67 protein-coding genes, 1 rRNA gene, 1 pseudogene and 2 other annotated features (1 of these 71 cut by a window edge) are annotated in these 54,715 nt (G+C 54.7%); of the genes and pseudogenes, 66 read left to right on the plus strand and 3 right to left on the minus strand.

Annotated elements, in window-relative coordinates; genetic code table 11:
* The 10 genes from ETC00_RS15930 to pssA all read left to right on the plus strand — a co-directional run.
* A 23S ribosomal RNA gene (locus ETC00_RS15930) occupies positions 1-173 on the plus strand; the annotation flags it as partial.
* Between the two features lie 240 nt (positions 174-413).
* Positions 414-1,544 carry an MGDG synthase family glycosyltransferase gene (locus ETC00_RS15935; RefSeq protein WP_171567130.1) on the plus strand — a complete coding sequence of 377 codons (1,131 nt, stop codon included), beginning with the start codon at positions 414-416 and terminating at the stop codon, positions 1,542-1,544.
* 25 nt (positions 1,545-1,569) lie between these two features.
* Positions 1,570-2,256 carry an HAD-IA family hydrolase gene (locus tag ETC00_RS15940; RefSeq protein WP_171567131.1) on the plus strand — a complete coding sequence of 229 codons (687 nt, stop codon included), beginning with the start codon at positions 1,570-1,572 and terminating at the stop codon, positions 2,254-2,256.
* Positions 2,257-3,144: 888 nt separating this feature from the next.
* Positions 3,145-3,609: a CtsR family transcriptional regulator gene (locus ETC00_RS15945; RefSeq protein WP_171567132.1), complete on the plus strand. Its 465-nt coding sequence runs from the start codon at positions 3,145-3,147 to the stop codon at positions 3,607-3,609.
* Between the two features lie 45 nt (positions 3,610-3,654).
* Positions 3,655-4,170 (plus strand): protein-arginine kinase activator protein McsA, encoded by a 516-nt coding sequence (mcsA, locus tag ETC00_RS15950; protein WP_171567133.1) that lies wholly within the window; start codon positions 3,655-3,657, stop codon positions 4,168-4,170.
* Positions 4,171-4,191: 21 nt separating this feature from the next.
* Positions 4,192-5,253 carry a protein-arginine kinase McsB gene (mcsB, locus tag ETC00_RS15955; RefSeq protein WP_171567134.1) on the plus strand — a complete coding sequence of 354 codons (1,062 nt, stop codon included), beginning with the start codon at positions 4,192-4,194 and terminating at the stop codon, positions 5,251-5,253.
* A gap of 79 nt (positions 5,254-5,332) precedes the next feature.
* A complete protein-coding gene (locus ETC00_RS15960) occupies positions 5,333-7,783 on the plus strand; it encodes an ATP-dependent Clp protease ATP-binding subunit (RefSeq protein ID WP_171567135.1) in 2,451 nt (816 codons plus the stop codon).
* A 100-nt stretch (positions 7,784-7,883) separates the two neighbouring features.
* Positions 7,884-9,251, plus strand: coding sequence for a DNA repair protein RadA (gene radA / locus ETC00_RS15965; RefSeq protein WP_171567136.1), 1,368 nt, complete (start codon positions 7,884-7,886; stop codon positions 9,249-9,251).
* A gap of 9 nt (positions 9,252-9,260) precedes the next feature.
* Positions 9,261-10,337, plus strand: a complete 1,077-nt coding sequence (disA, locus tag ETC00_RS15970; RefSeq protein WP_171567137.1) for a DNA integrity scanning diadenylate cyclase DisA — start codon at positions 9,261-9,263, stop codon at positions 10,335-10,337.
* A 111-nt stretch (positions 10,338-10,448) separates the two neighbouring features.
* Positions 10,449-11,177, plus strand: a complete 729-nt coding sequence (gene pssA / locus ETC00_RS15975; RefSeq protein ID WP_171567138.1) for a CDP-diacylglycerol--serine O-phosphatidyltransferase — start codon at positions 10,449-10,451, stop codon at positions 11,175-11,177.
* 159 nt (positions 11,178-11,336) lie between these two features.
* On the opposite strand, the gene ETC00_RS15980 is transcribed toward pssA, so the two are convergent.
* Positions 11,337-11,732, minus strand: a complete 396-nt coding sequence (locus ETC00_RS15980) for a nucleoside triphosphate pyrophosphohydrolase family protein (RefSeq protein ID WP_171567139.1) — start codon at positions 11,730-11,732, stop codon at positions 11,337-11,339.
* A gap of 290 nt (positions 11,733-12,022) precedes the next feature.
* On the opposite strand from ETC00_RS15980, the gene ETC00_RS15985 reads away from it, so the two are divergent.
* The 25 genes from ETC00_RS15985 (at position 12,023) to tuf (ending at position 37,698) form a co-directional block, all read left to right on the plus strand.
* Positions 12,023-13,114 carry a PIN/TRAM domain-containing protein gene (locus ETC00_RS15985; RefSeq protein WP_171567140.1) on the plus strand — a complete coding sequence of 364 codons (1,092 nt, stop codon included), beginning with the start codon at positions 12,023-12,025 and terminating at the stop codon, positions 13,112-13,114.
* Between the two features lie 21 nt (positions 13,115-13,135).
* Positions 13,136-13,828 carry a 2-C-methyl-D-erythritol 4-phosphate cytidylyltransferase gene (ispD, locus tag ETC00_RS15990; RefSeq protein ID WP_171567141.1) on the plus strand — a complete coding sequence of 231 codons (693 nt, stop codon included), beginning with the start codon at positions 13,136-13,138 and terminating at the stop codon, positions 13,826-13,828.
* Positions 13,825-14,313, plus strand: a complete 489-nt coding sequence (gene ispF, locus ETC00_RS15995) for a 2-C-methyl-D-erythritol 2,4-cyclodiphosphate synthase (protein ID WP_171567142.1) — start codon at positions 13,825-13,827, stop codon at positions 14,311-14,313. Before ispD ends, ispF begins: the two co-directional genes overlap by 4 nt.
* Positions 14,314-14,426: 113 nt before the next feature.
* Positions 14,427-15,893 carry a glutamate--tRNA ligase gene (gene gltX, locus ETC00_RS16000; protein WP_171567143.1) on the plus strand — a complete coding sequence of 489 codons (1,467 nt, stop codon included), beginning with the start codon at positions 14,427-14,429 and terminating at the stop codon, positions 15,891-15,893.
* 25 nt (positions 15,894-15,918) lie between these two features.
* Positions 15,919-16,175, plus strand: a binding site (T-box leader).
* A gap of 81 nt (positions 16,176-16,256) precedes the next feature.
* The gene (cysE, locus tag ETC00_RS16005; protein ID WP_171567144.1) at positions 16,257-16,922 is read left to right on the plus strand and encodes a serine O-acetyltransferase; all 666 of its coding nucleotides are present in this window, start codon (positions 16,257-16,259) and stop codon (positions 16,920-16,922) included.
* Positions 16,903-18,309 carry a cysteine--tRNA ligase gene (gene cysS, locus ETC00_RS16010; protein ID WP_171567145.1) on the plus strand — a complete coding sequence of 469 codons (1,407 nt, stop codon included), beginning with the start codon at positions 16,903-16,905 and terminating at the stop codon, positions 18,307-18,309. Before cysE ends, cysS begins: the two co-directional genes overlap by 20 nt.
* Positions 18,310-18,324: 15 nt before the next feature.
* On the plus strand, positions 18,325-18,738 hold the full coding sequence (locus ETC00_RS16015; RefSeq protein ID WP_171567146.1) for a Mini-ribonuclease 3: 414 nt from the start codon (positions 18,325-18,327) through the stop codon (positions 18,736-18,738).
* Positions 18,731-19,486, plus strand: a complete 756-nt coding sequence (rlmB, locus tag ETC00_RS16020) for a 23S rRNA (guanosine(2251)-2'-O)-methyltransferase RlmB (RefSeq protein WP_171567147.1) — start codon at positions 18,731-18,733, stop codon at positions 19,484-19,486. Before ETC00_RS16015 ends, rlmB begins: the two co-directional genes overlap by 8 nt.
* A gap of 1 nt (position 19,487) precedes the next feature.
* Entirely contained in the window at positions 19,488-20,012 is a 525-nt protein-coding gene (locus tag ETC00_RS16025; RefSeq protein WP_171567148.1) for an NYN domain-containing protein, read from the plus strand.
* A gap of 80 nt (positions 20,013-20,092) precedes the next feature.
* Positions 20,093-20,743, plus strand: coding sequence for an RNA polymerase sporulation sigma factor SigH (gene sigH, locus ETC00_RS16030; RefSeq protein ID WP_171567149.1), 651 nt, complete (start codon positions 20,093-20,095; stop codon positions 20,741-20,743).
* A 232-nt stretch (positions 20,744-20,975) separates the two neighbouring features.
* A complete protein-coding gene (gene rpmG / locus ETC00_RS16035) occupies positions 20,976-21,125 on the plus strand; it encodes a 50S ribosomal protein L33 (protein WP_029101087.1) in 150 nt (49 codons plus the stop codon).
* A 33-nt stretch (positions 21,126-21,158) separates the two neighbouring features.
* Entirely contained in the window at positions 21,159-21,374 is a 216-nt protein-coding gene (gene secE / locus ETC00_RS16040; protein ID WP_029101086.1) for a preprotein translocase subunit SecE, read from the plus strand.
* 43 nt (positions 21,375-21,417) lie between these two features.
* A complete protein-coding gene (gene nusG / locus ETC00_RS16045) occupies positions 21,418-21,954 on the plus strand; it encodes a transcription termination/antitermination protein NusG (RefSeq protein WP_171567194.1) in 537 nt (178 codons plus the stop codon).
* A 255-nt stretch (positions 21,955-22,209) separates the two neighbouring features.
* Complete coding sequence (gene rplK / locus ETC00_RS16050) at positions 22,210-22,635, plus strand: 50S ribosomal protein L11 (RefSeq protein WP_029101084.1); 426 nt, start codon at positions 22,210-22,212, stop codon at positions 22,633-22,635.
* A gap of 91 nt (positions 22,636-22,726) precedes the next feature.
* Complete coding sequence (gene rplA / locus ETC00_RS16055) at positions 22,727-23,410, plus strand: 50S ribosomal protein L1 (RefSeq protein WP_171567151.1); 684 nt, start codon at positions 22,727-22,729, stop codon at positions 23,408-23,410.
* A gap of 47 nt (positions 23,411-23,457) precedes the next feature.
* Positions 23,458-23,628 (plus strand) — a sequence feature (ribosomal protein L10 leader region).
* A 23-nt stretch (positions 23,629-23,651) separates the two neighbouring features.
* The gene (gene rplJ, locus ETC00_RS16060; protein ID WP_029101082.1) at positions 23,652-24,167 is read left to right on the plus strand and encodes a 50S ribosomal protein L10; all 516 of its coding nucleotides are present in this window, start codon (positions 23,652-23,654) and stop codon (positions 24,165-24,167) included.
* An 81-nt stretch (positions 24,168-24,248) separates the two neighbouring features.
* On the plus strand, positions 24,249-24,617 hold the full coding sequence (rplL, locus tag ETC00_RS16065) for a 50S ribosomal protein L7/L12 (protein WP_171567152.1): 369 nt from the start codon (positions 24,249-24,251) through the stop codon (positions 24,615-24,617).
* Between the two features lie 94 nt (positions 24,618-24,711).
* Positions 24,712-25,308 (plus strand): class I SAM-dependent methyltransferase, encoded by a 597-nt coding sequence (locus tag ETC00_RS16070; RefSeq protein ID WP_171567153.1) that lies wholly within the window; start codon positions 24,712-24,714, stop codon positions 25,306-25,308.
* A 244-nt stretch (positions 25,309-25,552) separates the two neighbouring features.
* Positions 25,553-29,092, plus strand: coding sequence for a DNA-directed RNA polymerase subunit beta (gene rpoB / locus ETC00_RS16075; protein ID WP_171567154.1), 3,540 nt, complete (start codon positions 25,553-25,555; stop codon positions 29,090-29,092).
* A 29-nt stretch (positions 29,093-29,121) separates the two neighbouring features.
* Positions 29,122-32,748: a DNA-directed RNA polymerase subunit beta' gene (gene rpoC / locus ETC00_RS16080; RefSeq protein ID WP_171567155.1), complete on the plus strand. Its 3,627-nt coding sequence runs from the start codon at positions 29,122-29,124 to the stop codon at positions 32,746-32,748.
* Positions 32,749-32,902: 154 nt separating this feature from the next.
* Entirely contained in the window at positions 32,903-33,157 is a 255-nt protein-coding gene (locus ETC00_RS16085; protein ID WP_171567156.1) for a 50S ribosomal protein L7ae-like protein, read from the plus strand.
* A gap of 117 nt (positions 33,158-33,274) precedes the next feature.
* Positions 33,275-33,709: a 30S ribosomal protein S12 gene (rpsL, locus tag ETC00_RS16090; protein WP_029101076.1), complete on the plus strand. Its 435-nt coding sequence runs from the start codon at positions 33,275-33,277 to the stop codon at positions 33,707-33,709.
* A gap of 57 nt (positions 33,710-33,766) precedes the next feature.
* Positions 33,767-34,237 (plus strand): 30S ribosomal protein S7, encoded by a 471-nt coding sequence (rpsG, locus tag ETC00_RS16095; protein WP_029101075.1) that lies wholly within the window; start codon positions 33,767-33,769, stop codon positions 34,235-34,237.
* A 69-nt stretch (positions 34,238-34,306) separates the two neighbouring features.
* Positions 34,307-36,385 carry an elongation factor G gene (fusA, locus tag ETC00_RS16100; protein ID WP_171567157.1) on the plus strand — a complete coding sequence of 693 codons (2,079 nt, stop codon included), beginning with the start codon at positions 34,307-34,309 and terminating at the stop codon, positions 36,383-36,385.
* A gap of 122 nt (positions 36,386-36,507) precedes the next feature.
* Positions 36,508-37,698, plus strand: coding sequence for an elongation factor Tu (tuf, locus tag ETC00_RS16105; RefSeq protein WP_171567158.1), 1,191 nt, complete (start codon positions 36,508-36,510; stop codon positions 37,696-37,698).
* A gap of 89 nt (positions 37,699-37,787) precedes the next feature.
* Here tuf and ETC00_RS16110 read toward each other — a convergent pair whose 3' ends face one another.
* The gene (locus tag ETC00_RS16110) at positions 37,788-38,189 is read right to left on the minus strand and encodes a globin domain-containing protein (RefSeq protein ID WP_171567159.1); all 402 of its coding nucleotides are present in this window, start codon (positions 38,187-38,189) and stop codon (positions 37,788-37,790) included.
* Positions 38,190-38,269: 80 nt separating this feature from the next.
* Positions 38,270-38,605: pseudogene (locus tag ETC00_RS16115) on the minus strand (EamA family transporter); the annotation flags it as partial.
* 279 nt (positions 38,606-38,884) lie between these two features.
* Here ETC00_RS16115 and rpsJ point away from each other — a divergent pair.
* The 31 genes from rpsJ to ETC00_RS16270 form a co-directional block, all read left to right on the plus strand.
* Positions 38,885-39,193: a 30S ribosomal protein S10 gene (rpsJ, locus tag ETC00_RS16120; RefSeq protein ID WP_029101070.1), complete on the plus strand. Its 309-nt coding sequence runs from the start codon at positions 38,885-38,887 to the stop codon at positions 39,191-39,193.
* A gap of 148 nt (positions 39,194-39,341) precedes the next feature.
* A complete protein-coding gene (gene rplC, locus ETC00_RS16125; RefSeq protein ID WP_171567160.1) occupies positions 39,342-39,974 on the plus strand; it encodes a 50S ribosomal protein L3 in 633 nt (210 codons plus the stop codon).
* Between the two features lie 17 nt (positions 39,975-39,991).
* The gene (gene rplD / locus ETC00_RS16130; protein ID WP_171567161.1) at positions 39,992-40,615 is read left to right on the plus strand and encodes a 50S ribosomal protein L4; all 624 of its coding nucleotides are present in this window, start codon (positions 39,992-39,994) and stop codon (positions 40,613-40,615) included.
* Positions 40,615-40,905, plus strand: a complete 291-nt coding sequence (rplW, locus tag ETC00_RS16135; RefSeq protein ID WP_029101067.1) for a 50S ribosomal protein L23 — start codon at positions 40,615-40,617, stop codon at positions 40,903-40,905. Before rplD ends, rplW begins: the two co-directional genes overlap by 1 nt.
* Before the next feature lie 32 nt (positions 40,906-40,937).
* Positions 40,938-41,768, plus strand: coding sequence for a 50S ribosomal protein L2 (gene rplB, locus ETC00_RS16140; protein WP_171567162.1), 831 nt, complete (start codon positions 40,938-40,940; stop codon positions 41,766-41,768).
* A 51-nt stretch (positions 41,769-41,819) separates the two neighbouring features.
* Positions 41,820-42,101 carry a 30S ribosomal protein S19 gene (gene rpsS, locus ETC00_RS16145; protein ID WP_171567163.1) on the plus strand — a complete coding sequence of 94 codons (282 nt, stop codon included), beginning with the start codon at positions 41,820-41,822 and terminating at the stop codon, positions 42,099-42,101.
* Positions 42,102-42,130: 29 nt separating this feature from the next.
* Positions 42,131-42,463 carry a 50S ribosomal protein L22 gene (rplV, locus tag ETC00_RS16150; RefSeq protein WP_171567164.1) on the plus strand — a complete coding sequence of 111 codons (333 nt, stop codon included), beginning with the start codon at positions 42,131-42,133 and terminating at the stop codon, positions 42,461-42,463.
* A 13-nt stretch (positions 42,464-42,476) separates the two neighbouring features.
* Positions 42,477-43,145, plus strand: a complete 669-nt coding sequence (gene rpsC / locus ETC00_RS16155) for a 30S ribosomal protein S3 (RefSeq protein ID WP_171567165.1) — start codon at positions 42,477-42,479, stop codon at positions 43,143-43,145.
* Between the two features lie 2 nt (positions 43,146-43,147).
* Positions 43,148-43,582, plus strand: a complete 435-nt coding sequence (rplP, locus tag ETC00_RS16160) for a 50S ribosomal protein L16 (protein WP_171567166.1) — start codon at positions 43,148-43,150, stop codon at positions 43,580-43,582.
* Positions 43,572-43,769 (plus strand): 50S ribosomal protein L29, encoded by a 198-nt coding sequence (gene rpmC, locus ETC00_RS16165; protein ID WP_171567167.1) that lies wholly within the window; start codon positions 43,572-43,574, stop codon positions 43,767-43,769. Before rplP ends, rpmC begins: the two co-directional genes overlap by 11 nt.
* A 21-nt stretch (positions 43,770-43,790) precedes the next feature.
* On the plus strand, positions 43,791-44,057 hold the full coding sequence (rpsQ, locus tag ETC00_RS16170) for a 30S ribosomal protein S17 (RefSeq protein ID WP_029101060.1): 267 nt from the start codon (positions 43,791-43,793) through the stop codon (positions 44,055-44,057).
* Positions 44,058-44,099: 42 nt separating this feature from the next.
* Positions 44,100-44,468: a 50S ribosomal protein L14 gene (rplN, locus tag ETC00_RS16175; RefSeq protein ID WP_171567168.1), complete on the plus strand. Its 369-nt coding sequence runs from the start codon at positions 44,100-44,102 to the stop codon at positions 44,466-44,468.
* A gap of 50 nt (positions 44,469-44,518) precedes the next feature.
* Complete coding sequence (gene rplX, locus ETC00_RS16180) at positions 44,519-44,833, plus strand: 50S ribosomal protein L24 (protein WP_171567169.1); 315 nt, start codon at positions 44,519-44,521, stop codon at positions 44,831-44,833.
* Positions 44,834-44,859: 26 nt separating this feature from the next.
* Entirely contained in the window at positions 44,860-45,402 is a 543-nt protein-coding gene (gene rplE / locus ETC00_RS16185) for a 50S ribosomal protein L5 (RefSeq protein ID WP_171567170.1), read from the plus strand.
* 24 nt (positions 45,403-45,426) lie between these two features.
* On the plus strand, positions 45,427-45,612 hold the full coding sequence (locus ETC00_RS16190; RefSeq protein WP_171567171.1) for a type Z 30S ribosomal protein S14: 186 nt from the start codon (positions 45,427-45,429) through the stop codon (positions 45,610-45,612).
* 27 nt (positions 45,613-45,639) lie between these two features.
* Positions 45,640-46,038, plus strand: a complete 399-nt coding sequence (gene rpsH, locus ETC00_RS16195) for a 30S ribosomal protein S8 (RefSeq protein ID WP_171567172.1) — start codon at positions 45,640-45,642, stop codon at positions 46,036-46,038.
* A gap of 32 nt (positions 46,039-46,070) precedes the next feature.
* Complete coding sequence (gene rplF / locus ETC00_RS16200) at positions 46,071-46,607, plus strand: 50S ribosomal protein L6 (protein WP_171567173.1); 537 nt, start codon at positions 46,071-46,073, stop codon at positions 46,605-46,607.
* Positions 46,608-46,640: 33 nt separating this feature from the next.
* On the plus strand, positions 46,641-47,003 hold the full coding sequence (gene rplR / locus ETC00_RS16205; RefSeq protein ID WP_065067637.1) for a 50S ribosomal protein L18: 363 nt from the start codon (positions 46,641-46,643) through the stop codon (positions 47,001-47,003).
* Between the two features lie 18 nt (positions 47,004-47,021).
* Positions 47,022-47,519, plus strand: a complete 498-nt coding sequence (gene rpsE, locus ETC00_RS16210; protein ID WP_065067638.1) for a 30S ribosomal protein S5 — start codon at positions 47,022-47,024, stop codon at positions 47,517-47,519.
* Positions 47,520-47,535: 16 nt separating this feature from the next.
* Entirely contained in the window at positions 47,536-47,721 is a 186-nt protein-coding gene (rpmD, locus tag ETC00_RS16215) for a 50S ribosomal protein L30 (RefSeq protein WP_029101052.1), read from the plus strand.
* Positions 47,722-47,754: 33 nt separating this feature from the next.
* The gene (gene rplO, locus ETC00_RS16220; RefSeq protein WP_171567174.1) at positions 47,755-48,195 is read left to right on the plus strand and encodes a 50S ribosomal protein L15; all 441 of its coding nucleotides are present in this window, start codon (positions 47,755-47,757) and stop codon (positions 48,193-48,195) included.
* Entirely contained in the window at positions 48,195-49,490 is a 1,296-nt protein-coding gene (secY, locus tag ETC00_RS16225; RefSeq protein ID WP_171567175.1) for a preprotein translocase subunit SecY, read from the plus strand. Before rplO ends, secY begins: the two co-directional genes overlap by 1 nt.
* 87 nt (positions 49,491-49,577) lie before the next feature.
* Positions 49,578-50,222: an adenylate kinase gene (locus tag ETC00_RS16230; protein WP_171567176.1), complete on the plus strand. Its 645-nt coding sequence runs from the start codon at positions 49,578-49,580 to the stop codon at positions 50,220-50,222.
* A 6-nt stretch (positions 50,223-50,228) separates the two neighbouring features.
* Complete coding sequence (gene map, locus ETC00_RS16235; protein WP_171567177.1) at positions 50,229-50,975, plus strand: type I methionyl aminopeptidase; 747 nt, start codon at positions 50,229-50,231, stop codon at positions 50,973-50,975.
* 116 nt (positions 50,976-51,091) lie between these two features.
* On the plus strand, positions 51,092-51,310 hold the full coding sequence (gene infA / locus ETC00_RS16240) for a translation initiation factor IF-1 (RefSeq protein WP_003333772.1): 219 nt from the start codon (positions 51,092-51,094) through the stop codon (positions 51,308-51,310).
* A gap of 31 nt (positions 51,311-51,341) precedes the next feature.
* The gene (rpmJ, locus tag ETC00_RS16245) at positions 51,342-51,455 is read left to right on the plus strand and encodes a 50S ribosomal protein L36 (protein ID WP_003333770.1); all 114 of its coding nucleotides are present in this window, start codon (positions 51,342-51,344) and stop codon (positions 51,453-51,455) included.
* Positions 51,456-51,476: 21 nt separating this feature from the next.
* Complete coding sequence (gene rpsM, locus ETC00_RS16250) at positions 51,477-51,845, plus strand: 30S ribosomal protein S13 (protein ID WP_171567178.1); 369 nt, start codon at positions 51,477-51,479, stop codon at positions 51,843-51,845.
* Between the two features lie 16 nt (positions 51,846-51,861).
* A complete protein-coding gene (gene rpsK / locus ETC00_RS16255) occupies positions 51,862-52,263 on the plus strand; it encodes a 30S ribosomal protein S11 (RefSeq protein ID WP_171567179.1) in 402 nt (133 codons plus the stop codon).
* A 155-nt stretch (positions 52,264-52,418) separates the two neighbouring features.
* Complete coding sequence (locus ETC00_RS16260) at positions 52,419-53,363, plus strand: DNA-directed RNA polymerase subunit alpha (protein WP_029101045.1); 945 nt, start codon at positions 52,419-52,421, stop codon at positions 53,361-53,363.
* A gap of 119 nt (positions 53,364-53,482) precedes the next feature.
* On the plus strand, positions 53,483-53,842 hold the full coding sequence (rplQ, locus tag ETC00_RS16265; RefSeq protein ID WP_171567180.1) for a 50S ribosomal protein L17: 360 nt from the start codon (positions 53,483-53,485) through the stop codon (positions 53,840-53,842).
* A 124-nt stretch (positions 53,843-53,966) separates the two neighbouring features.
* Positions 53,967-54,715, plus strand: the 5' portion of a protein-coding gene (locus ETC00_RS16270) for an energy-coupling factor transporter ATPase (RefSeq protein ID WP_171567181.1). Its footprint extends 103 nt past the window's final position; the window shows 749 of its 852 coding nt (coding positions 1-749); the start codon lies at positions 53,967-53,969; the stop codon falls past the right edge of the window.

The following is a 54,715-nucleotide window of genomic DNA, read 5'->3' on the forward strand; positions in this document are numbered from 1 at the left end:
TGCGGACGGGATAAGCGCTGAAAGCATCTAAGCGTGAAGCCCCCTCCAAGATGAGACTTCCCACAGCGTCAAGCTGGTAAGACCCCTCAAAGACGATGAGGTTGATAGGTTCGGTGTGGAAGCGCGGCAACGCGTGGAGCTGACGAATACTAATCGGTCGAGGACTTATCCACTCCAATGATCCTTTGCACCATGCATATCCAGTTTTCAGGGAATGACGGTCCCCTTAACTCAAGCAGTTAAGGGGTTTTTTGCATTTTGCGCCATGCGTGCAGGCAAAAAACTTGTCGAGAACTTTGGTATGGGGCTGACAAGTTCCCCCTTGATAGACGGCGATGGGGTAGACTAACATGAGAAGGTACCGAGTTCAGGCGTTGGAGTAGGTAAGAGTGAGGAATGAAGGAGAATTTATCATGAAAAAAATTCTGATCTTTTCTGCTTCCATCGGCAACGGTCATAATCAGGCAGCTCGGGCAATGCAGGAAAGTCTGGCCGAGAAGGGTTACACGTCCATGATCATTGATACGTTGGAATACATCAGTCCGACGTTTCACAAGATTTTGCTGGAAAGCTACATGAACCTGCTGCGGCTATCTCCCAAGATGTGGGGACGGATATACCACAATACGGAAAAAATCCGTTTTTTTGATATGAACTTATGGATGAACAAGCTGCTCGCCAACAAGCTGAAAAAGTTGATCAACAGCGTACAGCCTGATGCGTTTATCGCCACACACCCGTTCGCAAGCTGTATGCTGTCCGTTTTGAAAGGGAGAAATGGCTGGCGAGAGCCCATCTACACGATCATTACCGACTATACCATACACCCGTCATGGATCAATCATCACATCAATTATTACTTTATCGCGCATGAACAGTTGTACTATTTGGTGGACATCTACCGGCACGATCATCGGAAGTTCATCCCGCTGGGGATTCCGATCATGCGCAAGTTCCGCCAACCGTTGGACAAGGAGCTCATCCGGCAGAAGCTGCAGATTGCGCCTGGGACGCGCTGCGTCGTCCTTTCCGGAGGCGGTCTGGGACTCGGTTCCATGGAACAGGTTCTGGACGGACTGGAAGCGATCAACCTGCCGCTGAAGACCTTTATCCTCACCGGTACCAACGACAAGCTGTATCGCAAGGTATCCGCACGCACCTACCGACACGAGGTGATGCCGCTGCGGTTTATCAATAACTTTCACGAGTACCTGGAAATCGCCGATCTGATCGTCACCAAATCCGGGGGACTGACGACGGCGGAAGTAATGAGCAAACAGGTGCCGATGATTATTTACAACCCCCTGCCGGGCCAGGAGGAACGAAACAGCCACTTTTTGCTCAACAACGGCTGTGCCGTTCACGCCAACGTGTCCGAGCAGTTGATTTATTTTATCGAGGAATTGCTGCACAATCCGACGAAGGTAGAATACATGAAAAGAATGGCACAAAAAATAGCCAAACCGGATGCTGCAGAACGCATCGCTGATTTCATTCACAACGACATGACAACCCTGTTTGGGGAAGACAAAGAGACAGAGTAACCGGACAGGAACAATGGAGGGAGCCATGAGCATACCGTACGCTGTTTTGTTTGACATGGACGGAACCTTGTTGCAGACGGAGAAGCTGTCGACACCTGCGTTTCAGCGGACGTTTGAACAGCTTCGCGAAAAAGGTCTGTGGGACGGCCCCACCCCTGGCGAGCGGGAATTGGTCAATGTCTTGGGCATGACGATTGAGCAACTCTGGGCAAAATTGCTGCCGGGGGTCAGCGAAGATACCAAACAGATGGCCGATCGGCTGCTTTTGGAAAACGAACTGGCCCTGCTGCGGCAGAACGTCACCGATCTCTACCCGGGTGTCCGCGAAGTGCTTACGAAGCTGCATGCCGAGAACGTGGCCCTGTTTGTCGCCAGCAACGGGCAGGAACAATACATTGAAGCCATCTGCGATCATTACGGGCTGACGCCGCTGTTTACCGACCTGTACTCCGCGGGCCGCTTTCACACGCGTTCCAAACGGGATCTCGTGGCCAAACTGCTGCGTGATTACGATGTGAAACAGGCCGTCATGGTAGGAGACCGGCATTCCGATGTGGAAGCGGGCAAAGCGAACGGCCTGTTTACCGTGGGCTGCGACTTCGGTTTTGCCAAACAGGGGGAACTGGACGGAGCCGATGTGATCATTACCGCATTCTCGCAGCTGCCGGATCACCTGCCGGCCGCGACAACAGTTAACAGCAACCATCCCTAAACCTTCCGTTTGGGGATGGTTTCAGCGTGTAGACAAAGTTCGCGGCGCATGGGAGATCGGGCCCGCTCGCTCGCTTGACGCCCAGCGCAGAAGCGGATAAAGTCCGCTCCAAAACGAGACGCGGGCAGGGGACAAACATCTGGGTGTTTCGCGGAAGTGAGACTTGTGTCCCCTGTTGATCCCCGCGTCTTCGTTTTTCCGCTGAGTGGGTCGTCAAAGGAGCTCGCTTGGCCCATCCTGCCATGCGACGGACATTGTCTTTTGCTTCGGTTGATGAATGGGCAGGCCTTCCGGCCTGGAAATCATTTTCTTATGGACGTTTATCCAATGAACGGTTTGTCTTCAGTCTGAAACCATCCCTAAACCTTCCGTTTGGGGATGGTTTCAGCGTGTAGACAAAGTTCGCGGCGCATGGGAGATCGGGCCCGCTCGCTCGCTTGACGCCCAGCGCAGAAGCGGATAAAGTCCGCTCCAAAACGAGACGCGGGCAGGGGACAAACATCTGGGTGTTTCGCGGAAGTGAGACTTGTGTCCCCTGTTGATCCCCGCGTCTTCGTTTTTCCGCTGAGTGGGTCGTCAAAGGAGCTCGCTTGGCCCATCCTGCCATGCGACGGATATTGTCTTTTGCTTCGGTTGATGAATGGGCAGGCCTTCCGGCCTGGAAATCATTTTCTTATGGACGTTTATCCAATGAACGGTTTGTCTTCAGTCTGAAACCATCCCTAAACCTTCCGTTTGGGGATGGCTTTTGTTTTGGTTTCAACGACAGCCATTTTGCCTACACTAGAAACTGTATTCCCCTCTTGCATCCGTGCCATAAAGCCATTATAATCAAAGTCAAAGATAGTCAAAGTCAAGATCAAACACAGTGGAACAGGAGGCGACGACTTGCGGAACATCTCGGACATTATTGAGCAGCATCTAAAGCGCATCATTCAAGAGAGTCCGAACGGCTCCGTCGAGATACAGCGCAGCGAGCTTGCCGACCTATTTCAGTGTGTGCCGTCACAGATCAATTACGTCATCAACACCCGCTTTACGGTCGAAAAAGGATACATCGTCGAGAGCAAGCGCGGCGGGGGCGGCTACATCCGCATCCGTAAAGTGCAGATCGTCAGCAAAGCCCGGTTGCAGGAGCTGTTGACCGAGGAGCTGATTGGCGAGAGCATCTCTCAGGGAGTGGGTCATGCGATTGTTGACCGCTTGCTGGAGGAAGGGTTGATCAACAACCGGGAAGCGGCTTTGATGAAAATCGCCACCTCGCGCAATGTGCTGACGGTGGAGGCGGAAATCCGCGACCGACTGCGGGCCAACATATTAAAACAGATGATAGCTGCCATTTTGCTGCGGTAGGGACTTTCACCAAGCCAACCCGGACCGGTTAGGAGGGACGATCTGATGAACTGTGAAGAATGCGGGAAACGACCGGCGACGCTGCATCTGACCAAAATCGTCAACGGCAAAAAAACGGAATATCATATCTGTGAGCACTGTGCTCAGGAAAAAGGGGATGTCTTTGCCGGTTTTCACAACTTCAGCATCAACAATCTCCTTTCGGGGCTGTTGCACTTTGATCCAATGACCAAAAAATCGCAGGAACCGGTACAGAAGCCGCTGCGCTGCGAAACCTGCGGGCTCACCTACGCCCAATTCAGCAAAAGCGGCCGGTTCGGTTGCAGCGACTGCTACACGTTTTTGGGCGACCGGTTGGATCCGCTCTTTCGCCGGATTCACGGCAATACCCAGCATATAGGGAAAGTGCCGGAGCGAACTGGCGGTCAACTCAAGCTGCGCAAAGAGCTGGAACAGCTAAAAAGCACGCTGCAGCACTACATCGCCAGCGAAGAGTTTGAAAAGGCGGCCGAAATTCGCGACCGCATCCGGGCGCTGGAACAAAAAATCGCGCAATCGTAAGCAGGGGGAGGTGAGGCGGATATGTCCCAACAGAAGTTCATGCAAAACCCGTGGAGCAACTGGATGAAAGGGGAGGGACCCGATTCCGACATCGTCATCAGCACGCGGCTGCGCATCGCCCGCAACCTGCGGCAGCATCCGTTCCCGCTGCTCGCCACCGATTCCCAGGCGGAAGAGGTCGTGAGGAAAGTGGCGGAGGTGAGCAGAAGCGAAGCGATGAAAAGCCGATACCCGGTGCAGCTGCTCCAGATGGACCAGCTGAGCCCGCTGGAGAAACGCGTGCTGGTAGAAAAACACCTGATCAGTCCCCACCTTGCCGAAGAATCCCGCAAAGGGGCTGTCCTGCTCAGCGAGGATGAATCCGTCAGCATCATGGTAAACGAGGAGGACCACATCCGCATTCAGGTGCTTCTGCCCGGCTTTCAGTTGAATGAAGCATGGGAGGTCGGCACCAAGATTGACGACGTGTTTGAAACGCAGCTGACGTACGCGTTTGACGAGAAGCGGGGGTATCTGACGAGCTGTCCGACCAACGTCGGCACCGGCATCCGCGCCTCGGTCATGCTGCATCTGCCAGCCCTGGTGATGACCCAGCAGATCAATCGCATTTTGCAGGCGATCAATCAGGTAGGACTGGTCGTCCGGGGCATCTACGGCGAAGGCAGTGAAGCGCTGGGCAACCTGTTCCAGCTGTCCAACCAGGTGACGCTGGGGATGTCGGAAGCGGACATCTTGTCCAACTTGTACAGTGTCGCCCGGCAAATTATCGAACAGGAGCGCGTTGCCCGCCGCTATCTGATGGAGCACTCCCGCGTCGACCTGGAGGATCGTATCTACCGTTCCTACGGTATTTTGCGGTACGCGCGAACGATGGAATCAAAGGAAGCGTCACAGCGCCTCTCCGACGTTCGACTGGGCCTTGATCTGGGCCTGATCAAAAACGTGTCGCACCAGTTGTTGAATGAGCTGCTGGTGACGACGCAGCCCGGGTTCCTGCAGCATCGCGCCGGGCAGAAACTGACGCCGGAACAACGGGACGAACGGCGGGCCCGGCTGATTCGGGAGCGCCTCTCCGCCCACTGAGAACACAGGCAGTTGAGCAACAGCATTACAAATTGGCTTTTCCCATAGAGAGAACATACTGGTTGGAGGTGTACGCGATATGATGTTTGGACGTTTTACCGAACGAGCTCAAAAAGTGTTGGCGCTGGCGTTGGAGGAAGCCGTCCGCCTGGGTCACAAGGACATCGGCACAGAGCACGTGCTTCTCGGGCTGATCAGGGAAGGCGAAGGCATCGCCGCCAAGGCATTGCAATCGCTGGGACTTGGTCTCGACAAGATTCAAAGCGAAGTGGAGTCGCTGATCGGCCGCGGCACGGAACAAAACGGAGGCAACTACACGCCCAACTACACCCCCCGTGCCAAAAAGGTCATTGAACTGTCCATGGACGAAGCACGCAAGCTGGGTCACACCTACGTCGGTACGGAGCACATCCTGCTCGGTCTGATCCGTGAAGGGGAGGGGATCGCCGCGCGGATCATGAACAACCTGGGCGTCAGCCTGAACAAAGCCCGTCAGCAAGTGCTGCAGCTTTTGGGCAGCTCTGAAATGATGAACGCCCATCAGGCGTCCGGCGGCAATCCGTCGGCCAACACGCCAACCTTGGACAGCCTGGCCCGCGACTTGACGGCGATTGCCCGCGAAGGCGGCCTGGACCCGGTGATCGGCCGGCAGAAGGAGATTGAGCGCGTGATCCAGGTGCTCAGCCGACGGACGAAGAACAACCCCGTGCTGATCGGGGAGCCCGGCGTTGGGAAAACGGCGATCGCCGAAGGCCTGGCGCAAAAGATTGTGAACAACGAAATTCCCGAGACGCTGCGCGACAAGCGCGTCATGACCCTGGACATGGGCACCGTGGTGGCGGGTACCAAGTACCGCGGTGAATTTGAAGACCGGTTGAAAAAGATCATGGATGAAATCCGCCAGGCGGGCAACATCATCCTGTTCATCGACGAGCTGCACACCCTGATCGGGGCAGGCGGTGCAGAAGGCGCGATTGACGCGTCCAACATCCTCAAGCCGGCGTTGGCCCGCGGTGAACTGCAGTGCGTCGGTGCGACCACGCTGGACGAATACCGCAAATACATCGAAAAAGACGCGGCCCTGGAGCGCCGTTTCCAACCGATTCAAGTGGATGAACCGACCGTGGAGGATGCGATCAAGATCCTGCACGGGCTGCGCGACCGCTACGAAGCGCACCACCGCGTCAAGATCACGGACGAGGCGATCGAACAGGCGGTGAAGCTGTCTGACCGCTACATTACCGACCGCTTCCTGCCGGACAAGGCGATCGACCTGATCGACGAGGCGGCGTCCAAAGTGCGTCTGCAATCCTTTACCGTGCCGCCGAATCTGAAAGAGCTGGAAAGCCGCCTGGAAGAGGTGCGCAAGGAAAAGGATGCAGCTGTCCAATCCCAGGAGTTTGAAGAAGCGGCTGCGCTGCGCGACCAGGAGCAGAAGCTGCGCGAAGAGCTGGAGAAGACGAAAAAAGATTGGAAAGAGCGTCAGGGCAAGCTGAACATGGAAGTGACGCCGGAGGACATCGCTCATGTGGTGGCCAACTGGACCGGCATCCCCGTGGTCAAATTGAAGGAAGAAGAGACGGAGCGCCTGCTGAAGATGGAGGAGATTTTGCACGACCGCGTCATCGGCCAGGACGAAGCGGTCAAGTCCATCTCCCGTGCGATCCGCCGCGCCCGCGCCGGTCTGAAGGACCCGAAACGGCCGATCGGTTCGTTTATTTTCCTTGGCCCGACCGGTGTCGGGAAAACGGAATTGGCTCGCGCGGTGGCGGAAGCCCTGTTCGGCGACGAAGACGCGATGATCCGCATCGACATGTCCGAGTACATGGAGAAGCATTCGACCGCCCGTCTTGTCGGCGCGCCTCCGGGATACATCGGCTACGACGAAGGCGGCCAGCTCACCGAAAAAGTGCGCCGCAGACCGTACTCGGTCATCCTGCTGGATGAGATCGAAAAAGCGCACCCGGATGTCTTCAACATCCTGCTGCAAGTGCTGGATGACGGCCGTCTGACCGACTCCAAGGGGCGCACGGTGGACTTCCGCAACACGGTGGTGATCATGACCTCCAACGTGGGCGCCAACATGATCAAGAAAAACACGACGCTCGGCTTCACCACCGGCGATACCGAGAAAAAGTATCAGGACATGAAAGACAAAGTGATGGACGAGTTGAAGAGAAGCTTCCGTCCGGAATTCCTGAACCGGATCGACGAAGTGATCGTCTTCCACTCGCTGGAGCAGGAGCACATCGAGCAAATCGTCACCCTGATGACGGAAGAACTGCGCAAGCGCCTGAGAGAACAAGAGATCGATTTCCAACTGACCGATGCGGCCAAGAAAGTGCTGGCCAAAGAGGGCTTCGATCCGGCGTACGGCGCCCGCCCGCTCCGCCGCGCCATCCAGCGTCACATCGAGGACAAATTGTCCGAAGAACTGCTGAAGGGCACCATCCACAAAGGCGACACGGTCACCATCGACGCAGAAGACGACAAACTGGTCGTGAAGCGGTTGGAAAAGACCACGTCGTAATTCAATAAGGAAAGAATGCCTCCAAAACAGGAGGTATTCTTTTTTTGTGCACCCATGTATGATAAACATGTATAGGAGAATTCCCAAATGAGGTACGGTAATGTCAAAGTATAAAACGAAATACGCGTGTCAAGAATGTGGCTATGAATCGCCCAAATGGATGGGCAAATGCCCGGGTTGCAACAAGTGGAACACGATGGTCGAAGAAGTGGCGGTCAAATCGTCTCACCGGTACGAGCTGACGGTTGGCAGGCAGCGTACGGAAGCCATGCCGCTGACGCAGGTGGCGAGCGAGGAAGAACCGCGGATGGATACGAGGCTCGGAGAATTGAACCGCGTATTGGGCGGCGGACTTGTTCCCGGGTCGCTGATTCTTGTCGGCGGGGATCCCGGGATTGGCAAATCAACCCTGCTGCTGCAGACGTCGTTTGCGCTCGCCCATCAGGGGTTAAAAGTACTGTACGTCTCCGGCGAGGAGTCGGCGAAGCAGATCAAGCTGCGGGCCGACCGCCTCGGGATGAATACTCCGCCCATGTACGTGTTGGCGGAAAACGACTTGGAACTGATCGAACAGCATATTAATCATATAGATCCGCATGTGTTGATTATTGACTCGATACAAACCGTGTTTCACCCCGCCGTTCAGTCTGCGGCGGGCAGCGTGGCGCAGGTGCGGGAGGCGACTGCCCAGCTGATGCGCATTGCCAAGGGCAAGGGCATCGCCACCTTCATCGTCGGCCACGTGACCAAGGAAGGTTCCATCGCCGGCCCCCGCATGCTGGAGCATATGGTGGATGCCGTGCTTTACTTTGAAGGGGAGCGGCACAACACCTTCCGCATCTTGCGGGCGGTGAAAAACCGCTTTGGCTCCACCAACGAGATCGGGATTTTTGAGATGAAAGATCGTGGCTTGGCAGAAGTGGGCAATCCGTCGGAAATCTTTCTCGCGGAACGGCCCATCGGCGTCGCTGGTTCCACGGTGGTGGCCAGCATGGAAGGGACGCGGCCGGTGCTGGTGGAACTGCAGGCGCTGGTGGCCCCCACCAGCTTTGTAACACCCCGCCGGATGGCGACCGGGGTGGATCATCAGCGCGTGGCCATGATCATGGCTGTGCTGGAAAAGCGCATGGGACTGATGCTGCAAAACCAGGATGCGTACGTCAACGTGGCTGGCGGCGTGCGGCTGGATGAGCCGGCCGTCGACTTGGCGATTGCCGTCAGCATCGCCAGCAGCTTCCGCGATCAGCCGACCAATCCACATGACGTCGTCATCGGTGAAGTGGGGCTGACGGGCGAAGTGCGCGGCGTTTCCCGGATCGAACAGCGGGTCAGGGAAGCCCACAAGCTGGGGTTCAAGCGGGTGATCATTCCGGAAAAGAACATCCGCGGCTTGGAAGTCCCGACCGGCATAGACGTAATCGGCATCAGCAACATAGCCGATGCTTTGGACGAGGTGCTAAGGGGGTAGAGGCAACCTATGTTCGAGACAAATAAAAGAGAACCGCAGTTCAGCGATGTATTGCGCCTCGTCGCTCCCGGCACGCCGCTTCGCGAGGGGCTGGAAAACGTGCTGCGTGCGAAAACGGGCGGCCTGATCGTCGTCGGATACGGTCCGGAGATGAAAGGCATCGTGGACGGGGGCTTTTCCATTAATAGTGACTTCACGCCCGCTCATTTGTATGAATTGGCCAAGATGGATGGGGCGATCATAGTTAGTGAAGACGCCAAGCGAATTTTGTTCGCCAACGCCCAGTTGATTCCCCCCGCCTCCATCCCTTCGAGCGAGACGGGAACGCGGCATCGTACGGCGCAGCGGACGGCCATTCAGACGAATCACCTGGTCATCGCCATCTCCCAACGGCGTAACGTGATCACGCTGTATCAAGGCCATTTCCGCTACGTCTTGAACGAAATCAGCGTAATTTTGGCCAAGGCAAATCAGGCCCTTTCCACGCTGGAAAAGTACAAGGCCGTACTGGATCAGTCGCTGACCAACCTGGGCGCAATGGAGTTTGAAGAATTGGTGACGCTGCACGAAGTCACCTCTGTTTTGCAGCGGATCGAGATGGTTTTACGCATCAAGGCGGAAATTACCAAGTATATTTATGAATTGGGGACGGAAGGGCGGCTTGTCAGCATGCAGGTGGATGAGCTGGTCGCCAATATCGAAGAGGAAGCCCGCATGCTTGTTCGCGATTACTGCCGCGATCCCAACCTGTCACCGGAACAAGCGCTCAGGGACATGAAGAAATTAAGCGGCGATGAAATGTTGGAAATCAGTTCATTTTTGCGAATCCTTGGCTATCCCAGCAGCACCAGCATGCTGGAGGAGTCGGTGTCGCCGCGCGGGTACCGCATTCTCAACAAGATTCCCCGCCTGCCGATGACGATCATCACAAACCTGGTGGATCATTTTCACAATCTGCCGCGGATCATGATGGCCACCATTGAGGAGCTGGACGAGGTGGACGGCATCGGCGAAGTGAGGGCGCGGGCGATCAAGGATGGGTTAAAGCGGATCCAGGAGCAGGTGTTCATTGACAGGCATATTTAAGGTAGAATAGGATACAGGCAGGCATGATTGCATTGAACTTTGCCAAGGGGACTTGCCGGCAATGGACAGACGTTTCGTGTCTCCTTTGCGAACCAAACCAGGAGGTAGTCTATGTTCGTGAAATCGTTGCCGAACATGCTAACCATAAGTAACTTGTTTTTGGGAATCGTCGCCATCATTCTCGCGTTTCAGGGCGACCAGTACGTGGAATACGCGGCGATTACCGTCATCGTCGGGATGCTGATGGACGGATTGGATGGACGGGTGGCCCGCATGCTGAACGTGCAGAGCGAGTTTGGCAAGGAGCTGGATTCCCTTTCCGACGTCATTACGTTCGGGGTAGCCCCGGCGTTTATCATGTATGTGGTAGCATTGCAGGATTTGCACCTGTTCGGCATTATCGTGACGGCCATCTTCCCGATTTGCGGGGCACTCAGGCTGGCGCGCTTCAACGTCCAGGCAGGCGTGCCCGGCTACTTCGTCGGTCTGCCAATCACGGCTGCGGGCGGGGTGCTGGCGACGCTGGCCCTGTACCACCAGGTGTTCAACGTGGCGATGCTGGCAGCTGGCATGCTGCTGCTGGCCTTTTTGATGGTGTCCACCATCAAGTATCCAAACTTCAAAAAGGTGGGCATTCCGAAATCCGCGTATTGGATCACGCCGATCATTGTGGCGATTGTCGTGGTCGTGGCGATCAAGTATCCGCAGCAGTTTCCCAAAATCGTCTTCCTGCCGCTTGCCATTTACGCCCTGTACGGAATAAAAAAAAACGTTGACCTGTTGGTGAAAAAACTGCGTAAGAAAAAGGAAAACGAAGAAGAGTCGCTGCCATTTGAATAACGCCTCGCGGACGCATCCCGGTTTGTTTGGATGCAGACCGTCCAGCTTGTCTTGTCGAATTTTCGGTAAGACTGCCGAAAAAAACCCGCTCGCAAAAGCGGGTTTTTTTGTTGAAGTTGCAACTTTTCTTTGCGTACAATCGTAATACAAATTGGGAGTCTATGACAGATTGAATACCCCGAGGGTATTGAGACGCTCCGACTCCTGCCGGATGACGTCTTCCAGCCTGATGTCGGTAATGTTGCAAAGCGCGGTGAGGTAGAAGAGGTTTTTGCCAAGCTCTGCCGTCAGCACGTCGCGGCAATGCTCGCACAAGGGGCCGGTAAAATGAGTGTCCAAGAGCGATTTGTTTTCCTGCAAACTTTTACCGGGATCATAAGACTGCTTCCTGGCAACCACTTCGACACAGCCGCATTCGGTGATGGCTTTGGTCAGTGAACGGTTGATGCGGGCCGCTGTTTCCTGAATTTTGGACATGACGTCCAGCACGCTGCGGTGTCTGAGCAGCAGCTCCGAAACCTGCGTTTGAAAGTCGTCCACGTTTCGATGGTCCATATGGGTCACCTCTGCTTCAGGCTGTTGATATCGTCAGAATTTTTCATTCAATTTGCTACTGTCATTATAAGAAGGGAATCTGTCCCCTGTCAAATTGGGAACGGAGGAAAACGGGCGTTCTCCATTGACGGAAATTTAACATGTATGTTAAAATTTTTGGCTATTTGACACTGCGATTTTATCTTTGATATAGTGGGGGATAAGTGAAGACATGAAATGTGTGAGCCATGTTGAGGAAGCAGGGTTTTTCCTGCGGACTTCTGTCTATATTAATAAGAGGAGGTGAAGGCATGGTTCGCCGATTGGGAAAAACTTTTTTTGTGCTGGTCGGGGGCGGCCTGGGTTACAAATTTGGTCCCGACCTGTTTGATTTGCTGGATACGCTGCTCAATTTTGGTGACGTGCATTACAAGAGTTATATCGGAGCCGTTTTAGGCGCCGTGATATTCTTCTTCCTCGCCAACTGGCTGGTCGATTACACGCTGCGCATCGTCCGCTGGGGGGAAGAGACGCTGATCAAGCTGCCGATTGTGGATGTCATGTTTGGTGCGATGGGGTTGATTATTGGTCTAATTGTTGCCTTTTTATTATTCCTTCCCATCAGCAACATCCCGATTCCGGTAATAGGTGATCTGCTGCCGCTGATGGTGTCGTGTCTGCTCGGATACCTGGGCTTCCAGGTGGGCTTCCGGAAGCGTGACGAGATCATGTCCGTCTTTTCCATCGGGCGCAGGGATAAAGGCAAAAAGGAAAACAATGGTGCACCATCCAACGTGGAGTACAAGATTTTGGACACCAGCGTGATTATCGACGGGCGGATTGCCGACATCTGCCGGACGGGTTTTTTGGAAGGTGTGCTGGTGATTCCCGGTTTCGTGCTGGAAGAACTGCAGCACATTGCTGACTCGTCTGACGTGTTAAAGCGCAACCGCGGCCGCCGCGGACTGGATATCCTGAACAAGATTCAGAAAGAAATGAAGGTCAAGGTGCAGATCTACGAAGGAGACTTTGAAGAGGTCTCCGAAGTGGACAGCAAGCTGATCAAGCTGGCGAAGGTGATGAACGGCAAAGTCGTCACCAACGATTTCAACCTGAACAAGGTGTGCGAACTGCAGGGCGTGTCGGTGCTGAACATCAACGATCTGGCCAATGCGGTCAAACCGGTGGTTCTCCCCGGCGAAGAGCTGACCGTCCAGGTGATCAAGGACGGCAAGGAGCATGGCCAAGGGGTGGCGTACCTGGACGACGGCACGATGATCGTCGTCGAAGGAGGACGCGACTACATCGGCAATGACGTTGACGTGCTGGTCACCAGCGTGCTGCAAACCTCGGCGGGGCGAATGATCTTCGCCAAGCCCAAGCTGTTGGAAAAAGCATTGTAGAGACTGGAGAGGAATGGGGACGTGAACACGGGAGTCGTGATAGTCGCAGCTGGTTCCGGCAAGCGAATGGGAGCAGAGCGCAACAAAGTGTGGCTGCCATTGGGCGGCGAGCCGATTTTGGCCCACACCGTTCGCCTGTTTGCCAATCACCCGGAGATCGGCGAAGTGGTTCTGGTGGTCAGCGAGCGCGACCACGCCGATGTGCTCGCCTGGCTCCGACGGGAGAAGTTGAAGCTGACCGTCGCGCTGGGCGGTGCCGAACGGCAGGACAGCGTGCGCAGCGGGTTGGCCGCCCTTTCCCCAGACTGCTCGTATGTACTCGTGCACGATGCCGCCCGTCCTTTCGTGACCAGGGAACAGATCAGCGAGTTGATTCGGCGGGTCCAGCGGGAGCAGGCGACGATCATGGCTGTTCCTGTGAAGGATACCATTAAAGTGATCGGGGCGAACGGCACAGTCCAATCGACCCCGGCACGCGAGAGCTTGTGGGCGGTGCAAACCCCACAAGCTTTTCGTGTTTCCTTGTTGCGGGAGGCGCATCAGGCGGCACTTGGAGCGGGCAAAACGGGAACGGACGACGCCATGCTGGTGGAGTGGCTGGGTCATCCCGTCACTGTCATGATGGGGAGTTATGAAAACATCAAGATCACCACGCCGGACGATTTGTGGCTGGGCGAGGAGATTTTGCGCAGAAGAAAGGGAGAGCAGCGATGAGAATTGGACAGGGATTTGACGTGCATCAACTGGTGGAAGGACGCCCCTGCATTATCGGTGGTGTGACCATTCCCTACGAAAAAGGGCTGTTGGGCCACTCTGACGCCGATGTGCTGCTGCACGCGATCACCGACGCTCTGCTCGGGGCGATCGGCGAAGGGGACATCGGCCGCCATTTTCCCGATTACGATCCGGCGTTCAAGGACGCGGACAGCGTCAAACTGATGGAACACGTCTGGAAGCTGGTTAAAGAGCGGGGATACCGCCTGGGCAACGTGGACGCCACCATTATCGCCCAGGCGCCGAAAATGGCGCCGTATATTCCACAGATGCGGGAAATCATTGCCCGCGTGCTGGAAGCGGACGAGCTGTCCCAGGTAAATGTAAAGGCAACCACCACCGAAAAGCTGGGCTTTACCGGCCGCGGAGAGGGAATTGCTGCCCAGGCCGTCTGCTTGCTTGTCAAGCAGCGGGCAGAGGTGTAAGATAAGAGCTTAGAAACGAAAAAGTCAGTGATGCAGACCCGGAAACATGGGCAACGCAGTCCAGCCCTGTTTCCGCCTTTTTTACACCTTCAAGGAATAGGATGGTGCTTCTCATGGCGAAAAAAATCCGTACGCGATACGCTCCCAGTCCGACGGGGCATCTACATATCGGCGGCGCGCGCACGGCGCTGTTCAACTATTTGTTTGCCAAGCATATGGGGGGCGAGTTCATCGTCCGCATCGAGGATACCGACCAAACACGCAACGTGGAAAACGCTGACGAAGAACAGATGAAAAATCTCAAATGGCTCGGCATCCAGTGGGATGAAGGTGCCGACATCGGCGGGCCGTACGGGCCGTACCGGCAGATGGACCGCCTGGACATCTACCGCAAATACATCGATCAACTGCTGGCCGAGGGCAAGGCGTACTACTGCTACGCGACCAAGGAAGAACTGGACGCGGAGCGGGAAGAGCAGATTGCCCGCGGCGAGACTCCGCGGATCTCGGAAAAACACCGCAACGTAACGCCGGAACAGCGGGAGCAGTACGAGCGGGAAGGCCGCGTTCCGTCTGTTCACTTCAAGGTTCCGGACGACAAGGTGTACGTCGTCAACGACCTGATTCGCGGACAGGTGACGTTTGAAACCAAAGAGATGGGCGATTTCGTCATCTGTCGACCGGACGGCATTCCCACTTACAACTTTGCGGTCGTGATCGACGACCATTTGATGGAGATCAGCCACGTCATCCGCGGCGAGGAGCACTTGTCCAACACTCCGCGCCAGTTGATGATTTACGAAGCGTTGGGCTGGGAGCCGCCGCAGTTCGCGCACCTGGCGCTGATTCTCAACCAGGAAGGCAAAAAGATGTCGAAGCGCGACGAGAGCATTATCCAGTTTATCGAACAGTACCGTGAACTGGGCTTTTTGCCGGAAGCGATCGTCAACTTCATGGTGCTGCTCGGATGGTCGCCGGGCGGGGAGGAAGAGATCTTCGCCATGGAGGACATCATCAAGCTGTTCTCCCTGGACCGCGTCAGCAAGTCGCCGGCGGTTTTCGACACGGCCAAGATGAACTGGATGAACAACTACTACCTGAAGCGGCAGCCGCTTGATCTCATCACCGACATGTGCATTCCGCACCTGCAAAAGGCAGGGTTTATCGAGGAGACGCTGTCCGAAGAGAAGCGGGCATGGGTGCGCGAGATCGTCGCTCTCTACCAGGAGCAGATGTCCTACTGTGCGCAGATCGTGCCGCTGGCGGCGCTTTTCTTCCTCGACGAAGTGGTGTACGATGAAGAAGCGAAGGCGGTATTGAAGGAACCGCAATTGCCTGAGGTGCTGGAATCGTTTGTCAAACACCTGTCGGCACTGAACGAATATAATACGGATACGATCAAAGCAGTGCTGAAAGAGGTGCAAAAAGAAACGGGCCACAAAGGCAAGGCCCTGTTCATGCCGGTACGCGTGGCGTCTACCGGTCAGGCACACGGGCGCGATCTGGCTGTGACGCTCTACCTGTTGGGCAAAGACAAGGTGCTGGAACGCGTCAAACGCGTCCTGACGCACGGTGAATGATGAAATTATAAATATATAAGGAAAGACAAATGCGAGGAACAGGAGAAGTACAGCAGCCTCCACGTCTCCAGAGAGGATGGGCAGGTGGGAGCCATCCGGCGTGCGCTGTTTGGAAATGCACCTGGGAGCAGTGACCTGAACCCTCGTCCTTATGGGCGCGAAAGTAGGGCAGACGGTACCCCGCCGTTACCGGGAGATGAGCGAGATCGTCAGCACGGCCACTAGGCGCCGTTTCCGGGACGGTCTAAGCAGAGTGGAACCGCGGTTAACACCGTCTCTGCCTCCTTCGTACGCGAAGGCGGCCGGGGCGGTTTTTCTTTTTCCAACTTCCAACGAAAGCAATCTGGCAGGAGGTGTCATCCTATGTTCAGACAGATGCGAGACGACATTCAAGCGGTATTCGAGCGGGACCCGGCGGCCCGCAGCACGTTGGAGGTGGTCTTGACCTACTCCGGACTGCACGCCATCTGGGGTCACCGGATTGCGCACAAACTGTGGAAGGCCGGATGGTGTACGCTGGCCCGGATCGTTTCCCAGTTTGTCCGGTTTATGACCGGCATCGAGATTCACCCGGGAGCGAAGATCGGCAGACGGCTGTTCATCGACCACGGGATGGGCGTTGTCATTGGCGAGACCTGTGAAATCGGCGACAACGTCACCATCTACCAGGGTGTGACGCTGGGCGGCACGGGCAAGGAAAAAGGCAAGCGCCATCCCACCGTTGGCAACAATGTGATTATCGCCACCGGCGCAAAAGTGCTCGGATCGTTCAAGATCGGCGACAACTCCAAAATCGGGGCGGGAGCCGTCGTGCTGCAGGAGGTGCCGCCCAACTCCACCGTGGTTGGAATCAAGGCTCGCATCGTCATTCAGGACGGCAAGCGCGTCTCGTACGACCTGGATCATGTCAATCTGCCCGACCCGCTGGCTGACACGATTCGGCAAATGCAGCGGGAAATCGAGCAGCTTCGCAACGAAGTGAACGCATTAAGGGAGGAAGCGAAAAGCAATGAGCATACAGTTTACTAATACCCTGACCCGGCGAAAGGAACCGTTCGTTCCGCTTGAGCCGGGCAAGGTGAAGATGTACGTATGCGGACCGACCGTGTACAACTACATTCACATCGGCAACGCCCGCCCGGCTATCGTATTTGATACCCTGCGCCGGTATTTGCAGTACCGCGGATACCAGGTCACGTTTGTGCAGAACATTACGGATGTGGACGACAAGCTGATCCGCGTCGCCAACGAGGAGGGCACGACTGTCAAGGAAGTGGCCGACCGTTACATGGCGGCCTACAACGAAGACCTGCGCGCTCTCAACGTGCTGCCGCCTGACATTCAGCCGCGCGTGATGCAGACGATTCCCGAAATCATCCGTTTTATCGAGGGACTGATCGAGAAAGGCTATGCGTATGAGAGCGAAGGGGACGTCTATTTCCGCACCGGCCGCTTCAGCGAATACGGCAAGCTCTCCCACCAGCCGCTGGACGATTTGCAGGCGGGTGCCCGCGTGGAAGTAAACGAGAAGAAGGAAAACCCGCTGGACTTCGCGCTGTGGAAAGCGGCCAAGCGGGGTGAGATCAGCTGGGAAAGTCCGTGGGGTCAAGGGCGTCCGGGCTGGCACATCGAGTGCTCCGCGATGGCGCTCAAATTCCTCGGCGAACAGATCGACATTCACGCCGGCGGGTCCGACCTGGTGTTTCCCCATCACGAAAACGAAATTGCCCAGTCGGAATGCTACACCGGCAAAGTATTTGCCCGCTACTGGCTGCACAACGGCATGCTGAACATCAACAACGAAAAGATGTCCAAGTCTCTCGGCAATTTCCTTCTGGCGCGGGAACTGATCGAGCGATACGGCGGGCAGTTGATCCGCTTTTTCATGCTGCTGGGCCACTACCGCAACCCGATCAATTTCAGCGACGATTTGCTGGAACAGGCGGCCAACGGTTTGGACCGGATCAAGACCGCCTACGCCAACCTGCTGCACCGGCTGGAGACAGCACGCCCGGAGGAGCCCAACGGCCAGGCTGAGGAGCAGGCCCGGATCATCAGCAACCTGCGGGAGCGGTTTATCACCGAGATGGACGACGATCTGAACACGGCCAACGCCATTACCGTGCTGTTTGACGTGGTGAAGGAAGCCAACCTGTACATGCGCAACCAAAACGTCGGTCAGCAGGAGATTGCGGCATATCGCGACCTGCTGCTGGAGCTGACCGGTGTGCTGGGACTGAAGCTGGAGCAGGAGCAGGAACTCCTGGACAGCGAAGTGGAGGCGCTCATCGCTGAGCGGACGGAAGCGCGCAAATCACGCAATTTTGCCCGCGCGGACGAGATTCGCGACCTGCTGGCTGCAAAGGGAATCATTCTGGAAGACACCCCGCAGGGCGTTCGTTGGCGCCGCAAGTAAAGGGCCGGTGACACGATGCAGAAAGAAGAACTGTCCCGAGACCCCAACATGTTAAACCCGCTGGTACTGGCCTTTTTGGGCGACGCCACCTACGCCCACTGCGTCCGCTACCATTTGATCGCCAAGGGGCTGGTGAAGCCGCACCAGCTCCACAAGGCGGCCAACCGGTACGTGTCGGCCAGGGCGCAGGCAGCCATCCTGCACGCCCTGCTGCCGTCCCTGTCGGAGGAAGAACAGGCAGTGGTGAGGCGCGGACGCAACGCCAAGTCCGGTTCCAGCGCGAAAAACGCCGATATCATTGACTACCGGCATGCTACTGCGTTTGAAGCCCTGATCGGGTACCTGTACCTGTGCGGAAGAGAAGAGCGGGTCGCTGAACTCGTACAGCAGGCCTTTGCGATTGTGGAAGGAGCATCTGAACATGAGTGAAGAGTGGATTGTCGGGAAAAACCCGGTCATTGAAGCGCTGCGGTCGGGGCGCGCCATCAACAAGATCTGGATCGCCGAAGGGACGAACAAAAACCTGATGGGGCCGATTTTCTCCCTGGCCAGAGAGCAGGGTGTCGTCGTCACCACGGCCAATCGCAAAAAACTGGATCAGCTCAGCGGCACCGACAACCATCAGGGCGTGATCGCGTCGGTGGCTGCTTACGACTACGTCGAGGTGGAGGACATTCTGCGGCGGGCGGAGGAGCGAAACGAACCGCCGTTTTTGCTCCTGCTGGACGAGCTGGAGGACCCGCACAACCTGGGCTCGATCATGCGGACGGCCGATGCGGTCGGGGCACACGGCATCATCATTCCCAAGCGGCGTTCCGTCGGGCTGACGGCGACTGTGGCCAAAGCGTCTGCGGGGGCCATCAACTACGTGCCCGTCGCCCGGGTGACCAACATGGTTCGGACCATGGAAGAGCTGAAACAGCGGGGCGTCTGGATTGCCGGAACGGATGCGAGTGCCAAGCAGGACTTCCGCGAGGGCGATTACACCATGCCCCTGGCCGTGGTCATTGGCAGTGAGGGCAAAGGCATGAGCCGCCTGGTCAGGGAGAACTGTGATTTTCTCTACCGTCTGCCCATGGCGGGAAACGTCACCTCGCTCAACGCCTCTGTCGCTGCCGCCCTGCTGATGTACGAAGTCTACCGCGCCAGGAGTCCGCTGCCGGCACGGGTGAAGTAAGATGGCGAAAAAGAAAGCCAAACAACTGCTGATTGTGGACGGTTACAACATCATCGGGGCCTGGCCCGAACTGCGCGCGCTCAAGGACCAGGACCGCATGGACGAAGCGCGCGACCTGCTTATCTCCAAGCTGGCCGAGTACCAGAGCTTTACCGGGATCAAGGTGATCATTGTGTTTGACGCCTACAACGTGCCTGGTGCCGGCCGGCAGATGCAGGACTACCGGGTGGACATCTATTTTACCAAGCAGAAAGAGACGGCCGACGAAAAAATTGAACAGTTGGTCATGGAATATTACGAAAAAAATCGACAAATTTATGTAGCGACGTCCGACTACACATCACAGCGTGTCATTTTCGGCCAGGGGGCGCTGCGAAAGTCGGCGAGGGAACTTCTGCTGGACCTGGAAAGTGTCGGGAAGGAGATCAAGCAGCAGGTGGAAAAAACGCATGAAGAGCGGTTCTCCACCCGTATTTCCCTGGATCGGGAAATAGCGAAAATATTCGAAAAATGGAGAAGGGAATAACTTGGATTCGGTTGACGCTTTTTTACGCCGCATGTATAATAGCCGTATCTGTGAGAAACCGGTTGGCGGAGGGATCATTCGTGAGTGTTGACCTCAAGGAGTTGAAACATTCCCAATATGAGATGATGTCTGACGAAGAGATAGTCGACCTGGTTCGCGAAAATGATGCCGAGGCCTTGGAGTACTTGATCAACAAGTACAAGAATTTCGTGCGGGCCAAAGCGCGTTCCTATTTTCTTATTGGGGCCGACCGCGAAGATATTGTGCAGGAAGGCATGATCGGCCTGTACAAATCGATTCGTGATTTCCGAGGGGACAAGCTCACATCGTTCAAGGCGTTTGCCGAACTGTGCATTACCCGCCAGATCATTACCGCCATCAAAACGGCTACCCGCCAAAAGCATATTCCGCTCAACTCCTACGTCTCGCTGGACAAGCCCATCTACGATGAAGATTCCGACCGCACCCTGCTGGACGTCATCTGCGGCACCAAGGTGACCGATCCGGAAGAGCTGTTCATCAACCGTGAGGAATTTGACGACATCGAGGGAAAAATGAGCGAAATCCTGAGCGACCTGGAACGGCAGGTGTTGATGCTGTATCTGGACGGACGTTCGTACCAGCAGATCGCCGTGGAGTTGAAGCGTCACGTCAAGTCGATCGACAACGCCCTGCAGCGGGTGAAGCGCAAACTGGAACGGTATCTGGAAGGACGAGAGATTCATCTGTGATACAGAGAATCTCTTTTTTTATTCTGGAACAAAATACTTTCCGCTTGTCAAGCCGTTTTGTTGACATGGGTAGACGGGTGTGATAAATTTGTTTAGGTAGCCATAGACGCTTTTTTCTCGTGTTTAATGGCTGCATTCTCACAAATGGTCAGGAAAAGTAGCGGTTTTCCCGTACTATTTTGTTCCCTTTCTATCAACAGCAAGGTTTGAAATGAGATGGAGGTGGCAATAAATGCGAGTAAACATCACGTTGGCGTGCACCGAGTGTGGTGAGCGTAACTATATCTCCACGAAAAACAAGCGCACCACTACCGAGCGTGTGGAACTGAAAAAATACTGCTCCCGTGACAAGAAGCATACCCTTCATCGCGAGACGAAGTAACGCATGGAAGCGACGAAGTCTGGGGGTGGCACTGTGGGTTTCCTAGCACGAATCGGAGCCGGATTTCGCCGGACAGGCGAATTTTTCGGCGATGTCATGTCCGAACTGAAGAAGGTCCGCTGGCCCAACCGGAAAGAACTGACCAGCTACACGATCGTCGTTCTTGTAACGGTGACGCTGCTTGCGCTGTTCTTCTTCGTCATCGACTTGGGTATCTCGCGCGTGATCGATTTGATTTTAGGAAAGTAATTTTGCAAGCCTAGGAGGGACGGACGGAAACGTCCTTGTGGATATGGAAAAAGCATGGTATGTCGTTCATACGTACTCAGGTTATGAAAACAAGGTAAAGACCAATCTGGAGAAACGCGTCGAGTCGATGGGCATGGAAGACAAGATCTTCCGCGTTCTCGTCCCCACCGAGGAAGAGGTGGAGACGAAGGACGGCAAAAAACGCACCGTCACGAAAAAAGTGTTTCCCGGATACGTCCTTGTTGAAATGGTGATGACGGACGACTCGTGGTATGTCGTGCGCAACACCCCTGGGGTTACCGGCTTTGTCGGTTCCACGGGCGCCGGTTCCAAACCGACTCCGCTGCGTCCTGAAGAGGCGGATGCGATCCTTCGTCAGATGGGGATCGATATTCCCAAGGTCAAAGTCGACTTCGCTCTCCGCGACATGGTGCGGGTGACGGACGGTCCGTTCTCCAACCGGACGGGAGAAATCATCGAGATTCACCCAGACAGACAGAAGGTCCGTGTGCTGGTGGATATCTTCGGACGTGAAACACCGGTGGAATTGGACTTTACGCAAGTTCAAAAATTGGATTAGGAATGATCTTGAAAAGTATCGCGTGATGTGGTACATTTCATTTTGTTTTAAAAATCGTTGTAGCGATTTTTAAAAAAGATGATGTGCCCCCAAAGGGCAGCAAAACGGCTGCGCCGTATTTGCAATCCCGCCGAAACTCTGGGGTTTCTTGCACTCTCACTATAGATGGAAAGTCTACATAATAGGCTTTCAGCAAAACGGTGGGAGGGGGCATGCCCCCGCATTTACCACATGTGAAGTAAGGAGGTGTCTTACGTGGCTAAGAAGGTTATCCGCGTAATTAAGTTACAAATCCCGGCAGGTAAAGCAAACCCTGCACCTCCGGTAGGTCCGGCTCTCGGCCAAGCTGGTGTGAACATCATGGGATTCTGTAAAGAATTCAACGCTCGCACTGAGAGCGAAGCAGGAATGATCATTCCGGTAGAAATTACCGTTTATGAAGACCGTTCCTTCACCTTCATCACGAAGACTCCGCCGGCTGCTGTTCTGCTGAAAAAAGCTGCTGGCATCGAGTCCGGTTCCGGCGTACCGAACAAAACCAAGGTCGCTACCCTGAAGCGTGACAAAGTACGCGAGATCGCGGAACTGAAACGCCCTGACCTGAATGCTGCATCCGTGGAAGCGGCTATGCGCATGATCGAAGGTACGGCTCGTTCCATGGGTATCGTGATCGAAGACTAATGGTGCAGTTGTGAGGGGGTACAGGTAATGTGCCCCCCCTGTTTGTGGGAGGATCAAACCGCTACGACCACATTGAAGGGAGAATTTACAGATGGCAAAACGAGGCAAAAAGTATCAAGAAGCTGCCAAGCTGATTGACAAAAACAAAGTATACGAAGTAACCGAAGCGATCGAGCTGGTGAAAAAAGCAGCGACCGCCAAGTTTGACGAAACGGTGGAAGCGGCGTTTCGCCTGGGTGTAGACCCGAAGCGTGCTGACCAGCAAATCCGCGGTGCGGTGGTACTGCCGCACGGTACCGGTAAAGTACAGCGCGTTCTCGTGTTCGCGAAAGGTGAAAAAGCGAAAGAAGCAGAAGCGGCTGGCGCCGATTACGTAGGCGATGCTGACATGATCGCCAAAATCCAAGGCGGCTGGTTTGAATTTGACGTTGTGGTAGCTACTCCGGACATGATGGGTGAAGTAGGGAAACTGGGTCGCGTACTCGGTCCGAAAGGCCTCATGCCGAACCCGAAAACTGGCACCGTTACCTTCGACGTTGCCAAAGCCGTCAACGAAATCAAAGCCGGTAAAATCGAGTACCGCGTAGACAAAGCCGGTAACATCCACGCGCCGATCGGTAAAGTTTCCTTTGACACCGAGAAGCTGGCGGAAAACCTGGCTGCGCTGACCGAAGCGCTCAACCGTGCGAAGCCGGCAGCAGCGAAAGGCGTTTACATGAAAAACGTATCCATCAGCTCCACGATGGGTCCGGGTGTACGCGTCGCTGTGAAATAATGTAACTTGACTTCCCGTGGGGAAGTTGCTATGATAGTGCCTGTTGAAGAAAAGAATATGTCATGCCGTAGACAGAAGGTGCGGAGTTTGGCTGGTCCAAACGATGCTTAATATCCCTCCGAGGCGTGTAATGGTACGGAAAAAGGAGCCGCTGCGTTCCTTTGACGATAGAACATTATGCCCTCGTGTGTCTACGAGGGCATTCTTCTTTTTCGAGGATAGAGCACGGGAGGTGTAAACATTGGCAGAAATCCGTCCAACCGTTATTCGTGAAGAGAAAGTACAAGCGGTAAATGAGATCGCAACCAAACTGCGCGAAAGCCAAACCACCGTGGTGGCTGACTACCGCGGCCTGACTGTAGCGCAGGTGACCGAACTGCGCAAACAACTGCGTGAAGCAGGCGTTGAGTTCCAAGTGTTGAAAAACACGCTCACCCGCCTGGCGACTGCGAAAGAAAACCTGACTGAACTGGATCAGTATCTGACGGGTCCGAACGCTCTGGCGTTTGGCAAGGATGATGCGGTTGCTCCGGCGAAAGTCCTGGTGGAATTCGCAAAGAAAAACGAGCAGCTCGAGATCAAAGGCGGCGTCATCGAGGGCAAAGTGGTAGGTCCGGAGCAAATCAAGGCACTGGCTTCCCTGCCGTCCCGCGAAGGTCTGCTGTCCATGCTCCTCAGCGTGCTGCAGGCGCCGATCCGCAACTTCGCGCTGGCTGTCAAGGCAGTATCCGATCAAAAAGAAGGCCAAGGCGCGTAACAGCGTAAACGGACTTCATATTCGACGAGCGGCGTAAACTGCCGCCGCCAATACAATTTCCTGGAATGGGAGGATTAGAAGATGAGCAAAGAGCAAATCATTGAAGCGATTAAAGGCATGTCCGTTCTGGAACTGAACGAACTGGTTAAAGCAATCGAAGAAGAGTTTGGCGTAACCGCTGCTGCTCCGGTAGCTGTAGTTGCTGGCGGTGCTGGCGCTGCTGATGCTGCTGCTGAGCAAACTGAATTCACTGTAAACCTGGTAAGCGGCGGCGCTTCCAAAATCAACGTAATCAAAGTAGTTCGCGAGCTGACCGGTCTGGGTCTGAAAGAAGCAAAAGACCTGGTAGACAACGCTCCGAAGACACTCAAAGAAGGCGTATCCAAAGAAGAAGCCGAATCCATGAAAGCAAAACTCGAAGAAGCTGGCGCAACTGTAGAAATCAAGTAAGTTGGCTTCCGAAACGGAAACATCCCCTTGCCTGCGGCAGGGGGATTTTCTGTACACATGACCCTGGATTTGATGAGGAAAGGTGGGTTGAACCGTGGCAGACCATTACTACACCAGCTGCCCCGGCGCTGCGCATGACGAGCGCCAGTTTACCTTTACCCTGCGCGGGCACGAACTGCGCTTCATTACCGATGCCGGCGTCTTTTCCCGCGACCGGGTGGACTTCGGCAGTGTCCTGTTGATTGAAACGATGCAGCTTGATCGGGACGCACGCGTGCTTGACGTGGGCTGCGGGTACGGACCGATCGGACTTGTGGCCGCCAAGCTGGCAGACCAGGGGCGGGTCACGATGATTGACATCAACGAACGGGCAGTGGAACTGGCTCGTCGCAACGCTCAACTAAACGGCATTGGCAATGTGGAGGTCCGGGTGAGCGATGTGTACACTGCGGTTCAGGGGGAGACGTTTGACGTGATTCTCACCAACCCGCCGATCCGCGCCGGCAAGGAAATTGTTCACCGCATCTTTACCGAAGGACACGGGCTGCTTCGGGAAGGCGGCGAACTGTGGGTGGTAATCCAAAAGAAGCAGGGAGCGCCATCCGCCTTGAAAAAGCTGCAGGAGACCTACCGCGACGTGGAGGAAGTGGAACGGAGCAAGGGGTACCATATTTACCGAGCAGTGAAGTAGAAATCACTCTTGACTCGAATATTTCGTTGTGGTAGCATTATAAAATGTCAATATGGGATCAAAGTCTATTTTTCAGCAATTCCCGTTTTGTCAACCGTTTTTCTTCTTTTTTTCCATAGAGGAGGAATGTGGGTGTAAAAATATGGGAATTCTTTTAAAATAGAGTTTCTCTGGGTTAAAAATGGTGTTACTGCTTTAACCCATTTTTATTTTGTGTGAAAACACAACCTGAGGGGTGAATAAGTTGGCAGGAAAAGTGATTCAAAGTGGCCGACATCGCCAGCGTCGTACGTACTCACGCATTAACGAAGTGCTGGGCCTTCCCAATCTGATCGAGATTCAGCAGAAGTCCTATCAATGGTTTTTGGACGAAGGGCTGCGCGAAATGTTTCAAGATATTTCGCCGATCCAGGATTTCACCGGAAACCTTGTGCTGGAGTTCATCGATTACAGCTTGGGTGAACCGAAATATGACGTGGACGAGTCGAAAGAACGCGACGTCACATATGCGGCGCCTCTGCGCGTGAAGGTTCGCTTGCTGAACAAAGAGACGGGCGAAGTGAAGGAACAAGAGGTCTTCATGGGGGATTTCCCGCTCATGACGGAAACGGGAACCTTCATCATCAACGGGGCTGAGCGTGTCATCGTAAGCCAGCTTGTTCGTTCCCCCAGTGTATATTACAACACCAAAGTGGACAAAAACGGTAAACAGACGTTTACCGCGACGGTGATTCCAAACCGCGGCGCATGGCTGGAGCTGGAAACCGATGCGAAAGACGTCATTTACGTCCGCATCGACCGTACCCGCAAAATCCCGGTAACGGTCCTTTTGCGTGCGCTCGGCTTTGGCTCTGATATCGAAATTCTCAACCTTCTGGGCGAGGACGAATATATCAAGAACACGTTGGAAAAAGACAACACCGATTCCGTGGAAAAGGCGCTGATCGAGATCTACGAGCGCCTGCGTCCGGGTGAGCCGCCGACAGTGGAAAACGCGAAGAGCCTGCTCATCTCCCGCTTCTTCGATCCGAAACGCTATGATCTGGCTTCTGTCGGCCGTTACAAAATGAACAAGAAGCTGCACCTGAAAAACCGCCTGTACAATCAACGGCTGGCGGAAACGCTCGTAGACACCCGTACCGGCGAGATCATTGCCGAAGCAGGCCAGGTGATTGACCGCCGTCTGCTGGACCGCATCCTGCCGGCTCTGGAAGAGAGCGTCGGATTTGTGGATGTCCGCACCCACGGCGGCGTTCTGGAAGAAGACACGCTGCGCCTGCAGGCGATCAACATCTTCTCTCCGAACGAAGACGGCAAGATCATCAAGGTGATCGGCAACGGCAATGTGGACAAATCCATCAAGCACATTACGCCGGCTGACATCGTGGCCGCGATCAACTACTTCATCAACCTGCTGCACGGCGTTGGTTCGACTGACGACATCGACCACCTCGGCAACCGTCGTCTCCGCTCCGTGGGCGAACTGCTGCAGAACCAGTTCCGCATCGGTCTGTCCCGGATGGAGCGCGTAGTCCGCGAGCGCATGTCGATCCAGGATCAGAACCAGATCACGCCGCAGGCTTTGATCAACATTCGTCCGGTGATTGCTGCGATCAAGGAGTTCTTCGGCAGCTCCCAGCTCTCCCAGTTCATGGACCAGACCAACCCGCTGGCAGAGCTGACGCACAAGCGCCGTCTGTCCGCGCTCGGTCCCGGCGGTCTGACCCGCGAACGGGCCGGTTTCGAAGTGCGTGACGTTCACCACTCCCACTACGGCCGGATGTGCCCGATTGAGACGCCTGAGGGTCCGAACATCGGTCTGATCAACTCGCTCTCCACTTATGCCCGCATCAACGACTACGGCTTCATCGAGACGCCGCGGCGCAAAGTGGACCCGGAGACGGGCCGCGTGCTGGACGAAATCGTCTACCTGACGGCGGACGAAGAAGACGTGTACAACGTGGCGCAGGCCAACCAGCCGCTTGATGAGGAAGGCCGCTTCATCAACGAGATGGTCATCTGTCGTCGCAAGGGCGAGATCCTGAGCGTGCCGCGCGACAAGGTTGACTTTATGGACGTTTCTCCGAAGCAGGTCGTATCGGTGGCAACGGCGCTGATTCCGTTCCTGGAAAACGACGACGCCAACCGCGCGTTGATGGGTTCCAACATGCAGCGGCAAGCCGTTCCGCTGCTCGTGCCGCAGGCGCCGTTTGTCGGCACCGGGATGGAGCACAAGGCAGCACAGGACTCCGGCGTGGCGGTCGTGGCGAAGCACGATGGCCAGGTGGAGCGCGTAACTGCCCGCGAGATCTGGGTGCGCCGCTACAAGGAGATCGACGGCAAGAAGGTAGCAGGCGACATCGACAAATACAAGCTGCACAAGTTTATCCGTTCCAACCAGGGCACCTGCATCAACCAGCGCCCGATCGTGCGAAAAGGCGACTGGGTGGAGAAGGGCGACATCATCGCTGACGGTCCGTCCACGGAAAAAGGCGAACTGGCGCTGGGCCGCAACGTCATCGTTGCGTTCATGACCTGGGAAGGGTACAACTACGAGGACGCCATTCTCCTGAGCGAAAAACTGGTAAAAGACGACGTCTATACGTCTATCCATATCGAAGAATACGAGTCCGAAGCACGCGACACCAAGCTCGGTCCGGAAGAGATCACGCGCGACATCCCGAACGTGGGTGAAGACGCGTTGAAAAACCTGGACGAGCGCGGCATCGTGCGCGTCGGGGCAGAAATTCAAGACGGCGACATTCTGGTCGGGAAGGTGACGCCGAAAGGGGTTACCGAGCTGACCGCAGAAGAGCGCCTGCTGCACGCCATCTTCGGGGAAAAGGCGCGTGAAGTTCGCGATACCTCCCTGCGCGTGCCGCACGGCGGTTCCGGTATCGTCGTCGACGTCAAGGTGTTTACACGTGAAAACGGTGACGAACTGCCGCCGGGCGTCAACCAACTGGTGCGCGTGTACATCGCCCAAAAACGGAAAATCTCCGTGGGTGACAAGATGGCGGGCCGCCACGGTAACAAAGGGGTTATCGCCCGCATCATGCCGGAGGAAGACATGCCGTTCCTGCCGGATGGCACGCCGGTCGAGATCGTGCTCAACCCGCTGGGCGTACCGTCCCGGATGAACATCGGGCAGGTGCTGGAGACCCACTTGGGGATGGCTGCCAAGATGCTGGGCATCCACGTGGCGACGCCGGTATTCGACGGGGCGCGTCAGGAAGACGTATTCCAGACGCTGGAAGAAGCCGGATTGGACCGCGACGGAAAAACCATTCTGTACGACGGCCGCACGGGTGAACCGTTTGACCGCCGCGTCACGGTCGGTTGCGTGTACATGCTGAAGCTGGCGCACCTTGTCGACGACAAGATTCACGCCCGTTCCACCGGTCCTTACTCTCTCGTCACGCAGCAGCCGCTGGGCGGGAAAGCCCAGTTTGGCGGCCAGCGCTTCGGGGAGATGGAGGTGTGGGCGCTGGAAGCGTACGGCGCAGCATACACCTTGCAGGAAATCCTTACCGTCAAGTCCGACGACGTCGTGGGTCGTGTGAAAACGTACGAAGCGATCGTCAAAGGCGAAAACGTACCGGAGCCGGGTGTTCCTGAGTCCTTCAAGGTTCTCATCAAGGAACTGCAAAGCTTGGGTATGGACGTGAAGATCCTGTCCGAAGACGAGCAGGAAATTGAAATGCGTGAAATGGAAGAAGAGGACGAGGGCACCGGTGAAAAGCTGAACCTCGTACTTGAAGCTGGAAGCCTGGACGAAGAGTAAGATTCCGGTACAAAGGGAGGTAACGCCCTGTGATTGATGTGAACAACTTCGAATACATGAAGATCGGCTTGGCTTCCCCGGACAAGATCCGTTCCTGGTCGTACGGGGAAGTGAAAAAGCCGGAGACGATCAACTACCGCACACTGAAGCCGGAAAAGGACGGTTTGTTCTGTGAGCGCATTTTCGGTCCGACCAAGGATTGGGAGTGCCACTGCGGCAAGTACAAGCGCGTTCGCTACAAAGGCGTCGTGTGCGACCGCTGCGGCGTGGAAGTGACCCGCGCCAAGGTTCGTCGTGAGCGGATGGGGCACATCGAACTGGCTGCCCCCGTCTCTCACATCTGGTACTTCAAAGGGATCCCGAGCCGCATGGGCCTCGTGCTCGACATGTCGCCGCGTTCCCTGGAAGAAGTCATCTACTTTGCATCCTACGTGGTAACCGATCCGGGCGATACGCCGCTGGACAAAAAACAGCTGCTGTCCGAAAAGGAATACCGCAACTATCGTGAAAAATACGGCTACTCCTTCCAGGCGATGATGGGGGCGGAAGCGATCAAGCGCCTGCTCCAGGAAATCGACTTGGACAAAGAAGTGGAAGCGCTGAAGGAAGAGCTGAAGACGGCACAAGGGCAGCGGCGCAACCGCGCGATCAAGCGCCTCGAAGTGCTGGAGGCATTCCGCAACTCCGGCAACCGTCCGGAGTGGATGGTGCTTGACGTGCTGCCGGTCATTCCGCCGGAGCTGCGTCCGATGGTTCAGTTGGACGGGGGCCGTTTCGCCACCTCCGACCTGAACGACCTGTACCGCCGCGTGATCAACCGCAACAACCGGCTGAAGCGCCTACTGGAACTGGGCGCTCCGGACATCATCGTGCAAAATGAAAAGCGCATGCTGCAGGAAGCGGTGGATGCGCTGATCGACAACGGCCGCCGCGGCCGTCCGGTGACCGGTCCGGGCAACCGCCCGCTGAAATCGCTCAGCCACATGCTGAAAGGGAAACAGGGCCGTTTCCGCCAAAACCTGCTGGGTAAGCGCGTGGACTATTCCGGCCGTTCCGTAATTGTCGTCGGCCCGAACCTGAAAATGTACCAGTGCGGTCTGCCGAAGGAAATGGCGCTGGAACTGTTCAAGCCGTTCGTGATGAAGGAACTGGTGGCCAAAGGTCTCGCGCACAACATCAAGAGCGCCAAACGCAAGGTGGAACGCGTGCAGCCCGAAGTGTGGGACGTTCTCGAGGACGTCATCCGCGAACACCCGGTGCTCCTGAACCGCGCCCCCACCCTGCACCGTCTTGGTATCCAGGCGTTCGAACCGGTACTGGTGGAAGGCCGCGCGATCCGTCTGCACCCGCTCGTATGTACGGCGTACAACGCCGACTTCGACGGCGACCAGATGGCTGTGCACGTGCCGCTTTCCGCAGAGGCGCAGGCGGAAGCCCGCATCCTCATGCTGGCGGCGCAAAACATCCTGAACCCGAAAGACGGGAAACCAGTCGTAACACCGTCCCAGGACATGGTACTGGGTTCGTATTATCTGACCTTGGAGCGCGAGGGCGCCAAAGGCGAAGGTACGGTATACCGCGATCCGCATGACGCTATTGCTGCGTACCAGCACGGCTACATCAGCCTGCATACGCGCATCGCGCTGCCGGCCAAGAGCCTGAACAAAACCAGCTTTACCGAAGAGCAGAAGAACGCGCTTCTGGTCACGACCGTCGGGAAACTGATTTTCAACGAAATCTTCCCGCCGGAACTGCCGTACATCAACGTTCCGACCAAGGGCAACCTGCAAAACGGCGTGCCGAACGAGTACTTCATCTTTGAAAAAGGCACAAACGTAAAAGAGTTTATCAAGAAGCTGCCGGACCAGGGAGCCGTGAAAAAAGGCTTCCTCGGAACGATCATCTCCGAGTGTTTCCGCCGCTTCGGAACGACAGAAACGTCCAAGATCCTCGACAAGATCAAGGAACTGGGCTTCATGTACTCGACCAAGGCCGGGATCACCATTGCTGTCGCCGACATCGTCGTGCCGGAGCAAAAGAAAGTGATTCTGGAAGAGGCGGACAAAAAGGTACAGACCGTCATGACGCAGTACCGCCGCGGTCTGATTACCGAGGACGAGCGCTACGACCGGGTTATCTCCATCTGGTCCAAGGCCAAGGATGAAGTGACCGACGTCCTGATGAAGTCCATGGACAAATTCAACGCGATCTACATGATGGCCAACTCCGGTGCCCGCGGTAACGTGTCGCAGATTACACAGCTGGCGGGGATGCGCGGTCTCATGGCCAACCCGTCCGGCCGGATTATCGAGCTGCCGATCAAGTCCAACTTCCGTGAAGGTCTGACCGTATTGGAGTACTTTATCTCCACGCACGGCGCGCGGAAAGGTCTCGCCGACACGGCGCTGCGGACGGCTGACTCGGGTTATCTGACCCGCCGTCTCGTCGACGTGGCCCAGGACGTGATCGTCCGCGAAGAGGATTGCGGCACCGACAAGGGCATCCGCGTCTCCGCGATCAAGGACGGCAAGGAAGAAATCGAGAAGCTGGCTGACCGCATCATCGGCCGTACCTGCTTCGAGACCCTGCGCCATCCGGAGACGGGCGAAATCATCGTCGGCCGCAACCAGGAGATCACCGAGGAGATCGCCGACAAGATCGAAAAAGCCGGCATCACCGAGGTGTATATCCGCAGCGTGCTGTCCTGCCGCACCAGCCATGGCGTCTGCAAACGCTGCTACGGCCGCAACCTGGCGACCGGGTCCGAAGTGGAGATCGGCGAAGCAGTCGGCATTATCGCCGCTCAGTCCATCGGTGAACCGGGTACCCAGCTGACGATGCGGACGTTCCACACCGGTGGGGTTGCGGGTGACGACATTACCCAAGGTTTGCCGCGGATTCAGGAGCTGTTCGAAGCCCGCAATCCGAAAGGGCAAGCGGTCATCTCCGAGATCGACGGGGAAGTGATCGACATCCGCGAAGGCAAAGACCGCCGCGAAATCGAGGTGCGCGGCGAGGCGGAAAACAAGGTGTACGCCGTTCCGTACGGTTCCCGCATCAAAGTATCCGTGGGCACCAAGCTGAGTGCCGGCGACGAGCTCACCGAAGGTTCCGTTGACCCGAAAGAAATGCTGAAAGTACGCGGCCAGCGCGGTGTGTCCAACTACATCCTGCAAGAGGTGCAAAAAGTATACCGGATGCAGGGGGTAGAAATTAACGACAAGCACGTCGAGGTCATGATCCGTCAGATGCTGCGCAAGCTGCGCGTCATCGACAGCGGAGACACCGACCTGCTGCCGGGCTCCTACGTGGAAGTGCACGAGTTCGAGCAGGCAAACGCCAAGGTGCTCATGGAAGGCAAAACGCCTGCCGTGGGTCGTCCGGTCCTGTTGGGGATTACCAAGGCGTCGCTCGAAACCGACTCCTTCCTGTCGGCCGCATCCTTCCAGGAAACGACGCGCGTCCTCACCGACGCCGCGATCAAGGGCAAGGTGGACCGCCTGCTCGGCCTGAAGGAAAACGTCATTATCGGGAAACTGGTACCGGCCGGCACCGGCATGTCGCGTTACCGCAACATCAAGGTGTTGAGCCGCGCCGAACAGGAAGCGCAGGCCAACGGAGGTCAGGAACAGCTGGAAGCTGTTTCGGTAGAATAGACCGTGACGCAAGAAAGGTGCCCTTCCGCTCGGGAGGGCACCTTGTTTATCAAAAAAGTAAAGATCTGCGGATCATAGGCGTTGACATTCAATCACCCAACTGATATTATATTCAAGTGTGCCTGACATCTGTACTTTGGAGGATATGATTATCATGTCTTATGAAAAAGTAGAGCGGGCCAAGGAGCTGACTATCGGCATCAAGCAGACGATGAAAGCCGTGGAACACCAGCAGGTGGATACGGTCTTTATCGCCACAGACGCTGATCGCCGTCTGACCCAAAAGGTTGAGCTCCTTTGCAAAGAGAAGGGTGTGCCAGTCATCTACGTCGATTCCATGCGCCGCCTGGGCAAAGCGTGCGGAATCGAGGTGGGAGCGGCAACTGCCGCGATCAAGAAGAGTGGTTAACGATGTTTTTGTTGGCGATCCCTGTGGGTTGCTTGCAAAGACTTTCTATTTGACCCAAAAATGACTCACCTGGATCTGTGGTCTTGAGATTGGGTAATAAGAAGGGAGGTAACATCCATGCCTACAATGAACCAATTGGTGCGCAAAGGTCGCAAGGACAAGGTTGTGAAGTCGAAGTCCCCTGCTCTGCAAAAAGGGTACAACAGCTTCAAGAAAACCCAAACCAACCAAAGCTCTCCTCAAAAACGCGGTGTCTGCACTCGTGTGGGTACCATGACTCCGAAGAAGCCGAACTCCGCGCTGCGTAAATACGCGCGTGTGCGTTTGACCAACGGCATTGAGGTTACAGCTTACATTGGTGGTATTGGCCACAACCTGCAAGAACACAGCGTGGTTCTGGTTCGCGGCGGCCGTGTAAAAGACCTGCCGGGGGTTCGTTATCACATCGTCCGCGGTGCGCTTGACACTGCCGGTGTGAACAACCGCAAGCAAGGTCGTTCCAAATACGGTACCAAACGTCCGAAACCGGGCCAAGCTGCAGCGAAAAAATAACAATTATCGCCTGAGAGAAAAGGCGTGAGAAAAAATTAAACAGAAGGAGGGAATACGATGCCTCGTAAAGGTCCTGTAGCCCGTCGTGACGTGCTGCCTGATCCGATCTACAACAGCAAGCTGGTTACCCGACTGATCAACAAGCTGATGTACGACGGCAAGCGCGGTGTTGCGCAAAACATCCTGTACAATGCTTTCAAGATTGTTGAGGAGCGCACTGGTCGCAACCCGATGGAAGTATTCGAAGAAGCGCTGAAAAACATCATGCCCGTACTGGAAGTTAAAGCTCGCCGTGTCGGCGGTGCCAACTACCAAGTACCGGTTGAGGTGAAGCCGGAGCGCCGTACCACTCTCGGTCTGCGCTGGCTGGTAAACTACGCGCGTACCCGTGGTGAGAAAACCATGGAACAGCGTCTCGCTGCGGAAATCATCGACGCGGCTAACAACACTGGTGCAGCAGTGAAAAAGCGTGAGGACACGCACAAGATGGCTGAAGCAAACAAAGCGTTTGCACACTATCGCTGGTAGTATCCAAAGCGGGTGTCCGCTTTGGATACCCGTATATTCCCACACTCGAGTATGGAAGGAGCATACCACATGGCTCGCGAGTTCTCTCTGCCGAATACGCGAAACATCGGTATCATGGCTCACATCGATGCCGGTAAGACGACTACCACCGAGCGTATTCTTTTCTACACGGGTCGCGTTCACAAGATTGGTGAAACGCACGAAGGTGCGGCGACCATGGACTGGATGGAGCAAGAACAAGAGCGCGGTATCACCATCACTTCTGCTGCTACCACAGCGCAATGGAAAGGTCACCGCATCAACATCATCGACACGCCTGGTCACGTAGACTTCACTGTAGAGGTTGAACGTTCTCTTCGCGTACTCGATGGTGCTGTTACGGTGTTCGATGCGAAAGGTGGCGTAGAACCGCAGACGGAAACGGTATGGCGCCAAGCTGACCGTTACGGTGTACCTCGTATCTGCTACGTAAACAAAATGGACATCATCGGCGCCAACTTCGACATGTGCGTCGAGCAAATCAAGACCCGTCTGGGTGCAAATCCGGTTCCGATCCAATATCCGATCGGTGCGGAAGACCAGTTCGTCGGCATGGTTGACCTGATTACGATGAAGGCGATCATCTACACCGACGACCTGGGCAAAACCTCCGACGAGACGGAAATCCCTGCCGAGCTGAAAGACAAGTGCGAAGAGCTGCATATGCAACTTGTTGAGGCAGCTGCCGAGCAGGACGAAGAATTGATGATGAAGTATCTGGAAGGCGAAGAGCTGACTGTTGATGAAATCAAGGCGGCTCTGCGCAAAGGTACCATCGAGTGCAAAATCACTCCGGTACTGTGCGGTTCTTCCTACCGCAACAAAGGGGTTCAGCCGATGCTGGACGCAGTCGTAGCTTATCTGCCGTCCCCGGTTGACATCCCGGCGATCAAGGGCGTTCTGCCTGATTCCGAGGAAGAAGTGACCCGTCCGGCTGACGACAATGGTCCGTTCGCCGCTCTGGCGTTCAAGATCATGACCGACCCGTACGTGGGTAAACTGACCTTCTTCCGCGTGTACTCCGGCGTACTGAGCTCCGGTTCCTACGTGCTCAACTCCACCAAAGGCAAGCGCGAGCGCATCGGCCGTATCCTGCAGATGCACGCAAACCACCGCGAGGAAATCAGCCAGGTTTACTCCGGTGATATTGCCGCTGCCGTTGGTTTGAAAGACACGACGACCGGCGACACGCTCTGCGACGAGAAGGCACCGGTTATCCTGGAGTCCATGACCTTCCCAGAGCCGGTTATCTCCGTTGCGATCGAGCCGAAGTCCAAGGCAGACCAAGACAAAATGGGTATGGCGCTCGCCAAACTGGCAGAGGAAGACCCGACCTTCAAAACCTATACAAACGAAGAAACCGGTCAAACGATTATTGCCGGTATGGGTGAGCTCCACCTGGAGATCATCGTCGATCGCCTGAAGCGCGAATTCAAAGTGGATGCGAACGTAGGTGCACCTCAGGTTGCTTACCGCGAAACCTTCCGCGGCACCGCGAAAGTGGAAGGGAAATTCGTTCGTCAGTCCGGTGGCCGCGGTCAATACGGTCACGTTTGGGTGGAATTCTCTCCGCTCGAGCCGGGCAAAGGCTTCGAATTCGAGAACAAGATCGTCGGTGGCGTAGTGCCGAAGGAATACATTCCGGCGGTACAAGCAGGTATCGAAGAAGCGATGCAAAACGGTGTTCTTGCCGGATTCCCGCTCGTCGATATCAAAGCGACGCTGTTTGACGGTAGCTACCACGACGTCGACTCCTCCGAGATGGCGTTCAAAGTGGCTGGTTCTCTCGCGCTGAAAGAAGCGGCGAAGAAATGTAACGCGGTTCTTCTCGAGCCGATCATGAAAGTGGAAGTAACCGTGCCGGAAGAGTACATGGGTGACGTAATGGGTGACCTGAACTCCCGCCGCGGCCGCATCGAAGGTATGGAAGCTCGCGCAAACGCGCAAGTCATCCGCGCCATGGTGCCGCTGTCCGAGATGTTCGGCTACTCCACCGTACTGCGTTCCCGTACGCAAGGCCGCGGTACTTACTCCATGGTGATCGACCACTACGAAGAAGTACCGAAGTTCATTGCCGATGAAATCATCAAGAAGTCCAAAGGTGAATAATCGGTTGGACTGACTTTATCTTGAAACGAGAAAGGTTTACAATATTGAGGGGACAACCGTTGATAGGGTAAACCTTTCTTCACCCTATAAAACCCTTATCATTTAAGGAGGATTCAACTCTCATGGCAAAAGAAAAGTTCGAACGTACGAAACCGCACGTTAACATTGGTACGATCGGTCACGTTGACCACGGTAAAACCACTCTGACTGCTGCCATCACCACCGTTCTGGCTCAACAAGGTAAAGCCAAAGCTATGGCGTATGACAGCATCGACGCTGCTCCGGAAGAAAAAGAGCGCGGTATTACCATCAACACCGCTCACGTTGAGTATGAAACGGAAAACCGTCACTATGCTCACGTTGACTGCCCGGGCCACGCTGACTACGTGAAAAACATGATTACCGGTGCTGCTCAAATGGACGGCGCTATCCTGGTTGTGTCCGCTGCTGACGGTCCGATGCCGCAAACTCGCGAGCACATCCTGCTGTCCCGCCAAGTAGGCGTTCCGTACATCGTTGTATTCATGAACAAATGCGACATGGTTGACGACGAAGAGCTGCTGGAACTGGTTGAAATGGAAATTCGCGACCTGCTCTCCCAATACGAGTTCCCGGGCGACGAAATTCCGGTTATCAAAGGTTCCGCAAAAGAAGCTCTGGACAACCCGTCTGGCGAATGGGCTAAGAAAATCCTCGAACTGATGGAAGCTGTAGACAACTACATTCCGACTCCGGAACGCGCTACCGACAAACCGTTCCTGATGCCGGTTGAGGACGTATTCACCATTACCGGTCGTGGTACTGTTGCTACCGGTCGTGTAGAGCGCGGTACTGTTAAAGTGGGTGACCCTGTAGAAATCGTGGGTCTGGCTGAAGAAACCAAATCCACTACCGTAACCGGCGTGGAAATGTTCCGCAAACTGCTGGATCAAGCTGAAGCGGGTGACAACATCGGTGCCCTGCTGCGCGGTGTTGAGCGTAAAGACATCGAGCGCGGTCAAGTTCTGGCTAAACCGGGTTCCGTTACTCCGCACACCAAATTCAAAGCGGAAGTATACGTTCTGTCCAAAGAAGAGGGCGGCCGTCACACTCCGTTCTTCTCCAACTACCGTCCGCAATTCTACTTCCGCACCACTGACGTTACCGGTATCATCCAACTGCCGGAAGGCGTTGAAATGGTAATGCCGGGCGACAACACCGAGTTCACCGTTGAACTGATCGCACCGGTTGCGATGGAGCAAGGTACTCGCTTCGCTATCCGCGAAGGTGGCCGTACCGTTGGTGCTGGCGTAGTATCCTCCATCATCGAGTAATTCCACTCACAAACAAACCCGACAGCGTAGGCTGTCGGGTTTTTTCATTTACCTAACAACACAAGACGACGCAAGCGTATGAGCATTTGCTACGCTTGTTTGTCGTCTGGTTCCCATTGATTGACCATGTGGTAGGCTGTCAGTCTGAGGCGTTCGAAAATGTGATGGCGCACCTCTCCTTCCAGACCAATGCGATCCATCGCTTCGCTCATGCAGGCGAGCCACGCCTCCGCCCGCTTCGGCGTAATCGGAAAGCGCATGTGGCGGGCGCGCATCATCGGATGGCCGTATCGGTCGCTGTACAGCGTCGGCCCCCCGAGAAACTGGGTCAGAAACATATACTGCTTTTCCTTGATCTCGGTAAAGTCCTCCGGAAACAGGGGGGCCAGATCGGGATGCTCCTTGACCAAATCGTAAAACGTATCCACCAGGCGGGACAGCGTTTCCGCTCCGCCGATCAGCTCATAAGGTGTCTGTAACGGTTGGAACATCGGATTACCTCCTTTGCGTGTTGCCGTTCAAGATGGCAGCAGCACACATGCGTGTACATCCTTCAGTATAACGCGTTTCCTCAATAAATAAAGAAGAGGGAGCACATGAGCAGCCAAATCCGAATTGCCCTTCTTAGTTTTATAGGAGTTTCAATCCCTTTCGCTCTGCCGGATTCTCCAATCCAGATTGCCCCTAATAACAGGACGGCACCGACAAGCTGCTGCACGGTCATCTGCTCACCGATAACCAGCGCCGAGATCACTAAAGACGTGAGGGGGGCGATGTAGCTCAATACAGCGATGCTTTGGCCGTGCAGTCCTTTCATTCCGGCAAAGAAAAAATAAAAACCGATCCCGCCATGGACGATGCTGAATTTCATTTGCCAGCCGATCCCGCTTGCAATCGCACGGGGACTTTGGGTAAGATAGGCAAAGTGAGCCGCTCTCCGGGCTCACATGGTACGAGAATGCATCGGCACGCAGGTGGAAGCGGGGGAACAGCAGGAAAACCCTTGTGCAGCAAGAAAAAACTTGCGTTGCCCAGTGCATTTTAGTACAATATTGAATGTTGGTCATGGACTTGCGATGATGTGGGAGGTTGCTGACACACCCGGCCCCTTTGCCATGACCGGGGTGCAGGATATTTCCACGGAGAAATGTCCGTTTATAAAATGGGCGAAAAAGGAGGGACTAAAATGGCAAAACAAAAGATTCGTATTCGTTTAAAGGCGTACGATCACAAAATCCTCGATCAGTCTGCTGAGAAAATCGTAGACACCGCGAAGCGTTCCGGTGCCAGCGTATCCGGTCCGATTCCGCTTCCGACGGAAAAAGCAGTGTACACGATTCTCCGCGCTGTTCACAAGTACAAAGACTCTCGTGAACAGTTTGAAATGCGTACGCACAAGCGTTTGATCGACATTCTGAATCCGACGCCGCAAACGGTTGATGCGCTGATGCGCCTGGATCTGCCGTCCGGTGTGGACATCGAGATCAAACTGTAAGGTAGTAAATGTGATACACGCGCGGGCGTTGTCTTAACGAACGCGAAATACCAAGTCTTCAAACCCCGTAAACGGCACCCCTGCGCATCGGCAGGGACTTGATACAACATGATTGTTTTTTTGGAGATAAGTACAGGAGGTGGCACACATGACCAAAGGAATCTTAGGGAAAAAACTTGGCATGACGCAAGTTTTTAGTCCGAACGGAGCAGCAATCGCTGTTACGGTTATCGAAGCTGGTCCTTGCGTCGTTCTGCAAAAGAAGGATCAAGAGAACGATGGCTATGAAGCGATCCAACTCGGCTTCGAAGACAAGAAAGAACAGCGTGCGAATAAACCGGAAAAAGGACATGCAGCGAAAGCAAACACTGCACCTAAGCGCTTCATTCGCGAAATTCGCGGAGTAAACCTCGCAGATTACGAGGTTGGTCAAGAACTGAAAGCTGACATTTTTGCCGAAGGAGAATTCGTAGACGTTGCCGGAGTAACCAAAGGGAAAGGTTTCCAAGGTGCCATCAAGCGCCACAACCAAGCCCGCGGTCCGATGTCTCACGGTTCCCGTTACCATCGTGGACCTGGTTCCCTCGGTGCGATCGCTCCGAACCGCGTATTCAAGGGTCAAACCCTGCCGGGTCAAATGGGTGGCGACAACGTAACCATCCAAAACCTGGAGATCGTTAAGGTAGATGCGGATCGCAACCTGATTCTGGTGAAAGGCTCCGTGCCTGGCCCGAAAAACAGCTACGTTGTAGTATCCACGGCAGTCAAGAAGAACAAGTAAGGAAAGGAGGAACTGACATGCCAAAAGTAGCTCTTTACAACCAAGCTGGTTCTCAAGTGGGCGAAATCGAGCTGGCTGATAGCGTGTTCGGCATCGAGCCCAACAACGCTGTGCTCTTCGACGCAATCGTGATGCAGCAAGCTTCCCAACGCCAGGGCACTCACGATGTGAAGAACCGTTCTGAAGTAAGAGGTGGTGGCCGCAAACCGTGGCGCCAAAAAGGTACAGGCCGTGCACGCCAAGGTTCCATTCGCGCTCCGCAATGGAAAGGCGGCGGTGTTGTGTTTGGTCCGACTCCGCGTAAATACGGCTACAAACTGAATCGCAAAGTTCGTCGTCTGGCGCTGAAATCCGCGCTGTCCGCGAAAGTGCAAAACAACGAACTGCTGGTTCTGGACGCGCTGAATATCCCGGCTCCGAAAACCAAGGATATGAAGGCTGTCCTGAACAACCTGAAAGTAGATCGCAAAGTGCTGATCGTAACCTCCGAATTCGATCAAAACGTAGCGCTCTCTTCCCGCAACATCCCGGGTGCGAAGTTCGTAGATGCTGCTGGCATTAACGTTCTCGACCTGGTGGCGCACGATAAAGTAATCGTAACGAAAGATGCGGTTGCGAAAGTAGAGGAGGTGCTCGCCTAATGAAGAGCCTTCACGACATCATCAAGCGCCCTGTCATTACGGAGCGCACCACCGACATGATGGCTGAGAAGAAGTACGTTTTTGAAGTACCTCTCAAAGCGAACAAAACCGAGATCAAGCAAGCGGTGGAGAAAGTGTTTGGCGTGAAAGTTGCGGCAGTCAACACCATGCGTGTTCCTGCGAAACCGAAGCGCTATGGCAAATACTCCGGTTACACCTCCGAGTGGAAAAAGGCGATCGTTAAGCTGACTGAAGACAGCAAAGAGCTGACGTTCTACGAAGGTGTATAACCCCGACGGCTACAGAAAAGGAGGGAATTTACATGGGTATCAAAAAGTTTAAACCGACTTCTCCTGGTCGTCGCCAAATGACGGTTTCTACTTTCGAGGAGATCACCAAGTCGACTCCTGAAAAATCCCTGTTGGCGCCCCTGACCAAAAAAGCAGGCCGCAACAACCAAGGGAAAATCACCGTTCGTCATCAAGGTGGCGGTCATAAACGCAAATATCGCATCATCGACTTCAAACGCAACAAAGACGGCATCGTAGGCCGTGTAGCTTCCATCGAGTACGACCCGAACCGTTCTGCCAATATCGCGCTGATCAACTACCTGGACGGTGAAAAGCGCTACATCATCGCGCCGCTGGGTCTGAAAGTAGGCGACGAGATCATCTCCGGTCCGGATGCCGACATCAAAATCGGTAACGCTCTGCCGCTGGAAAACATTCCGGTTGGTACGACGATCCACAACATCGAGCTGAAACCTGGCAAAGGCGGCCAACTGGTTCGCGCAGCCGGCGCATCCGCTCAACTGCTCGGCCGTGACGGCGATTTCGTTATCGTACGTCTCTCTTCCGGTGAGACTCGCCGCATTCACAACAACTGCCGCGCAACCATCGGTCAAGTCGGCAACCTCGACCATGAGCTGATCAACATCGGTAAAGCAGGTCGTGCCCGCTGGCTGGGTATCCGTCCGACTGTTCGCGGTAGCGTAATGAACCCGAACGATCACCCGCACGGTGGTGGTGAAGGTCGCGCTCCGATCGGTCGCAAAGCACCTGTTACTCCTTGGGGTAAACCTACTCTGGGTCTCAAAACCCGCAAGAAGAAAAACAAATCCGATCAGTACATTATTCGCCGCCGCAAGAAGTAAGGTCGGCTTTAGACAATTAACCGAACGCCTTTGGCGAAGGGAGGTTCACTTATGGGACGCAGCTTGAAGAAAGGTCCTTTCGTGGATGACCACTTGATGAAAAAAGTTGTTGAGCTGAACGAGAAAAACGAGAAGCGCGTGATTAAAACCTGGTCTCGCCGTTCGACCATCTTCCCGGATTTCGTCGGACACACGTTTGCCGTGTACGATGGCCGCAAGCATGTACCGGTATACGTAACGGAAGACATGGTTGGTCATAAACTGGGTGAATTTGCACCAACTCGTACCTTCAAGGGTCACGTCGACAACGACAAGAAATCCAAGAAGCGCTAATTTTCTCTTGACAGAGAGGAGGTACAAAGATGGAAGCTAAAGCAGTTGCTCGCTATATTCGCATCGCTCCTCGTAAAGTTCGCCTGGTGGTTGACTTGATTCGAGGCAAGCAGGTGGGGGAAGCACTGGCGATCCTGAAGCACACGCCGAAAGCAGCTTCTCCTGTTGTTGAGAAACTCCTGAAATCGGCTATCGCCAACGCTGAGCACAACTACGAGATGGACCCGAACAATCTGGTAGTTGGCAAGATCTTCGTTGACCAAGGTCCAACCTTGAAACGGTTCCGTCCGCGTGCTCAGGGCCGTGCTACCCGCATCAACAAACGCACGAGCCACATCACTGTCGTACTAAACGAGAAATAAGGAGGGATTACGTGTGGGTCAAAAGGTAAGCCCGGTTGGTCTTCGCATTGGCATTATTCGCGACTGGGAGTCCAAATGGTACGCTGACAAGGACTTCGCTACGCTCTTGCACGAAGACCTGAAAATCCGCAAATACATTAAAGGGCGTCTGAAAGATGCTGCTGTATCCACCATTGAAATCGAACGCGCAGCGAACCGCGTGAACGTAACGATTCACACCGCTAAGCCTGGCATGGTAATCGGTAAAGGCGGTGCAGAAGTTGAAGTGCTGCGCAAAGAGCTGTCGAAAATGATCGACCCTCGCAAGCGCGTTCACATCAACATCAACGAAGTGAAAAAACCGGATCTGGATGCTACCCTGGTAGCTGAAAATATCGCTCGTCAACTGGAAAACCGCATTTCTTTCCGTCGCGCGCAAAAGCAAGCCATCTCCCGCACCATGCGTGCAGGCGCGAAAGGGATCAAAACACTGGTCAGCGGTCGTCTTGGCGGTGCTGACATCGCACGTTCCGAAGGTTACAGCGAAGGTACCGTTCCGCTTCACACGCTGCGCGCTGACATTGACTACGGCACGGCTGAAGCTCACACCACCTATGGTCGTATCGGCGTAAAAGTGTGGATCTATCGCGGAGAAGTCCTTCCGACGAAAAAGAACGCCGCTACTGAGGAAGGAGGCAAGTAATCATGTTGATGCCGAAACGCGTGAAACACCGCAAACAACATCGTGGCAAATTGCACGGTAACGCAAAAGGCGGAACCACGGTTGCATTCGGTGAATACGGTCTGCAAGCTCTGGAGCCGGCATGGGTGACCAACCGTCAAATCGAGGCTGCCCGTATCGCGATGACTCGTTACATCCGCCGTGGCGGTAAAGTATGGATCAAAATCTTCCCTGACAAGCCAGTAACGCAAAAGCCGCTGGAAGTACGGATGGGTTCCGGTAAAGGTTCTCCTGAGCACTGGGTAGCGGTAGTGAAGCCTGGCAAGATCATGTTCGAACTTGCCGGCGTACCTGAAGAAACCGCTCGCGAAGCAATGCGCTTGGCTATGCACAAACTGCCGATCAAGTGCAAGTTCGTGAAGCGTGAAGAAGTGGGTGGTGACGCACATGAAGGCTAATGAGTTCCGCAATTTGACCACTGCCGAGATCGAACAAAGCATTGCCTCTTTGAAAGAAGAATTGTTCAACCTTCGTTTCCAGTTGGCTACCGGTCAACTCGAAAACACAGCTCGCATCAAGCAAGTACGTAAGGATATCGCTCGTGCGAAAACCATCCTGCGCCAAAGAGAATTGGGAATCGGCTAAGAAAGGAAGGAGGTTTGAACAATGACCGCACAACGCAATATGCGTAGAACGATGGTAGGTCGTGTCGTTTCCGACAAAATGGATAAAACCATTGTGGTTTTGGTTGAGACCTACAAAAAGCACCCGCTGTACGGCAAGCGCGTGAAATACTCCAAAAAGTTCAAGGCTCACGACGAGAACAACACGGCAAAAGTGGGCGACATCGTGGAAATCATGGAAACTCGTCCGCTGTCCAAAGACAAGCGCTTCCGCTTGGTACGCATCGTCGAAGAGGCAGTAATTGTATAAGCTAGATTTTCGGGTAAACACATCCGAAAGGAGGAACAGTAAATGATCCAAACTCAGACGAGATTGGCTGTTGCTGACAACTCCGGTGCAAAAGAACTCATGTGCATCAAGGTTCTGGGTGGTTCCGGTCGCAAAACGGCGAACATCGGTGACGTAATCGTGTGCTCCGTTAAATCCGCTACACCCGGCGGCGTTGTCAAGAAAGGTCAAGTAGTAAAAGCGGTTGTGGTACGCAGCGTACGTGGCGTTCGCCGTCCGGACGGTTCCTACATCCGTTTTGACGAAAATGCAGCGGTTATCATCCGTGATGACAAATCTCCTCGCGGAACCCGTATCTTTGGACCGGTTGCTCGTGAACTCCGCGAGAAAGATTTCATGAAGATCATCTCTCTGGCTCCAGAGGTTATCTAATCTGAACGGAAATACTCAGGTAGTTTGTTCGATAGGAGGTGCACCACGCGATGCACGTAAAGAAAGGCGATACTGTCATCGTAATTGCGGGCAAAGACAAAGGCAAAAAAGGTCGCGTTCTCGCTGCATATCCGAAGAAAGAGCGCGTTCTGGTTGAAGGTATCAACCTCGTGAAAAAACACACCCGTCCGTCTCAAACCAATCCGCAAGGCGGCATTGTAACTCAAGAAGCTCCGATTCACGTTTCCAACGTATCTCTGATCGATCCGAAGTCTGGCAAACCTACTCGCATCGGTTACAAGGTACTGGAAAACGGCAAAAAAGTTCGGTACGCGAAAAAATCTGGCGAAGTTATCGACAAGTAGTCAGATCGGAAAGGAGGATGTCCTAGATGGCAGCAAGATTGAAAGAAAAATACCTGAAAGAAATTGTGCCTGGCCTGATGAGCAAGTTTAACTACTCGTCCGTCATGCAGGTTCCGAAAGTGGAAAAAGTAATCATCAACATGGGCGTGGGTGAAGCGGTAGGCAACGCCAAGGCGCTGGATTCCGCAGTAGAAGACCTGCAAACCATCGCTGGTCAAAAACCGGTTGTAACCCGTGCGAAAAAATCCATCGCCGGTTTCAAACTGCGTGAAGGCATGGCAATCGGCGCGAAAGTAACTCTGCGCGGCGAACGCATGTATCACTTCCTCGACAAACTGATGAACGTTGCACTTCCGCGCGTGCGCGACTTCCGCGGCGTTTCCTCCAAAGCGTTTGACGGTCGCGGCAACTACACCCTCGGTCTGAAAGAACAGCTGATCTTCCCGGAGATCGAGTACGACAAGATCGACAAGGTACGCGGGATGGACATCGTCATCGTCACTTCCGCCAAAACGGACGAAGAGGCACGTGAACTGCTGACTCAAATGGGTATGCCATTCCGTAAATAAACCCCATCGTAAGGAGGGAAGAATGTGGCAAAGAAATCGATGATCGTCAAGCAACAACGGAAACCGAAATTTAAGGTTCGCGCTTACACCCGTTGCGAGCGCTGCGGCCGTCCTCACTCCGTGTTGCGCAAATTCAAGCTCTGCCGTATTTGCTTCCGTGAACTTGCTTACAAAGGCCAAATCCCTGGCGTGAAAAAAGCAAGCTGGTAATTTGAAACGGGAAGGAGGTTCTCTCTCATGGTTATGACTGATCCAATCGCTGATATGCTTACCCGCATTCGCAATGCCAACATGGTTCGCCACGAGAAAGTGGAAATTCCGGCGTCCACCATCAAGAAGGAAATCGCTCGCATCCTGAAAGAAGAAGGATTCATTCGCGATGCGGAATTCATTGAAGACAACAAACAAGGGATTATCCGTGTGTTCCTGAAATACGGCCCGAACAACGAGCGCGTTATCACTGGTCTGAAGCGTATCTCCAAACCGGGTCTGCGCGTGTACGCGAAAAGCAACGAGATCCCGAAAGTTCTCGGCGGTCTGGGTATTGCCCTGATCTCCACCTCTGCCGGCGTGATGACCGACAAACAAGCACGTCAAGCACACGTGGGTGGCGAGGTTCTCGCTTACGTTTGGTAATTACTGATTGAAAAGCACAGGAGGTGCACCACATGTCTCGTGTCGGTAAAAAACCGATCGTGGTCCCTGCAGGCGTTACCCTCACTCTGAACGGTTCCGAGCTGACGGTAAAGGGCCCTAAGGGTACACTTGTTCGTAAATTCCATCCAGATATGAAAATTAACATCAACGATAATGAAGTTATCGTTGAACGTCCTAGCGACAACAAACTGCACCGTTCCCTGCACGGTACGACGCGTGCACTGATCGCCAACATGGTAACGGGCGTATCCGAAGGCTTCTCCCGTACGCTGGAGCTGGTGGGTGTCGGTTACCGTGCCGCGAAGTCCGGCAAGGGCGTAACTCTTTCTCTCGGTTTCTCCCATCCGGTAGAGATCACTCCTGAAGAGGGGATCGAAATCGAAGTACCGAACCAAACCACGCTGGTGGTAAAAGGCATCGACAAGGAGCGCGTAGGCCAAGTTGCTGCCGAAATCCGCTCGATCCGCAAACCTGAACCGTACAAAGGCAAAGGGATCAAGTACAGCGATGAAGTGGTTCGCCGCAAAGAAGGCAAAAAGGGTAAATAAGCTTCGTAGTTTCATGAGAAGGGAGGCCGCGTAATGTTTACGAAACCTGATAAAAACAAAGCTCGGAAAAAACGCCATCTGCGTATCCGCAAGCGCGTCGTAGGTTCTGCTGCACGTCCGCGCCTGAACGTATTCCGTTCTTCCAAGCACATCTACGCTCAACTGATTGACGATGTGGCCGGTCACACACTGGCAGCTGCATCCTCGCTGGATAAAGAGCTGGGCCTGAAAAACGGCGCAAACGTGGAAGCTGCTGCAGCAGTTGGCGCGCTGATCGCAAAACGCGCTAAGGAAAAAGGCCTGACCGAAGTGGTCTTTGACCGTGGCGGTTACATCTATCATGGACGCATCAAAGCACTGGCAGAAGCAGCTCGCGAAGCTGGCCTGCAATTCTAACAACAAGGAGGGTAAGGAATGCGTATCGACCCTAGCAAATTAGAGCTGGAAGAAAAAGTAGTCGCCGTTAACCGCGTTGCGAAAACGGTTAAGGGTGGCCGTCGCATGAGCTTCAGCGCCCTGGTTGTTGTCGGCGACCGCAACGGTCATGTAGGCGCCGGTATGGGGAAAGCGCAAGAAGTTCCGGACGCCATTCGCAAGGCGATTGAAGACGCTAAGAAAAAACTGATCCGCGTACCGCTGAAAGGAACGACGATTCCGCACGAAGTCCTGTGCCATTTCGGCTCCGGCAAAGTGCTGATCAAGCCGGCTTCCGAGGGTACCGGAGTTATCGCCGGCGGTCCTGTCCGCGCGGTACTGGAGCTTGCTGGTGTAGGCGACGTATTGAGCAAGTCTCTCGGTTCCAACAACCCCATCAACATGGTCAACGCTACGCTGGAAGGCCTCAGCCGCCTGAAAACAGCGGAAGAAGTCGCAAAACTGCGCGGTAAGACTGTTGACGAGTTGCTGGGTTAATAAGGAGGGAATGAACATGGCAAAACTGCAAATCACCCTCAAGCGCAGTCTGATCGGACGCACCGTCGATCAAAAGGATACCGTCAAAGCACTGGGTCTCCGCAAAATTCACCAAACTGTTGTGAAGGAAGACAATCCGGCAATCCGCGGGATGATCTTCAAAGTGAAGCACCTGGTTGAAGTAAAAGAAGTAGAAGCGTAATCACCATTTTTAAAAGGTTAGGAGGTGCAAGGAATGAAATTGCATGAACTGAAACCTGCAGAAGGATCCCGTCACACTCGTAAACGCGTCGGTCGCGGTATCGGTAGCGGTACCGGCAAAACCGCCGGCAAAGGTCACAAAGGTCAAAACGCTCGTTCCGGCGGTGGTGTTCGCCCTGGTTTCGAGGGTGGTCAAAACCCGCTGTACCGTCGTCTGCCTAAGCGCGGTTTCACCAACATCAATCGCAAGGAATACGCGATTGTGAGCCTGGACGCGCTGAACCGTTTTGAAGAAGGCACTGTGGTGACGCCTGAACTGCTGAAAGAAACTGGCGTTATTTCCGCTCTGCGTGACGGTGTAAAAGTTCTTGCCAACGGCGAACTGAACGTGAAGCTGACCGTAAAAGCTCACAAGTTCTCCGCTGCAGCTGCTGAGAAGATCGCTCAAGTCGGTGGAACAGCCGAGGTGATCTAATGTTAGCCTCGCTCACTAACATTTTTAAGATAGGCGACCTGCGTCGTAAGGTTCTGTTTACACTGATGATGCTGGTCGTCTTCCGAATCGGGAGCTTCGTTCCTGTCCCCAACGTGAATGTCGAGTTGTTTCAGCAGAACACGAACCACCTGCTGGGGTTGTTGAACACCTTCTCCGGCGGGGCGCTGCAAAACTTCTCGATTTTTGCGATGGGGATCATGCCGTACATCACGGCATCGATCATCATGCAGCTCCTGTCCATGGATGTGGTGCCGAAGTTTACGCAGTGGGCCCGTGAAGGGGAAGTGGGCCGCCGCAAGATTGCGACGGTGACCCGTTACTTCACGGTGGTCCTCGCCCTCATCCAATCGGTGGGGATGACCATCGGTTTTAACAACATGGCGCCTGGTTTGCTGAATGACACGTCCATTGGCAGTTATGCATTGATTGCCATCACCCTTACAGCAGGGACTGCATTTTTGATGTGGATGGGCGAACAAATTACGGAGAAAGGGATCGGCAACGGGATTTCGATCATCATCGTGGCCGGGATCGTGGCCAACATCCCGACCGGCGTCACGACGATTTACACGTCCCAGTTCAGCGATCCAAGCCAAAATTTGTTCTTTAGTATCGTGAAGGTACTGCTCATTCTGCTGGTGATCATCGCCATTATCGTCGGGGTCATTTTCATGCAGCAAGGTGTGCGCAAGATTCCGGTACAGTACGCCAAACGCGTGGTCGGCCGCAAAATGTACGGTGGTCAATCCACGCACATCCCGCTGAAGATTAACTCGGCCGGTGTGATTCCGGTAATCTTCGCCGTCTCGCTGGTGATTTTCCCCTCAACCATTGCACAGTTCTGGGTGGATCCATCCGGAACGGGAATCGCCAACTGGATTTACACGCATTTCCAACCCAGCGCACCGTTTGGGATGACGCTCTACGCGTTCTTGATCATCGGGTTCACCTACTTCTACACCTTTGTACAGATTAATCCTGTACAACTGGCGGAGAACATGAAGAAAAATGGCGGTTACATTCCTGGTATCCGACCCGGTAAAAACACTGAGGTGTACATTACCCGTACGTTGAACCGTTTGACACTGGCGGGCGCTCTGTTCCTGATGGTGATTTCCATCATGCCATTCTTCTTCAGCAAGCTGGCGAACCTGCCGCAGTCGATTTACATCGGCGGTACGTCGCTGCTGATCGTGATCGGGGTTGCACTCGATACGATGAAGCAGATCGAAAGCCAGATGATCAAGCGCCACTACCAAGGGTTCATCAAGTAACCGAGGTGTTGAAAAGCTTTCTTCAGCCCGATTGGTGTCTGCGTGATGCCGCGTTGAAGCTTTTTGCACGGGACGGAGGGAATGGACGTGAATATAATTCTGATGGGTTTGCCTGGGGCCGGTAAAGGTACGCAGGCGGAACGAATCGTAAAAGAGTTTGGCATCCCGCACATCTCGACTGGCGACATGTTCCGGGCAGCGGTCAAAAACGAGACGCCGCTCGGACTTGAAGCCAAATCCTACATGGATAAAGGGCTGCTCGTCCCCGATGAGATCGTCATCGGGATCGTGCGGGAGCGCCTGGCAATGGATGATTGTGCAAAGGGATTCCTGCTCGACGGGTTTCCGCGCACAGTGCCGCAGGCGGAGGCATTGACGGCTACTTTGAAGGAGCTGGGCCGCGAGATCGACCATGTGATCAATATCAACGTTCGCCGGGAGTTGCTGATCGAACGTCTGACCGGTCGCTGGATCTGCCCGATTTGCGGAGCGAGCTACCACACGCTGTTCAATCCGCCAAAGGAAGCAGGCGTGTGCGACAAGGATGGCGGCAAGCTGTTCCAACGCGATGACGACAAGCCGGAAGTGGTGGCACAGCGCCTCGATGTCAACATCGCCCAAACACAACCGCTCATCGACTACTACGTTGAGCAAGGCCTCCTGCGAAACATCAATGGTGAACAGGATATCCAGGTCGTATTCGCGGAAATTACGTCTGTGTTGCGAGGGTAAGAGAGCATGATCATCCTGAAGTCGAAAGCAGAGCTTGAGGTTATGCGCGAAGCTGGTCGGATCGTCGCACTCACCCATCAAGAGCTGGCCAAGGCCATCAAGCCTGGCGTGACGACAAAGCAACTGGACGAACTCGCCGAAACCTTTATCCGCAGCATGGGAGCCATTCCATCGTTCAAAGGCTACGGTGGCTTTCCAGGAAGTATCTGTACTTCAGTCAATGAAGAACTCGTACACGGGATCCCAGGAAAACGGACGTTGCAAGAAGGAGACATCATCAGCATCGACATCGGTGCCCAGTTCCAAGGGTATCATGGAGACTCCGCTTGGACGTATCCGGTCGGCAACATTTCGGAAGAAGATCAGCGTTTGCTGCGAGTGACGGAAGAGTCGCTGTACAAAGGGCTGGAGAAAGCCATGCCTGGTGCGCGGCTGTCTGACATTTCCCACGCGATACAGATCCACGCAGAGGCTGCCGGCTTCACGCTCGTTCGCGAGTATGTGGGGCATGGGATCGGGCAAAACTTGCACGAAGACCCTCAGGTTCCCAACTACGGTCCGCCTGGACGCGGTCCACGGTTGAAACCGGGAATGGTGTTGGCAGTCGAACCAATGGTCAACGCCGGCGAACGTTATGTCCGCACTTTGGAGGACAATTGGACGGTTGTGACAGTGGATCGAAAGAATTGTGCTCATTTTGAACACACCATCGCGATAACGGAAGAAGGCTATGAGATTTTAACGCGGGCGTAGCCGATGCCCAGCTTCGCTTCGGAATTGTCGTCCAACGTGTCGACGTTAAGTTCGTTGTGTGAGCCAAACGCAAAAACTCATGGTCTGACTGAAGACAGAGGAAAGGAGAGCTTGCCATGGCAAAAGACGATGTGATTGAAGTGGAAGGTACGGTAATCGAGCCTTTGCCGAATGCGATGTTTCGGGTAGAATTAGAGAATGGGCACAAGGTGCTCGCTCACGTCTCCGGAAAGATTCGCATGCACTTTATCCGCATTCTGCCTGGGGATAAGGTAACGGTTGAACTGTCGCCGTACGACTTGACACGCGGACGCATTACGTACCGCTACAAATAAGCGAAACCCCTAGAAGAGGGAGGCAAGAACCATGAAAGTGAGACCTTCGGTTAAACCGATTTGCGAAAAGTGCAAGGTTATCCGTCGGAAAGGCAACGTAATGGTTATTTGTGAAAATCCTAAGCATAAGCAAAAACAAGGGTAATCAAGGAGGTGCTTTTAACACATGGCACGTATTGCAGGCGTTGACTTGCCTCGCGAAAAGCGCGTGGAAATCGCTCTTACCTATATCTTTGGTATTGGCCGTCCCACGTCCCAAAAAATTCTGGCCGCTACTGGCGTAAATCCGGATACTCGCGTTCGTGACCTGACCGAAGAAGAAGTCAGCAAACTGCGCGATTACATCGACAAGAACCTGAAAGTGGAAGGCGACCTTCGCCGTGAGGTCTCCCTGCACATCAAGCGTCTGATGGAAATCGGTTGCTACCGCGGCATCCGTCACCGCCGTGGCCTGCCGGTTCGCGGTCAACGCACGAAAACCAACGCTCGTACGCGCAAAGGCCCGCGCCGTACTGTAGCGAACAAGAAGAAGTAAAGGAGGGTAATTGGACATGGCGAAAAGAAAACAAGCGACTGCTACTCGTACCCGTCGTCGTGATCGCAAAAACGTGGAAGTCGGCGTAGCACACATCCGCTCCACGTTTAACAACACGATCGTAACCATCACTGATCCGCACGGCAACGCAATTTCCTGGTCCAGTGCTGGTGCCCTCGGCTTCAAGGGCTCCCGCAAGAGCACGCCGTTCGCTGCGCAAATGGCTGCTGAAGCCGCTGCGCGCGCAGCAATGGAGCACGGCATGCGTTCTTGCGAAGTGCTGGTAAAAGGACCGGGCGCAGGCCGTGAAGCTGCGATCCGTTCCCTGCAAGCAGCAGGTCTGGAAGTAAACATGATCAAAGACGTGACACCGATTCCGCACAACGGTTGCCGTCCGCCAAAACGTCGCCGCGTGTAACGGGTTTATATCGTTCAGAACATGTCCATACTAGAATGGTAAATTCTGATTCAATGGCTTGTCATGCACGCAAACGGTAAACCGCCGGGGAAATTCCTGAGTGGGCTGGATCAGCCCACCCAAGAATTTCGACGTTTTGAAGGAGGGTTTGTTTAATGATAGAAATAGAAAAACCGAAAATCGAGGTTGTGGAAGTAAGCGACGACAACTCGTACGGGAAGTTCGTTGTTGAACCTCTGGAGCGCGGATACGGTACCACTCTTGGCAACTCGCTGAGACGGATTCTCCTCTCGTCTTTGCCAGGCGCGGCAGTGCGCACCGTTCAAATTGACGGGGTCCTTCACGAGTTCTCTACGGTTGAAGGCGTTGTGGAAGATGTGACGGAAATTATCCTGAACATCAAGGGCCTGGCACTGAAGATTCATTCCGATGAAGAAAAAGTCATCGAGATTGACGCAGAGGGCGAAGGCGTCGTCAAAGCGGGAGATATCCGCGCCGACAGCGATGTGGAGATCTTGAACCCTGATCTTCACATTGCAACGTTAGCAAATGGCGGTCGTCTGCATATTCGTATGACAGCTGGACGTGGACGTGGATATGTTCAAGCAGATGGTAACAAATCGGAAGACCAACCGATCGGTGTGATTCCGATTGATTCGATTTATACGCCGATCAAGCGTGTCAACTATCAAGTGGAAAATACCCGCGTCGGGCAAATGACCAACTATGACAAGTTGACGCTTGAAGTATGGACAAACGGCAGCATCAGTCCGGAAGAAGCCGTTAGTCTCGGCGCCAAAATCATGACGGAGCATCTCAACCTGTTTGTCGGCTTGACCGATGAGGCGAAAGATGCGGAAATCATGGTGGAAAAGGAAGAGGACAAGAAGGAGAAAGTGCTCGAGATGACCATCGAAGAGCTCGACCTCTCTGTCCGTTCCTACAACTGCTTGAAGCGTGCCGGTATCAATACCGTGCAAGAGCTGACGCAGAAGACCGAAGAGGACATGATGAAAGTGCGCAACCTGGGCCGCAAATCCCTGGAAGAAGTGCAGGAAAAGTTGGCTGAGTTGGGCTTGTCCCTGCGCAGCGACGACTAGGGCAGGCTGAATGCGCCTGAACTCCGTCCTCACGGGTATTCCCTCTGGAGAGGGGATTTCAGATCTGGCTCGCGAAAGCCACAGCTGAGCGATGTCAGTGTGAAAAAGGAGGTAAGAACATGGCATACCGTAAATTGGGTCGTCGTAGCGCGGCGCGCAAAGCGCTGTTCCGCGACTTGGTAACCGACCTGATCATTAACGAGCGCATTGAAACTACTGAGATGAAGGCGAAAGAACTGCGCTCCATCGCTGAGCAAATGATTACGCTGGCCAAGCGCGGTGACCTGCATGCTCGCCGTCAAGTCGCTGCTTTCGTTCGCAAGGAAGTAGCGAATGAAGAAGGCCGCGATGCGGTTCAAAAGCTGTTCGATGAGATCGCGCCTCGTTACAAAGAGCGCAACGGCGGTTACACCCGTATTCTGAAGACAGGTCCTCGCCGCGGCGACGCAGCACCGATGGCGTACATCGAATTCGTGTAATAACACAGATTGATTGTGAAAAAGGGTGGGGACAGACTCTGGTCTTAGGCTGGACTCTGATTCATGCCCTTTTTTCTTTTCTTGTTCAATTCCCTGTCCAAGGCTGGGAGGATGTGAGCGCCTCATGAAGGAGGAACAACTGCTGGCTTTCCAGGGCGTCTCTTTTGCCTACGAGAGCGAGGTAGGAGCTGCCGTACCGGTGCTGAACGGGATCGACGTGGAGATTGCCAAAGGCACTTTTGTCTCCGTCCTCGGTCCCAACGGCTCGGGCAAGTCGACGCTGGCCAAGCTGTCAAACGGTCTCCTGCTTCCAAACGAGGGAGCTGTGATCGTCAGCGGCATGGACACCAGGGACGGCGAGTTGCTCTGGGAAGTGCGCCGCCACGTCGGCATGGTGTTTCAAAATCCGGACAATCAGATTGTGGGAGCCACTGTGGAGGATGATGTGGCATTTGGCCTGGAAAACATGGGCGTGCAGCCGGACGAGATGCGCCGCCGTGTGGACGAGGCGCTGGCGGCCGTCGGGATGGAGCGCCACCTGCACGACCAACCCCACCACCTGTCAGGCGGTCAGAAGCAGCGGGTGGCGATTGCCGGCATCATGGCGATGCGCCCATCCGTGATTATTCTGGACGAGGCGACAGCGATGCTGGACCCCCAAGGACGGCGTGATGTGCTGGCCTTGGCCCGCAGGCTCAACCGGGAAGAGGGAATTACGGTGGTAAATATCACCCATTTTCCCGAGGAAGCCGTCTTTTCCGACCGGGTCATCGTCATGAGCGGCGGGCGGATCGAGTTGGACGGTTCCCCTTCCGAGGTGTTTGCCCAGCCGGAGCGTCTGCAGGAGTTGGGTTTGGACGTGCCGTTTGCCGT

Origin of the sequence: Brevibacillus sp. MCWH (assembly GCF_013096935.1) — a bacterium.
GTDB lineage: Bacteria > Bacillota > Bacilli > Brevibacillales > Brevibacillaceae > Brevibacillus > Brevibacillus aydinogluensis.

Bases quoted from the DNA above. Each gene is read 5' to 3' on its own strand.
- cysS (WP_171567145.1), top strand. From the start codon at position 16,903: ATGAGCATACAGTTTACTAATACCCTGACCCGGCGAAAGGAACCGTTC.
- ETC00_RS15980 (WP_171567139.1), bottom strand. From the start codon at position 11,732: ATGGACCATCGAAACGTGGACGACTTTCAAACGCAGGTTTCGGAGCTG.
- ETC00_RS16025 (WP_171567148.1), top strand. From the start codon at position 19,488: ATGGCGAAAAAGAAAGCCAAACAACTGCTGATTGTGGACGGTTACAAC.
- rpsL (WP_029101076.1), top strand. From the start codon at position 33,275: ATGCCTACAATGAACCAATTGGTGCGCAAAGGTCGCAAGGACAAGGTT.
- map (WP_171567177.1), top strand. From the start codon at position 50,229: ATGATCATCCTGAAGTCGAAAGCAGAGCTTGAGGTTATGCGCGAAGCT.
- rplR (WP_065067637.1), top strand. From the start codon at position 46,641: ATGTTTACGAAACCTGATAAAAACAAAGCTCGGAAAAAACGCCATCTG.
- rplW (WP_029101067.1), top strand. From the start codon at position 40,615: ATGAAGAGCCTTCACGACATCATCAAGCGCCCTGTCATTACGGAGCGC.
- rpsH (WP_171567172.1), top strand. From the start codon at position 45,640: ATGGTTATGACTGATCCAATCGCTGATATGCTTACCCGCATTCGCAAT.
- rplP (WP_171567166.1), top strand. From the start codon at position 43,148: ATGTTGATGCCGAAACGCGTGAAACACCGCAAACAACATCGTGGCAAA.
- rplF (WP_171567173.1), top strand. From the start codon at position 46,071: ATGTCTCGTGTCGGTAAAAAACCGATCGTGGTCCCTGCAGGCGTTACC.
- rplL (WP_171567152.1), top strand. From the start codon at position 24,249: ATGAGCAAAGAGCAAATCATTGAAGCGATTAAAGGCATGTCCGTTCTG.
- ETC00_RS15935 (WP_171567130.1), top strand. From the start codon at position 414: ATGAAAAAAATTCTGATCTTTTCTGCTTCCATCGGCAACGGTCATAAT.
- ETC00_RS16260 (WP_029101045.1), top strand. From the start codon at position 52,419: ATGATAGAAATAGAAAAACCGAAAATCGAGGTTGTGGAAGTAAGCGAC.
- rplA (WP_171567151.1), top strand. From the start codon at position 22,727: ATGGCAAAACGAGGCAAAAAGTATCAAGAAGCTGCCAAGCTGATTGAC.
- mcsB (WP_171567134.1), top strand. From the start codon at position 4,192: ATGTCCCAACAGAAGTTCATGCAAAACCCGTGGAGCAACTGGATGAAA.
- ETC00_RS16085 (WP_171567156.1), top strand. From the start codon at position 32,903: ATGTCTTATGAAAAAGTAGAGCGGGCCAAGGAGCTGACTATCGGCATC.
- rplB (WP_171567162.1), top strand. From the start codon at position 40,938: ATGGGTATCAAAAAGTTTAAACCGACTTCTCCTGGTCGTCGCCAAATG.
- rplQ (WP_171567180.1), top strand. From the start codon at position 53,483: ATGGCATACCGTAAATTGGGTCGTCGTAGCGCGGCGCGCAAAGCGCTG.
- nusG (WP_171567194.1), top strand. From the start codon at position 21,418: ATGGAAAAAGCATGGTATGTCGTTCATACGTACTCAGGTTATGAAAAC.
- infA (WP_003333772.1), top strand. From the start codon at position 51,092: ATGGCAAAAGACGATGTGATTGAAGTGGAAGGTACGGTAATCGAGCCT.
- ispF (WP_171567142.1), top strand. From the start codon at position 13,825: ATGAGAATTGGACAGGGATTTGACGTGCATCAACTGGTGGAAGGACGC.
- rplN (WP_171567168.1), top strand. From the start codon at position 44,100: ATGATCCAAACTCAGACGAGATTGGCTGTTGCTGACAACTCCGGTGCA.
- rpsQ (WP_029101060.1), top strand. From the start codon at position 43,791: ATGACCGCACAACGCAATATGCGTAGAACGATGGTAGGTCGTGTCGTT.
- rplC (WP_171567160.1), top strand. From the start codon at position 39,342: ATGACCAAAGGAATCTTAGGGAAAAAACTTGGCATGACGCAAGTTTTT.
- mcsA (WP_171567133.1), top strand. From the start codon at position 3,655: ATGAACTGTGAAGAATGCGGGAAACGACCGGCGACGCTGCATCTGACC.
- rpsJ (WP_029101070.1), top strand. From the start codon at position 38,885: ATGGCAAAACAAAAGATTCGTATTCGTTTAAAGGCGTACGATCACAAA.
- tuf (WP_171567158.1), top strand. From the start codon at position 36,508: ATGGCAAAAGAAAAGTTCGAACGTACGAAACCGCACGTTAACATTGGT.
- rpsK (WP_171567179.1), top strand. From the start codon at position 51,862: ATGGCGAAAAGAAAACAAGCGACTGCTACTCGTACCCGTCGTCGTGAT.
- rpsG (WP_029101075.1), top strand. From the start codon at position 33,767: ATGCCTCGTAAAGGTCCTGTAGCCCGTCGTGACGTGCTGCCTGATCCG.
- rpmD (WP_029101052.1), top strand. From the start codon at position 47,536: ATGGCAAAACTGCAAATCACCCTCAAGCGCAGTCTGATCGGACGCACC.
- rplO (WP_171567174.1), top strand. From the start codon at position 47,755: ATGAAATTGCATGAACTGAAACCTGCAGAAGGATCCCGTCACACTCGT.
- rlmB (WP_171567147.1), top strand. From the start codon at position 18,731: ATGAGTGAAGAGTGGATTGTCGGGAAAAACCCGGTCATTGAAGCGCTG.
- rpmC (WP_171567167.1), top strand. From the start codon at position 43,572: ATGAAGGCTAATGAGTTCCGCAATTTGACCACTGCCGAGATCGAACAA.
- ETC00_RS16110 (WP_171567159.1), bottom strand. From the start codon at position 38,189: ATGTTCCAACCGTTACAGACACCTTATGAGCTGATCGGCGGAGCGGAA.
- rpsS (WP_171567163.1), top strand. From the start codon at position 41,820: ATGGGACGCAGCTTGAAGAAAGGTCCTTTCGTGGATGACCACTTGATG.
- rpsE (WP_065067638.1), top strand. From the start codon at position 47,022: ATGCGTATCGACCCTAGCAAATTAGAGCTGGAAGAAAAAGTAGTCGCC.
- rpmG (WP_029101087.1), top strand. From the start codon at position 20,976: ATGCGAGTAAACATCACGTTGGCGTGCACCGAGTGTGGTGAGCGTAAC.
- ETC00_RS15960 (WP_171567135.1), top strand. From the start codon at position 5,333: ATGATGTTTGGACGTTTTACCGAACGAGCTCAAAAAGTGTTGGCGCTG.
- gltX (WP_171567143.1), top strand. From the start codon at position 14,427: ATGGCGAAAAAAATCCGTACGCGATACGCTCCCAGTCCGACGGGGCAT.
- rplX (WP_171567169.1), top strand. From the start codon at position 44,519: ATGCACGTAAAGAAAGGCGATACTGTCATCGTAATTGCGGGCAAAGAC.
- fusA (WP_171567157.1), top strand. From the start codon at position 34,307: ATGGCTCGCGAGTTCTCTCTGCCGAATACGCGAAACATCGGTATCATG.
- ETC00_RS16015 (WP_171567146.1), top strand. From the start codon at position 18,325: ATGCAGAAAGAAGAACTGTCCCGAGACCCCAACATGTTAAACCCGCTG.
- ETC00_RS15985 (WP_171567140.1), top strand. From the start codon at position 12,023: ATGGTTCGCCGATTGGGAAAAACTTTTTTTGTGCTGGTCGGGGGCGGC.
- ETC00_RS15940 (WP_171567131.1), top strand. From the start codon at position 1,570: ATGAGCATACCGTACGCTGTTTTGTTTGACATGGACGGAACCTTGTTG.
- rplV (WP_171567164.1), top strand. From the start codon at position 42,131: ATGGAAGCTAAAGCAGTTGCTCGCTATATTCGCATCGCTCCTCGTAAA.
- rpmJ (WP_003333770.1), top strand. From the start codon at position 51,342: ATGAAAGTGAGACCTTCGGTTAAACCGATTTGCGAAAAGTGCAAGGTT.
- radA (WP_171567136.1), top strand. From the start codon at position 7,884: ATGTCAAAGTATAAAACGAAATACGCGTGTCAAGAATGTGGCTATGAA.
- disA (WP_171567137.1), top strand. From the start codon at position 9,261: ATGTTCGAGACAAATAAAAGAGAACCGCAGTTCAGCGATGTATTGCGC.
- rplD (WP_171567161.1), top strand. From the start codon at position 39,992: ATGCCAAAAGTAGCTCTTTACAACCAAGCTGGTTCTCAAGTGGGCGAA.
- cysE (WP_171567144.1), top strand. From the start codon at position 16,257: ATGTTCAGACAGATGCGAGACGACATTCAAGCGGTATTCGAGCGGGAC.
- pssA (WP_171567138.1), top strand. From the start codon at position 10,449: ATGTTCGTGAAATCGTTGCCGAACATGCTAACCATAAGTAACTTGTTT.
- rpsM (WP_171567178.1), top strand. From the start codon at position 51,477: ATGGCACGTATTGCAGGCGTTGACTTGCCTCGCGAAAAGCGCGTGGAA.
- rplE (WP_171567170.1), top strand. From the start codon at position 44,860: ATGGCAGCAAGATTGAAAGAAAAATACCTGAAAGAAATTGTGCCTGGC.
- secY (WP_171567175.1), top strand. From the start codon at position 48,195: ATGTTAGCCTCGCTCACTAACATTTTTAAGATAGGCGACCTGCGTCGT.